Here is a 51,775-nt window from a genome sequence, read left to right as displayed (position 1 = left end):
TTTCGAATTTAGCGTAGCTAAACCGCCATATTTTTCTATTAATGCAATACTTTTAACATCTGTATATCTAGCCAATTCATATAGTAGCGCACCGCCACTGATACCGCCACCAATTATCACCACCTCATAGTGCTTCTCTTTCATCTTTCACTCCTAAGATTTTTTGAATTCCGTAGTATATATTAATAAAACTTAAAGATAACAAAAGAAAAATAGTAAATTATAATATTTAAAAATTATTCAGCTTTAAAGCTGAAGATTTAAATTTAATTAATTAAATCCCCATATTTTGCTATTTTACTTTTAAAATTACATAGTCTTTATCCCCTATTTTATGATATTAACTCATCATCGCTAATTGCATATGGCAAAGTTTTTGTAGTTTTAGCTCCTAATTTTTTAAGGTTTTCAAACTTGCTTATTAAATTTCCACGCCCTTGATATAGAGTGGTTTTACCATCTTCGATTACCTTAGACATTGCAATTACTTGATTTTCTAATCTTTCATAATTTTTGATAAACACATCAAATTTATCATATATTTTACCAGCTTCGCTAAATATCCTAGCAGCATTCTCATCGCTTTTTAAATTTCTCCAGCAGATATACACGGTTTTTAAAGCCATCAAAAGAGTAAGTGGCGTGGTGATAAATATCCCTTTTTCATACGCATATTCATAAAGAGTGCTATCAGCACCAAGAGCGACAAATAGCATATTATCATTAGGTATAAACATAAATACATACTCATAATTTTTACTATCTAAAAATGCATAATCTTTGGAGCTTAAATTATCAATATGATTTCTAATATCCTTAGCCAAAGCCTTAGCATAGCCCTCTTTTAGGCTCTCATCTGTGGCGTTGTGATACTCATTATAATTGATAAGTGAGCATTTTGCGTCTATTATCGCTTTTTTATTCTCATCAAATTTAACCACAGCATCAAGATATTTTTGATTGCCATTTTCATCTTTACAAGCTACTTGCTTATCATAATTAACACCCAAAATAAGCCCACTGCTTTGTAGCACGCTATCAAGTTGGATTTCACCCCAATTGCCTAGAATTTTCTTATTGCTCTTTAAGGCTTCGGCTAAATTATGAGCTTGAGTCATAACGCCTTTAGTTTCGCTTTTTAAATTCTCAAAATTTACCTTAAATGTGTTATTTATCTCTAAATTTGATTTTTGATATTTATTTATCTCATCTTTTAATGGCGCAATCAAGCTCTCTAAAATTTTAGCTGAGCTTTCAGCCATCTCTTTACTACTTAAATTTAGCAAATTCTCACTCATCTGCTTGGTTTTTAGCTCAAAATACTCCCTAGTCTTGTTATCTAGCTCATCTTGACGCTCTTTTAGCTGCGTGTTTATCTCATTTGCACTTTCTAATTTTGTAGTTAATTGTGTGATTTTTTGGATATTTTGGATATTTTGCTCTTGTAAATTTTTATTCTCATCTTTTATGAAGTTTAGCTCTTGATCTTTTATGCTTAAATTCGCACTTAAATCGTTAAATTTCTGTCCTAGACTAGCTAGCTGGCTCTGCTTTTTAAACAGCACAAAACCAAGCCAAATCAACACAACTACCGCCACCGCAACCACTGCGCTTAAAATCTCAACCATCTAAATCTCCACACTAAGAATCAAAGCTTTTTAATACAAATTATCAAATTTTCTTTAAAAATTCACACTTTAACACCACAACGCCAACCCCATTTATCTTACACTCTACCTCACTATCTTTGCTTGTAAGCTTGATATTTTTAATCGTTGTGCCACGCTTAATCGTGCTACTAGCACCTTTTACCTTCAAATCCTTAATCACGCTAACGCTATCTCCAGCGTTTAATTCTATCCCGTTAGAATCCTTTGCCACTACATACTCCTTAAGGTTAATTTGAGCCAAAATTATAGCTATTTAATTCTTAAATTTCATAGCTATAAAGCATAAAAATTGAGTATAAATTTAGTAAATTTATGATACAATCAAGCCATTTTTAAATTTAGGAAATTAATTATGGATATTAGAAAAGAGTATTTGGAATTTTTTAAAAGCAAAGGACATGAGATTATAGATTCAGCTCCGCTAGTCCCAGATGATGCGAGCCTACTTTTTACAAATGCTGGAATGGTGCCTTTTAAAAGCATTTTTACAGGCGATGTGCCACGCCCTACTCCACCTATTCGCACTAGCTGTCAAACCTGCATTAGAGCTGGTGGCAAACACAACGACTTAGATAATGTCGGCTACACTGCTAGGCACCATACATTTTTTGAAATGTTAGGAAATTTTAGCTTTGGGGAATATTTTAAAGAAGAAGCCATCGCTTATGCGTGGGAGTTTGTAACTGAGATTTTACAACTACCAAAAGATAGATTATATGTAACCGTGCATGAAAATGATGATGAAGCCTATGAAATTTGGCAAAAGCATATTCAAAAAGATAGAATTTATAAATTTGGAGATAAAGATAACTTCTGGGCTATGGGCGATACTGGACCTTGTGGCCCTTGTAGCGAGATATTTTACGATCAAGGAAGTGAGCATTTTAACAGCGATGAAGATTATATGGGTGGCGATGGAGATAGATTTTTAGAGATTTGGAATCTTGTATTTATGCAGTTTGAAAGGGATAAAGACGGCACTATGACTCCACTTCCAAAGCCGTCAATCGATACTGGAATGGGGCTTGAGAGAGTAACTGCTATAAAAGAGGGTAAATTTAGCAATTATGATAGCTCTTTATTTATGCCTATAATAAACGAAGTTGCAAAAATCGCAAATTTAAAATATGAGTATGAGAGTGGCGCTAGCTTTAGAGTTATAAGCGATCATATTCGCTCAACTACATTTTTACTAGCTCAAGGCGTAAATTTCGATAAAGAGGGCCGTGGATATGTCCTAAGACGCATACTAAGAAGAGCTCTTCGCCATGGATACTTGCTTGGGATAAAAGAGCCATTTATGTATAGATTAGTTGATAAAGTAGTAGAATTAATGGGTGAGCACTATGATTATTTAAAAGAGAAAAAAGAGTATGTAAAAGAGCTGATAAAACTAGAAGAGGAGAGATTTTTAGCCACTATCTCTGCTGGGCTTGATCTATTTAACGAAGAGTTAGCAAAAACTTCAAGCAAAACTTTTAGCGGTGAAGTAGCGTTTAAATTATATGATACTTACGGATTTCCACTTGATTTAACGGCTGATATGCTAAGAGAAAAGGGACTTAGCGTAGATGAGGCTAAATTTGATGAGCTAATGAATGAGCAAAAAGCAAGAGCTAAAGCTAGCTGGAAAGGTAGCGGAGACGCTGCAAAAGAGAGTGGAGACTTTAAGGCTTTGCTTGAAGAATTTGGCGAAAATGAGTTTATCGGATATGAAAATTTAAAAAGCACTAGCAAAATTTTAGCCCTTTTAAATAGCGAATTTAAAAGAGTAAATGAGCTAAAAAATGGAGAAATCGGATATATTATGCTTGATTCTACTCCATTTTACGCTCAAAGTGGCGGTCAATGTGGAGATACCGGGCTTTTAGGTGGCAATCAAGTTCTTGATACAAAAAAATATTTTGGATTAAATCTAAGCACCATAGAGGCAAAAAATAGCGTAAAAATAGGAGAAAGCATAGATTGTGAAGTTAGCCTTAATAGGCTAGAAATTCGCCGCCACCACTCAGCCACTCACTTACTCCACGCAGCACTTAGAAGTATCCTTGGATCTCACATAGCTCAAGCTGGAAGTAGCGTAGAGGCTAATAAGCTTAGATTTGACTTCTCTCATCCAAAGCCACTCTCAAAAGATGAGTTAGAAAAAATAGAAAATTTCGTAAATGAAGCAATACTAAAAGGTGCTAAAGCAAAAGTAGAGATAATGGGGCTAGAAGAGGCTAAAAATAGCGGAGCCATCGCTCTATTTGGCGAGAAATATTCTGATAAAGTCAGAGTGCTGACCTTGGGATGCTCTAAGGAGCTTTGTGGTGGCACTCATGTGGAAAATTTAAATGAGATAGGAAGCTTTTTTATCATCAAAGAAAGTGGCGTAAGTGCTGGAGTAAGGCGTATAGAAGCAGTTTGCTCTAAAGCAGCATTAAACTATGCAAATGAGCTAAGAAAAGAGCTTGAAGAGATAAAATTTAGCCTAAAAGGAGCTGACCCAATCATCGCTATAACCAAGCTAAAAGATGAGATAAAATCATTACAAAATGAGATTAAAAATGCCAACTCATCAGTAGAGCTTAGCCATGAGAGTATAAATGGTATAAATGTAGTAGTGGGCGAGTTTAATGGCGATATAAAAGCCAAAATAGATGAGATAAAAAATAAATTTGATAAGGTTGTGGTATTTTTAGCTAGTTCAAAAGATAATAAAGTAAGCCTAGCTGTAGGAAGCAAAAATACAGATATAAAAGCCGGAGAGCTAGTAAAAGCTATAGCCCCTATAGTTGGCGGCGGTGGCGGTGGTAGAGATGATTTTGCTACTGCTGGAGGTAAAGATATAAGCAATATCTCAAAAGCCTTAGAAGAGGCTAGTAAGATGATAAAGAGTAAAATTTGAATAGTGCATTTGCAAGGCTAGATCAGATAGCACCATTTATACATATTAGCATAGCTGTTTTATTCATAGCCTTGCATATAGTAACAGCAATTTGCGCTCACTACTGCTTTAAAAATACAGAGCAAAATTGCTATAAACTAATTTTAAAAGAATTTACCAAATTTCTCTTTAGTGCTTTGGCAATGGTGATACTTTTGCTATTTGGTGGATTATACATGTCTTATGGTGAGCACTTCCCAATAGGCGATCCAATGGTAGAGGCTATTGTCAAAACCAAGATTGCGATACTAATTTTCATCTGTGCTAATCTAGCCTATATCTCATATAAGTATCACCAAGCCAAAGGGGCATTTATCAAAGATGATATGATAATGAGCCATGAGAATTTAATTCTTATAATCTACTATTTTATCCCATTAAATATAGTTTTATCATTTATAAATATATACCTTGGCATAACTTTTAGAGGGTTTTTATGATAGTTTTAGCTTCTAGCTCTGCTAGTAGGGCTTTGATTTTAAAAGAGCATGGCGTGGAGTTTATCCAAGTTTGTATGGAGTATGATGAGAATTTTGATTCTAATTTGCCACCAGCTAAATACGCTATGAGTATCACAAATAGCAAGGCTAAGCAGTTTTTTGATAAATTTAAAAACCAATATGATCGTGTGCTATTTGCTGATAGTAGCGTGGTATGTCAAGGAGTTATTTTAGGCAAGGCAAAAGATGAGATAGAGGCTAGATATATGCTAAAACTCCAAAGCAATAGCCTAACTAGCGTATATACTGCCATGAAATTTATCACTCAAAATATGATAATTGATATGCTAAGCATCGCAAGCTATAAATTTAAAAAATTTGATAACGATGATCTAGATAGATATATAGCAAGCAATCTATGGCAAGGCAAGGCTGGAGCTATGATGATAGAGGGATTTAATAAAAAATATATAGAAGTCCAAAAAGGCAATAAACCCACAGCCATGGGGCTAGATATTATAAATTTAAAGGCATTTTTATGAAATATATTTTTAATCTACTAATAATAATTGCTTTAACCGCTATAGGTGGAGTTATATATTTTTACTCTCAAATTAAGATTGATATATCAAAAATTGTAGATTACAACCCAAAGCTCACAACTCATATATATGATAGAAATGGGGATTTAGTCGCTTATATTTTTGATGAAGAGAATAGACAATATGCTAAATTTAACGAAATTCCCCCACGCATTATAGAGGCACTAATTGCCATTGAAGATACCGCATTTTTCGAACATGGCGGGATAAATTATGAAGCGATCTTTAGAGCGGCGATTAAGGATATTCAAGCAATGGCATTAGTCGAAGGTGCCTCAACCCTAACTCAACAGCTAGTTAAAAATATGCTCTTAACAAGGGAGAAAAAATTTACTAGAAAACTCAAAGAGATAATCATATCTTACGAAGTAGAGCAAAAGCTTACAAAAGAGCAGATAATCGAACGATATTTAAATCAAGTATATTTCGGGCATGGATATTATGGGATTAAAACTGCCGCACTTGGATACTTTAAAAAGAATTTAGATGAGTTAAGCATAAAAGAGATCTCTATGCTAGTTGGTCTGCCAAAGGCTCCTAGTAGCTATGATCCAACTAGGCATTTAGATCTATCTCTCTCTAGGGCAAATAATGTCCTTTTAAGAATGTATAATATCGGCTGGATCACAGATAAAGAGTATCAAGCCGCTATAAAAGAGACACCAAAAATTTACGAACAAACCCTAACTCAAAACAAAGCCCCATATCTAGTAGATGAGACTATCAAACAGCTAACCCCACTTTATAAAGATATTAAATATGGCGGATATAAAATCACTTTAAACGCTGATTTAAAAGTCCAAGAGATAGCTAGAAATGCACTAAAATTTGGCTATAATGAAATTTTAAAAAGAAATAAAGATGCCAACACTACAGTTTTAAATGGTGCAATGATAGTTACCAATCCTACCAATGGCGAGATATTAGCGTTAGTTGGCGGGGTTGATTACGCAAAAAGCAACTTTAATCGTGCCACTCAAAGCTATAGACAACCAGGCTCTAGCTTTAAGCCTTTTATCTATCAAATAGCACTAAATCAAGGCCTATCCCCTCAAAGCAAAGTCGCTGATATATCTAGAATTTATGAAGGAGCAAATAAGAATAGTGAAGAGGATAAGGATTGGAAGCCAAAGAATTTTAGCGGTAATTTCAAAGGGCTAATCACCCTTAATGACGCATTAAAACAATCAAGAAATCTTGCCACAATAAACCTTTTAAATTCCATTGGTCTTGATGTAGTTCAAAGGAATTTAGAGGATTTCGGATTTAAAAATATACCAAATAACCTATCAATCGCACTTGGTAGCTTCGGTGTAAGCCTTATGGATTATAGTGAGCAATACTCTATATTTCCAGGGCTTGGCACTAGGCATAAAACTAGACTCATCAACTCAGTTGAGAGTAAAGATGGGCAAATATTTAAATTTGAGCCAAAAAGTAGTGAAATTATCAAGCCAGAGCAAGCTTATTTGATGGTTAAAATGCTTCAAAATGTTGTAAATAACGGCACTGGACGCTCTGCTAAGATTGATGGTATAGAACTAGGTGGGAAAACTGGCACTACAAATGATAGCATAGATGCGTGGTTTTGTGGATTTGCTCCTGAAATTCAAGTCCTAGTCTGGTATGGAAATGATAATAACACTCCAATGAGATATGTGGAAGGCGGCTCTAGAACTGCAGCTCCTGTATTTAAGCAATTTATGCAAGAGTATATAGCAAATTACCCACAAACCAAACGAGATTTTGATATGCCTAGTGGCGTTTATCGCAAAATATATGATGGAGTAGATGCCCTATACACATCTACTTCACCACTACCAAAAGAACAAAATAGCATACTAGAAAAGCAAGATAAAGAGGGGATAATATTTTAATAGCTTTAATAATGGTAAATTGGTTGAAATTCTAAACCGCCTTTTTTCTCATTAAAAAAGCTATAATTATTATAGATGATATATAGGCAATTTGCATAATCAACCCCTCAAGCGTATTATAAAATCCAATGAAAGATATAGAAGGAATGGGTGATATAATGCTATTTGGCACTATATTTGTAAGTTGTAAGGCATGCACGCTAACACCTAAAATCTTAAAGCCAAGTGCGTAAAGCAATAAACTCATAAGCTTAAAAATATTGTGCATAGCTATTTTAGAAGTGATAAATTTCATAAAATATGCTATCAAAATCAAAATAGCCAAAGCCCCAACTATACCACTTATAAAGCTTGAAATTTGCACCTTTGGTAGCATTCCAGCATAAAATAGTATAGTCTCAGCACCTTCTCTAAAAACAGCTAAAAATGATAATAATCCAAACCAAAGCAAACTACCACTAGCAACAGCTCTATTGATCTGCTTAGTTATATAGGCATTCCAAGCCTTAAGGCTACTTTTAGAGTGTAACCAAGCTACTACAAACACCATAACAACCACAGCCAATATACCCACTATTCCTTCTAAAATTTCTCTATTTGTACCAGCTACTGCCAAAGGAAATAGATAGCTCAAAGTCGCCGCACCAAATACACTAGCTACTATAGCAATACCAGCACCACCTAAAATATGAGCCTTAGCTCTTTGTAAATTACCTGTTTTTACAGCAGCTAAAAGTGCGACTACTATAAGCAAAGCCTCCACTCCCTCTCTAATAAGCACTATAGCTACATCATAGGCGTTGTAATTTGCATTAAAATCTAGAGAATTGATATTATCTATAATGTTATTTAGCATATTTATGGATTTTAAGGAGTCTATATCGGCTGCTATTTGTGGTAGATCACTCTCTATTGCGTTGTATAAATTCGCACTGCGAGTTCTAATTTCACCTTCAAAAAGTGGCCAATTTGTTATAAAATTTAAGATATTGCTCTTTGCCTTAGCGTTATCAATGCCGATTAAATCTTTTGCCTCATCAAGTAGAGTTAAATTTCGTTTAAGCTCTTCTAAGGTATCACCATCAACTTTTATCTCCTTAGTATTACCAGCTAGAAAATCGTTTAAAAACTCACCTAGCTCTATAATTTTACTATCCATAGCGGCTATATCGCTAGGAGTGCTTACCATAGCCATTCTATATAGCGCCATTGATGTCTCTATCTTGCCATAATGCCAAGGACTTAAATCACCCACCACACGCTCATTTCGCTGCCAAGAATCGTAAAATCTCTTAAAAATAGACGGAATTTGCTCTAAATCTCTATCTTTAGTAGCATTTACTAACTGCTTATATAAAGGCATCACCTTTTGTTTAAATTTCGCCCTTTTAGCCTCATAATCTACAGGGTTTTGCTCCTTTTCAAAAGCAATTAATGCACTAGATAAACTCTCGATATTCTCAACACTTGTATCATTTAAAACAGCTTTTAATCTCTGCTTTACATCATTAGATAATGCAGTATCGATATTAAGAGCATTAAATTGCTCTTGAAATTCAACCATTATATCTTTTGCTAGTTTGCTATCTCCGCTTTTAGCCGCACCTAAAGCGTCTGAAATTTGTATAAAAAATGGACTCATATTAGCTTCTAAATTTAAAGCAAAGAGTAAAGATAAGATCATAAAATAAAATTTAGACATAAAAACCTCTACCCTAAAATCGATCTAGCAATATAGTCGCCATCACCGCTTACACCACCAAAACAGATAAAAAGCCCCGAGCCAATATGCGTGATATACTCATTCATTCTATCTACATTTCCCAAAGTATTTTGTATCTTTATAAATTGCTCTGGGTCTTTTTGGAATGAGATAAATAAAAGCCCCGCATCAAACTGATTAGTCTTAGGCTCCACACCACTAGCATAGGAGTATGACCTTCTAAGTATCTTAGTATCTGCACTTTTAGATAAAAATACATGAGAATCAGCTGGTAAAGAGGTATTTAAGCCTATATCAGCTTCATCAAATTCGCTCTTGCCGCCATACGGTGCGCCGCTATCTCTAAATCTACCAAAGGTATCATTTTGTCCTTTTAGATGAGTTCTATCCCAAGTTTCTAAATGCATTTGTATCTTTCTTACTGCCATGTAAGTGCCACCATCAAATGCTCCACCCTTTATCCAAACCTCCTTATCAAGCTCAGCACCCTTAGGATTGATTGTCCCATCTTTAAAGCCAAAAAGGTTGCGTGGGGTATCACTATTCATAAATGAGTTAAAGCCCATTTGTGACCATTTCATAGTAACTTGTAATCTTGCTACACGCACCAAATTACGCACCGCATGAAAAGCCACTTGCGGATCATCGCTACAAGCTTGTATGCATATATCTCCACCGCTAAATTCAGCCCTAATCTGATCTCTTGGAAAATGCGGTAAATCCTTAAGCTCCTTTGGCTTTAGCTTATCCAAACCAAGCTTTTTGAAAAATGACGCACTCACACCAAATGTCAAAGTAAGCCCACTACTTCCCAAAGAATCAGCCTCTCCAGTATCTAAAGTGGGGATAAATTTATTACTACCATATTCGCTAACATTTTGTCCAGATGTCAATTTAGCTGAATATATAGTCCAAATTTTAAACATCTCTTTAATCTCATCAAGAGAGTTGGTATGCAAGTCTAAAACCATAAAATATATATGCTTTTGGATAGCGGTAGCTATGCCTTGCTGGTGCTTTCCATAGAATGGATAGATATCTTTCTCATCTGATTTAATGCGTGGATTTAAGAGTTGACTAGCCCCAAGCATGCTAGCCCCAAATGCTAATACTCCACCAATAAAATTACGGCGTTTGGAATTCATATCGATACCTTAATCTAAGATTACACCCATTTTTGACAATGGCTCACCTAGTTTATTTACCGCTTCTGCTAGCTCTTTTATATCAGATTTTGATAGCTTGTCATAGCCTATATACTCATATCCATTTTTACTTTTATTGTGCTTTTCTAAAAGATTATTTACATTAGCAAACTGAATTTCAATATCTTTTGCTAATTTAGGATCTTTTTTAATTAAGTGAGATTTGAGAATTTCATAGATCTTTTGCGCTCCTTGAATATTTGCCTTAAAATCATAAAGATCGGTTTTGGAATATATATCCTCTTCTCCTGTTATCTTGCTAGTTGATACCTCATTTAATAGATCTACCGCACCAGTTAGCATTAACTCCGCATCCACCTTGACAGTTGGCACCTTAGCCCTTAACTCCTTAATATCAGCTAGCAACTTATCAGCCACGGCCTCGCTACCTTTTGTCGTATTATCTACCCATAAAATTTTTTCAATCTTATGAAATCCACTCCAATCATCTTCTCCCTTACCATCTTCTTGTAAATCAGCCAAACGGGCATCTATACTAGGATCAAGCTCTCCAAAGCTCTCAGCTATAGGCTCTGAGCGTTCATAATACATTCTAGCTAATGGATAGAGTTTTTTAGCATTTTTAGTATCTCCAGATTTTAAGTAACCAACAAATTTCTCTGTGTCTTCTAATAATTTGTCTATTTGACCGATAACATAAGACCTATACTCATTTGCCTCTTTTGATAAATCAACTGCTCCATACAAGCTACTTCCTAGCATTAAGGCCGATAAGCCTAGAGTGATTTTTTTAAATTGCATTTTTGCTCCTTTAAAATAAAATTTAAAAATGTATAGATATTGATAAACATTTTCATAATCACTATTTTAATAAATATTATCTTAAGATTATCTTATATTTTATGGTAAAATTTAAAAATTATTTAATTAATTTATTTGATTAAATTTAAGATCAATAATCTATTTGCGGGGTTAAAAGAATATAAATAAAGATTAAAATGATATAATTAAACTACTAATTTATAAAAATAAATTAAAATATTTTATTAATTATTAATGACTTTAAACACTCTTGAATGGGTATCTGATTTAGATAGGCTAAGTCTGATTATAGAGTCTTTCAAAGCTTTTAAAGAGTGCGGTACAAAAGCTGGTAGTGTAATCATATCAAGCTCACTCATTACTAAAATATCCCCACTCATCTCAAACTCTATCTCTCCACGAAGAATTTGAACGATTATGGCATTTGGTGCCTTATGCTCTTTCATTATGGAATCTTTAGCCATGGTAATGCGTATCTCTTTACTAAATTCACTTTCGCAAAGCATAGCACTCTTTACACCTTCAAATGTATCAAAGTTAAAAACAATTTTTTCCACGCTAAATTCCAAAATAAAATAAAACAGATAAGCCCCAATAAAAAGGGGGCTAAAGTCTAAATGAATGCTATTTTTTAAGCTCTTTAATTCTAGCAGCTTTACCGCGTCTATCACGAAGATAAAATAGTTTAGAGCGTCTTACACGACCTTTGCGTAATACAGTAATGCTCTCTAAACTATCACTATATATAGGGAAAATTCTCTCTACGCCAACGCTATTAGCACCTATTTTTCTAATAATAAAGGTCTCTCCAGTACCGCTACCACGGCGAGCGATACATATGCCTTCAAAATTTTGAATTCTGCTTTTGTCGCCTTCTTTGATGTGAATAGCAATTCTCAAAGTATCACCAGCACGAAAGTCAGGCACAGACTTAGTCGCAATTTGAGCATTTTCAAATGCTTCAATATATTTATTTCTCATCTTATTTCCTTAAAGTTTTGGCGATTTAAGAGTTTGATACAAATCAGGGCGAAAAAACCGAGTTTTGCAAAGCGCCATATGATTTTTTAAAGCGAAGATTATACTATGATTACCCTTTAAAAAAGCTGAAGGAGCTAGTAGGCCATTAAATATATTTGGCTTTGTAAAACTAGGAGCTTCCAATACTCCGCCCTCAAAACTCTCAATATCCAAAGAGTTAAAATTACCCAAAACTCCATAAATATTGCGACTAATTGCATCGCAAAGGCTCATAGCAGCTAACTCTCCACCAGTTAAGATAAAATCTCCAATGCAAAAAACCTCATTTACCCTACTCTCAACTACACGCTCATCAATACCCTCATATCTACCACAGATAAATGTTATATTTTTTAGCTTTGAAAGTCTTTTGGCGTCATTTTGATTAAATTTTTTACCAGCTGGAGTAAGATAGATTATGTGAGTATCTCCAAGCGTATCGATGGTATCGCAAAGCGGTTGTGCACTCATCAAAAGTCCAGCACCACCGCCTATCATATACTCATCAACTTTATTATGCTTCTGTTTTGTATAGTTGCGAGGATTAATGCAATTAATCTCTATAATCCCATTCTTAACTGCCTTACCAAGTATGGAGTCGCTAAAATATGGGGTTATTAAATTTGGAAATAGTGTTATAAAGTTAAATTTCATATCTAAAATTTAAGAGTTAATAAGTATATTCATAGAGTTTTTGACCTCTACTTTTTTGGTTGCAGTATCAATCTTAATTATAAAATTATCTTGATAAGGTATATAAAACTGCTTAGGTAAATTTTGAGATACCAAATCTAGATCTGTTTTAATGCTAAATAAAAATCCGGCACCAACTTCTAAAATATCATCAATCCTACCAAGCAAATCGCCATCTTCATAAACCATAGAGCCTATAATATCAAAGTAAAAATACTCATCTTTTTTAAGCTTACAGCTCTTTTTAGTATCTTCTATTGTGCGATATAAAACCCTATTTGTAAGCTCTTTTGCCTTTTCAACACTATCAAATCCTTCAAATATCACAAGCGAATTTGAAGGCTCATAGCTCTTAATAGAAAAAAGATTGCCAAATTTATCATAAAATTTAGCGCCCTTTTTATACTGCTCGACAAAATCGCTACGATTATGCAGTCTTAAAGCTCCCTTTAATCCAACGGATTTACCAAGTATGCAAACCTCTACTAAATCACTCTTCAATAGCTTTTACCGTAATTCTGTATGAGGTTGGATCTTTAGCCTTATAGCCTATAACCACGGTTTTAATAGCATTTATCATCTTACCATCTTTGCCGATTAATTTACCAGTATCAGCCTTGCTAGCGTATATAATGATTTCATCGAAATTCTCTCCAAGATTTATCCGCTCAGTGCGAATAATATCAGGAGAATCACTTATAAGCTTAGCATACTCTTTTAAAAAATCTTCAACCATTATTTTGTAATTTGAGCGACTCTATCGCTTAGTTTGGCACCTACACTTTTCCAATATGCAAGTCTATTAGCATCAAATTTAATCACTTCTGGCTCTACCATTGGGTTATAATATCCAATACTTTCAATCCAGCCGCTATCGCGTCTTTTTCTACTATCTGTAACTACTATACGATAAAATGGTCTTTTTTTGCGTCCCATTCTTGTTAATCTTACTACTGTTGCCATCTTTGTCTCCTAAAATATTTTTATAAGGCTTAGTTATAGCTAAATTTATAGCCATAAATAAACCCTAATTATCTAGGGCGATTAGCATTTGCTAGCATATTAGCAAAGCCTTTCATACTATCTTTATTTGAGAATTTTTTGGCTAATTTTGCCGCACTGCTAAACTGCTTTAAAAATCTATTTACACTCATCTGATCTAGTCCAGCTCCAGCTGCTATCCTGCGTTTTCTAGCGTTATTTAATAAATCAGGATTCTCTCTCTCTTTTGGTGTCATCGAGTTTATCATAGCTTTTATATGTTTTATCTGATCTGAATTATCCAAATCTATATCTTTTAACTGATTAGCCATACCCCCAAGACCTGGTATCATACCTATTAAACTCTTCATACTTCCAAGTTTTTTAACACTCTCAAGTTGAGCGATAAAATCATTGAAATTAAATTCTCCCTTTTTAATCTTTTTATTAAGTTTTTTAGCCTCTTTTTCATCAATTATCGTTGATGCCTTTTCAGCCAAAGTCGCAAGATCCCCTTCGCCAAGAATCCTACCTACAATCCTATCTGGGATAAAGCTCTCAAGATCTGCTACTTTCTCACCAACACCAACAAATCTAAGCGGAATTCCCACTTGATGGGCTATACCAATTGCCACACCGCCTTTTGTGTCAGCATCAAATTTGCTTAAAATCACTCCTGTTATGCCAAGAGCTTCATTAAAGCTAGCTGCGGTGCGAACGCCATCTTGACCACTCATAGCATCAGCTACATAGAATATTTCGTGCGGATTTAATGCGGTTTTAATCTCTTTTAGCTCGCTCATTAAAGCCTCATCAATTGCCAAGCGACCAGCAGTATCGACTAAAAGCACATCATAAAGAGCATCTTTAGCCTTTTTAAGCGCCTCTTTGGCTACATTTACTGGATTATTCTCTCCATCAATGCTAAATAGCTCAATCTCATTAGCACTACATAGTTGTCTAAGCTGCTCAACCGCTGCTAAACGCTGCAAATCAGCAGCAGCGACAAGAACGCGTTTTTTACGAGCTTTTAGATAACTTGCTAGTTTAATAGTAGTTGTGGTTTTTCCACCACCTTGCAAACCAGCCATCAATACAATAGTTGGTGGATTAGAAGCAAAAACAAAGCCACTACCCTTATTTCCATCATTTGGGGCGGTTAAGATATTTGTTAAATTTGATTTTATACTATCTAAAAATTGCTTTTGACCTATAGCGCCTTTTTTCATATCAGACTCTACAAGAGCTACTAACTCTTTAGTAACCTTATGATATACATCAGCTTTTAATAGCGACTTTTTAAGCGTCTCTAACGCATTTTTTAAAGCCTTCTCATCATCGACAAATTTAAGTTTATTTACAGCTGATTTTAGCGACTCGCCAATAAGTTCAAACACAATTTACCTTTATTAATTTTTATTAAAAGGAGCTAATTATATCTTTTATTTACTTTAAAATTCTTTAATCGTAATGCTAATTGGAGATAGTATAATAAATTAAATTTAGCCACCCAAAAAAAGGTAGCTAAATATTAAAAACCATGAAGTCGCTTTAGATCATTATCTATGCTCTTTTTCTCCCCTTTTTCATCTACGCTTACATATGTAACCTCAGCAGTAGTTACTGGGACGCACTCACAAAATCCTTGAGCATTTAATCTTTGGACGACAACTTTAACTCTTGTTGTGATAGAGGTGCTACCTACATTTGTGATTTTAGCATAGCAACTAACAATATCACCTATAAATACTGGCTCTTTGAATATAACCTCTTTCATCGATATTGTAACAACCCTAATTGGGGCTAACTCTCTAGCTGCAATTGCTCCAGCTAAGTCTATTTGTGATAAAATCCAACCACCAAAAATATTTCCAGCTGGGTTTGTATCGCTAGGCATAGCTACGATTTTAATTCTTGGTTCTCCCATACCTTTCATAAAATATCCTTAATATTTTTTAATTTATGAATTTTAACTCTAAAATATTAATTATAATTAAATTTACAATAAAAATTATAAATAAATAGTCGCCCAAAGAGAGCTTAAAATCAAGTTTTAAATTTACTTAAATCAACTTCAAGTCTGGTTGCTACATCTTTTAAATTCGTAGATACATCTAAGAATTGATTAACTATCTTAGCATTATTATCAAAAGTCTCTACAGATTCTTCAGATTGATCTAATAGCTTTTTAATCTTTTTGCTAATATCAGTAGCCATAGCCGATACCTCTTGAACTATTTGCATGGATTCATTTGTGGCTGTTTGAGTAGATCTTGCTCTATCCATAAGCTCATTGGCACTTTTGCTAATTAAAGCAATGTTTTTAGCATTTTCATTTAATGCATTTCCAAGCTCTGTAGTAGATTCTATCATATTTTTAGCATTTAAATTTATACCACCTAAGGATTCATTTGTCTTTTCAGCTAGCACTCTGACCTCTTCAGCAACTACAGCAAAGCCCCTTCCCATCTCTCCAGCTCTAGCTGCTTCTATGGCCGCATTTAAAGCAAGTAAATTTGTCTGGTCTGCTATATCGCCTATAATATCTAAAACTTTTTTCATATCCTCAGTTTGGCTAACTACGCTTATGGTTTTTTGTGCTACCTCTTGCTCTTTAGCATTTGCTTCATTTAGGTGAGTTACAACCTCGCTTAATGATTGTATCATCTCTTCTAACTCATCATATGACTGCTTGTTTGCACCAGCTGCCTGGGTGGATTTATCCGTTGAAATCTCAAGCTCATCAGATATACTTTTACTAATAGCATATGAGCTTCTAGCCTTATCTTTTCCATCTTCTGTGCTGCTAAGGAGTATGGAAGCGTTATCGTGTAAGGTTAGTGTCTGGCTCTCTACGCTTTTAGCACTACTTTGAGCCTTTTTGACTATATCTTGAATTTTTTCTATAAAGAGATTTATATGCTTACAAGTTTGCCCGATCTCATCGCTGCTTTTTATAGATATTCTAGCACTTAAATCACCATCTCCACTGCTTAAATCTTTAGCACGATTTAAAAGCTCTAACACAGGAGTTATAACAACCCTTTTTAATACCACCAAAACTATAATAGCTGTTAAAATCAAAGATATAGCAAATATCAATAAAAACATAACGCTCTTATCTCTTAAATCTTTATCCATAGCATTCAAAGAGTATGATAGATCCATAACGCCTAAGACTTCATTCTCTTTAGAAAGAGTATGACAAGCTAAGCACTCGCTCTTAGCAATGATTGGAGCGACTAATCGTAATGTGTGATTATCTTGTGTTTTTATAGTTTGAGTATAATTTTTAGGATTTATAAATTGTGATTTTATTATATCATCTTTAGGCGCTACCTTTTCAAGACCAAAACCTTCTGATACAGTATCTGAGCGGTATATTTTTAAAGATGCCACACCTTGGATTAAGCTTGCATCGTGGATTGATTTTTCTATTATTTGTGGATCACCAGTATTCATAGCAGTCTGAACTGTCTGAAATATAGATGAACTAAGCATATTTAAGCTATCTTTGGTAATCTGCGTAGATGAGTTATTAAATTGAGCTATGATGATAAATTGCATAGCTATAAAACTTATAAATAAAACTGCGACAATACTAAAAACTATCTTTTTACCTATAGTATTTATCATGCTGTCTGCCTTGAAAGAAGATATAGTGAAATTATACTCATTAAACTCTTATTAAAAGTTTAATGAGATAAATAGACCCTTAATTTAAGGTAAATTAAATATAAATTTACCTTAAATTTAATCAATGCAAGAAGTGTCTAATGCCAGTAAAATACATACTCATTCTAGCTTTATTGGCAGCTTCTATCACCTCATCATCTCGGATTGAGCCACCTGGCTGAATTACATTAGCCACGCCCACACTAGCAGCTATCTCTATACTATCAGCAAAAGGGAAAAACGCCTCACTAGCTAATGCACAACCCTTTAAATCTATCCCCATATCATTAGCCTTTGCCACCGCTGCACGAGCCGCATCAACCCTACTAGTCATACCCATACCAATTGCTAAAAGTGTGCTATCTTTGACATAGACAACGCAGTTTGATTTAGTTAATGCTGCTATCTTCCACGCTATTTTAAGATCTGTAATTTCACTAGGATTTGCTGCTTTTATAGTAACTTGTTTAGCATTATCGACTTCGCTATCATTTAGGCTATCTTTTTCTTGAAAGACAAACCCCCCATCAATGTGTTTAAAGTCCCATTTATATCCCAAAGTTACTAAAAATTTATTATTTTGCGTAAAGATTTTAGTGCGTTTTTTATCACTATAAAGCTCTAAAACCCCATCTTCTACATTTGCAGCAATTATAACCTCTATAAATATCTCTTTAGTTTTTAAAGCTAGCTCCTTTGTAAGAGTTCCATTTATCGCTACCACGCCGCCAAAAGCACTAACTGGATCGCACTTAAGTGCTTTGATATAGCTATCTAGCTCATTTTCTCCAATAGCAAAACCGCATGGATTAGCATGCTTACAAATAGCCACCGCTGGAGCCTTACCAAATGATGAAGCTATCGCCACGGCTGAATTAATATCAGTCATATTATTAAAGCTTGCTTCGCCTTTTAATTGAGTAAAATTTAAACTTAAAAAGCTATCAAATTCATACGCAGCGCCCTTTTGGTGTGGATTTTCACCATATCTTGTATCAAATACCTTTGAGCCAGTTATAAATCTCTTAGCACCAAATCCACCCTTAAATCTCTCATTCATATAGTTAGCTATCATTGAGTCATATGAGGCTGTATGTTCATATGCTTTTATCATCAAATCCCGTCTAAATTCATAGCTATCGCTACCATCTTTTAGTGATTTTAGCACTATTTCATAATCATTCACATCAGTAACGATTAACACATCTTTGAAATTTTTAGCAGCACTTCGCACCATAGCAGGGCCACCAATATCTATATTTTCGATAATCTCATTAAAATCATCTGTGCGGATTGTAGTCTCTTTAAAAGGGTATAAATTTACACAAACTAAATCAATTGCCTTAATATCATATTTATTAGCTTGTTCTATGTGATTAGCGTCATCTCTTTTATGTAAGATACCGCCATGAATCTTTGGATGTAAGGTTTTAACCCTACCTTCAAACATCTCAGGACTAGCGGTAAATTGGCTAACTTCTATAACTTTTATGCCACTATCTTTTAAAGTTTTATATGTTCCACCTGTACTTAAAATCTCAAAGCCCAAAGCCTCAAGCCCTAAGGCAAACTCCACCACACCGCTCTTATCACTTACACTAATTAAAGCTCTCATAAATCCTCCTTATTTATTAAATTTATTTTTTAATATCTCATATGCTTCATTTATTTGCTGCATTTTCTTAGTCGCTTGGCTTATAATATCATCGCTCTTATCCATCATAAAATCTGGATGATACTGCCTAGATAATCTCCTATGACTAGCTTTAATCTCTTCAAAACTAGCATCTTTTGAAACCTCTAAAATCTCATATGGGTCAATGCTATGCTCTTTGGATAAATTCTTAAATTCAGCCTCAAAATGAGAAAAAAGCTCTTCTACAATGCTCTTATTAATAGCAAATCCATCGCAAATTTCGCGTAAAATTTCTCTCTCATCGCTATTAAATTCCCCATCGATATAGGCTAAATTCATAAAAAACACTACACGATTTATCCAAATATTTTGACTAAATCCTAGCCTTTGCCTATACTCTTTAGCAATTGCGTAGGCTGAGCTTTGATTATCTTTATAATAAAGATATATATCTTTTAACTTGGCTCTAACATCTCTATTACCAAGCTTTAAACAAATATCATCTAATAAAAGCGATATATAATTAGCCTCATCCTTACTCACAGCTCCATCGCTTTTAGCGACCTTTGCCGTTAGCATAATTAGATATTTAGCATCATCATATTGGAGTTTGTTAATCCTTAAGCTTGAGTTAGTAAATCCACGACCAAGTAGCCAAAATATAATAATAACGCCGATTAAAATTAAAAATATATGCACTATCAATCTTCACTTTTAATAACAGCAGCAAACTCGCTAAAATAGATATTTTGTAGATCTTTTAAGCTAATTTTAATATCATTTAAAACAAACTCATCGCCACCACTTAAGCCAATTTTAATAAATTCAATCCCATATTTCTTAGCTAACTCTTTAAATTTAAGCTCATCTCTAACCCCTACAACTGCCCTAGAAAAGCTCTCATCAAATATAAAGCGACTATCTTTAAGCTCTATTTTGCCATTAAAACCAATAGAGCTAACCGCTGCCATCTTGGCTAAAGTAATGGCGATACCACCTACTCCAACGCTATTTGCAAACTCCAATACTCTATCTTTATTAGCCTCAATAACCAAATCCCAAAGCGCTCTTTCAGCCTTATAATCTATCTCTTTTAACTCTCCAGCGCATAAATTTGCCACCACCTTCATATATAGCGACCCTGCAAACTCGCCAGTAGTCTTACCAAGTAGATAAACACTCACATTTTCACCGCTAAATTCGCTAATCAAGCTATTTTTAGCATCATCTCCTACGCCTACTGATACTATGCTTGGTGTAGGCTGGATACTAACTCCATCTGTCTCATTATACAAGCTTACATTACCGCTAACTACTGGAGTATTTAGCTTTGCACACGCCTCTTTAATCCCTTCGCAACCTTGTGCGAACTGCCACATAACCTCTGGATTTTGCGGATTACCATAGTTTAGACAATCAGTAATCGCAAGCGGAGTTGCACCACTCATAGCCACCTTTCGCCCACTAGCTGCGACTGCAGCTGCAGCGCCGATTTTAGGATTTACATAATTATGCCTTGTATTACACTCCATGCCCATAGCAATTGACTTGCCATTTTGCTTAATTCTCATTACAGCAGCACCCAATTTACCAGCTTTTTTAATCACATTTGTGCCTACTGTTGAGTCATATTGATCATAAATAAAACTCTTATTTGCCACATTTAAATCTTTGATTAATAGCTCAAAGGCCTCTTGATTGCTGATTTTTGGTATATTATTTAAATTTATATTTGCGATCTCATCAAGATATTTTGGTCTGCTAGTTGGGCGATTTAGTATTGGTGCGACCTCGCTAAGTGGGGCTATTGGCACGCTACCAGCTAACTCATTATGCCAGTATAGCTCCATTATGCCACTATCAGTTACTTCTCCTATAATCTCAGCATCTAAATCCCATTTATCAAATATCGCTTTTATCTTATCTTCACAACCCTTTTTAGCACAAATTAGCATTCTTTCTTGAGACTCGCTAAGCATTAATTCATATGGCGTCATTCCACTTTCACGCATAGGAACTCTATCTAAATATAGCTTCATACCGCTACCGCTTCTACCAGCCATCTCAAAACTACTTGATGTAAGCCCAGCTGCACCCATATCTTGAATTCCAACTATATAATCGCATTTAAATAGCTCCAAGCAAGCCTCCATAAGAAGCTTTTCAGCAAATGGATCCCCAACTTGCACTGTTGGCCTTAAAGATTTATTCTCTTCATTAAAGCTATCACTTGACATCACAGCCCCACCAAGACCATCTCTACCAGTCTTTGAGCCAACATATATAACCGGGTTTCCTACCCCTTCAGCCTTAGCATAAAATATCTCATCACTTTTACAAATTCCAAGCCCAAAAGCATTGACTAAAATATTACCATTAAAGCTCTCATCAAATGTGGTTTCACCGCCAATAGTTGGCACACCCATGCAGTTGCCATAGTGGCTAATACCAGATACCACGCCTTTTACCAAATAGCGTTGATGGCGACTAATCTTTGTATCGCCATGCACTTGACCAAACCGAAGTGAGTTCATACTCGCCTCAACCCTAGCCCCCATGGTAAAAATATCTCTAAATATACCACCAACTCCAGTTGCAGCACCAGCAAATGGCTCAATAAAGCTTGGGTGATTATGGCTCTCCATCTTAAATACAGCTGCCATACTATCGCCACAATCTATCACCCCAGCATTCTCGCCTGGACCTTGAAGTACCCATGGAGCCTTAGTCGGAAAGCCATTTAGATATTTTTTACTTGATTTATAGCTACAATGCTCACTCCACATCGCAGAAAATATACCAAGTTCAAGTAAATTTGGCTCACGCCCTAAAATCTCTAATATCTTTTTATACTCATCATCGCTAATCTTATGTGCTTCTATTGTCTTTTTATCCATTATTATATCCCCTTTTTAAAATTATTTTCCTAAGCAAAAATTGCTAAACATTTTATCTAAAATTTCCGAATTTTGTAGCGGTTTTGTGATGCTTCCTATCTCTTTTATAGCTCTATTTATCTCATAAGCAAAAAGCTCAAGCACAGAATCATCTAAAAGATGAATAGCCCTATTTATCGCACTTTTGGCATCATCACAAGCTTTTATTTGCCTATTTGAGCTTAGCATTATCTCATTTGTATCTTGTGAATTTAAGTATTCTTGGATTGCTAGTTTTAAAGCATTAGAGTTATCTTTTGCACTAAGTAAAATTCCATCAATATTAAGGTCAAATTTAAATTCCAAATCAGATTTATTTAATACAAAAATTACCTTCTTATTTAAGCTATTTACAAAATCCAAAATCTCCATATCTTCGCTATTTACAACCCTTGAGCTATCAAATACACAGATGATTATATCAGCGCTATTTGCGGCCCTTTTGGAGTATTCTATACCGATATTTTCTATATCGTGATCGCTATGCCTAATACCAGCAGTATCGATTATACGCACTAAGTGGGTGCCGATTTTAATCTGCTCTTCGATAGTATCTCTAGTGGTTCCTGGAGTATTGCTAATTATGGCTCTTTCATAATTTAAAAGTGAGTTTAAAATGGAGCTTTTGCCTACATTTGGGGTGCCGATTATCGCTACTTTGTAGCCATCGATTAGACCTTTTTTTGAATTTGAAATTGATATTATATTATCTAGTTTTGAATAAATTTGCTCTAATTTTAGCTTGATTTGCTCCATTATATCAGCTGGTAAATCATCATCAGCATAGTCAATACAAGTCTCAGTATAAGCTAAAGCTGATATTAGCTCATCACGCAAAGTATCGCAAAATCTAGCCAACTCCCCGCTCATAACCCTAGCTAAAATCTTAGCCGCACCTTCGCTTCTAGCATTTATAAGACCTTGGATACTCTCAGCCTTAGCTAGATCAATTTTGTCATTTAGCACCGCTTTTTTACTAAATTCACCAGGATTAGCAACCCTAGCCCCATAAGATAATATCTCATCGATAATCAAATTTGCTACAACCACTCCGCCATGAGTCTGAAACTCCACCACATCTTCACCAGTAAAGCTAAATGGAGCCTTAAAATATATCACAATTGCCTCATCTAAGATATTGTCAAATTTATCCTTTAGCTTCTTTAAATGTGCTACTCTAGGCGTTAGATTACCGCAAATTTTATTAGCTATGCTTAGGGCATCTTTGCCACTAAGTCTAATAATAGATATAGCTCCGATGCCATATGGGGTTGCAAGTGCTACTATATTCATTTTTTATGAAAATCATTTATAACAATGAATTTGCCTTCATCGCTACTTTTAATTCCAACATATTTATCTGGAAATCTCTGCCTAAGCTGCTCTAAAGCGATTTTAACTAATACCCCATCAAGAGGCTTGGTTTGAGCCTTGCCAATTAGCTCTACTCTTTCTATAACTCCATTTAAATATACAGCCATACTGCTCTCTTGGTTTTTTAAAAATTCAGCTATCTCTAGGCGAATTCCTTTATTATATTTAGCATTAATCCAGTTAAATATGAGATATGAAATAGCCTTATATCTATAGCCCTCCTTGCCTATCATTAGTGCTGCATCAGCTCCATCAAGCTTGATATATATAGTATCAGCGTCATAAATTGATAGCTCGCTAACCTGAATATCAAACAAGCTAGCACCAAATAGCCTCTCAAGCCCAGCTCTAATCTCTAATAAGATATTATCCAAAGATACTGCGGTTTGATTATCATCAATTTTATGGAATGAATCAAATATGGATTGGTCTATATTTAGCGTTGATTTTCTAGCTGGTTTTGCAAATTGCGCTTCTGCTTGGGTATCGCTTTGGGTTGTAGTGATGTTTGGCTCAAATTTATCTTCGCTACTTGGCTCAAATTTAGAGTGTGTGAATTTTTGGTTTTTATCGCACCTTATGCTCTTTTCAATGCGATCATTTTTTGGCTTTTTAACTCTTTTTTCACCATCTTTTTTTACAGATACTTCAAAAATACCATCTTTTTTAAAAAAGCCTAAAAATCCCTTTCTAGCTGCTTTTATCTGTGTAATTTCTAAATTTATAGCAGAGCATTTAAGCTCATTGGCTGCTTTTATATAAGCACTTTGTAAATCCTTAGCTTCAATCTTAATTCCCATGGTGTTTCTCCGCTATCTCTTGAGATTTATGACGCTCAAATATTCTATTTACGACCATTTGCTGAGCTATAGAGCATAGGTTGTTTATAAACCAATAAAGAGTAAGCCCCGCTGGGAATGTAATAAAGAAAAATGTAAATATCAAAGGTAGAAATTTCATAATCTTTGCTTGCATTGGATCTGTAAAATTGGTTGGCGTGATGTGCTGCTGGATATACATTGTAATACCCATAAGGATTGGTAATATAAAGTAAGGATCAAGCTCTGCAAGGTCATTAATCCATAAAATCCACTCAGCACCTTTTAACTCAATAGCATTTAGCAATACCCTATAAATTGCAAAAAATATTGGAATTTGGATTAAAATTGGCAAACAGCCACCCATCGGATTAGCACCATGCTTTCTGTATAGCTCCATTACATGGGCGTTTATTTTTTGTGGATCGCCTTTATATTTGGCTTGTATCTCTTTCATCTTTGGAGCTAGATCTTTTAGCTTATTCATTGAGACCATACCCTTATATGTAAGAGGAAATAAAACTATACGGATAATGATAGTTAGTGCCACAATAGCAAAGCCCCAGTTGCCTATAAATGAGTAGAGCCAATCAAGTAGCAAAAAGGCAGGTTTAGCAATAAAGGTAAACCAACCATACTCAATGGTATCAACTAAGCTTGGATTGATTGATTTTAAAATTTTATAATCTTTTGGGCCGATGTAGCCTTTAGCACTGAAATTTCCAATATTTCTAACAAAGCTTAGAGTATTCTCATCGGTATCTTTTTGGATAAAGACCTCCATAGATCTCTTGCTATCATAAAATAAAGTAGTGTAATATCTATCACTATTAGCTAATAAATCCACACTTCTAAAGACCTCATTTCCTTTAGCGTCCCCATCTTCAATAATTTCTAAGCTATCATCTTCTTTTCTAAGCAAAACTCCATGAACAGTATATCCATCTACTGCTACAACTGGGCGAAATCCAGCTGTAATGAAATATTCATAATTTGAGCTTACTTTAACATCAATATCATATGAGCCATCTGCGTGGAATGTTATATTTTTTACCACGCTTACAGATGATAAGTCTTGAGTTAAGCTTAAAGTAGCTGAAGTAGTGCCAACATCGATTTTATCGCTACTTGCCTTATATGCTACCTTGAAAGCCTCTTCATTTATAGCCCTATCAGAAAAGCGAATTTCTAAAGGTAGTGGCGAAGTAGGTTTTAAAAGCGAAATTTGCTCACCATTTTCATTTTTAAATTTAGAATCTTTAAGCGTAAAGCTACTAATCCTTCCTAACTCATCGATTGTAGCGGTATAATTAATCCCTTCGATTGTAGCGATATTTTTGCTAGTTTGCTTTGGGGCTTGAGCGGTGCTGTTTGTTGTGGTTGTTGTCGGGGCGCTTTGATTTTGCTCTAAAGTTTTATTTATATCTAGTGGTTGCTTTGGTGCAAAAAGAGCATCATAAGCTATAAAAAATAGAACAGATATAACTGTGGCTATTATGAGCCTTTGCTGAGTTGAAAGTTTATCTAACACTTTTTATCCTTTGATAAGTCAAATGCTTTTATTAAATAAAATTTATCTTTTTTATATTTAATTAGCCAAAATTTTGGCTCTACATAATATGGCTTTGAAAATATATAAGATGGCTTAAATTCCCATCTAATAATAGGATAATCTATACCACCTCTAAAGAGTTGATTGCATCGCAAAATTCTAAAGCCAATAGCAAATATAGAAGTGATTATTCCACTATGGCTAAGCTGCCAAAGTGCATATTCAGAACAACTAGGATAGTATCTACACGACCTTGGCAATAATGGCGAGATATATTTTTTATAAAAAATAACCAAACTAGTGGCAATTTTCATCAATTTGCACCTAATAAATTTGCAAACAGAACAAGCACAAGAGTGCTAAATTCGCTACTTAAACTAAATAGCACAGGCTATCTTATGGAGTCCATTCGCTTTAACGCCCATCTAAAATTTTTACAAATTTTATCAAAAGGCACCTCATCTGCTCCGCTTTTTGCAATGAAGATATATATACCGCTTTTTAACTCATTACTAAGCGCAAAAAATGCAGCACGGAAAACCCTTTTAACTCTATTTCTTACTACTGCTTTTCCAATCTTTTTGCTTACTACTGCGGCAAATCTACTCATATCTGACTCTAAAAAATAGACAACTGCCAAATCGCAATGCCACTTTTTGGCATTTTGATAGACCCTTTTAAACTCTTTACTATCACTAATAGAGTCAAATTTGCTAATTTTCAATTTAACTCTTAAGCAGCTAGTCTTGCTCTACCTTTTGCCCTTCTAGCGCTAATTACTTTACGACCATTTTTAGTTTTCATTCTAACACGGAAGCCGTGAGTGCGTTTTCTAGGTGTTTTATGCGGTTGATAAGTTCTTTTCATAAATGTTCCTTTTGGGTAAAATTAGGTTTTGGATTTTATCTAAATTTTACTTAAACGGTTTTTAATTTGATAAATTTCATCTTGGCTAGATATATTTAAATTCTATCTAAAGCAAATTACGCTAAAATCAAGCAATTTATTTTGGAATTTAATATGATACTTTATAATCAAAACTATGAAATGATCGGTATTAGTAGCGAAGGGCTATCTCTTTTTGGCTTTTTAACTCCTGAGGATTTTTTTAGAAGTTGTAATGATGTGAGCGACTATTTTTTAGAAACTAGCCCCCTATATAACACCAAAAAACACTATATAGATCTCATAATATCTGAGTCCCAGTCCAATATCCAAGATATGCAAATCAAGCTTGATAATGGCGATATAATGAGTGCTAAAATTGCCGTTGAAGTGGTAAATTTAAAGGATTTAAATGAGCATTATTATAGCGTCAAGCTACTATTTGATGGCAATAGACTATCATATTTTAGCGACCAAACTAGATGGCTATGGGATATACTATACATTAGTAGATTGGATGCTAATGAGTTTAAAACTAGAGTTTTAGAATTTACTAAAATAGCCAAAGAGAGATATGAAGCCTTATATGAAGCGAAGCTTTTATTGATAGATGCTAGTGATATTATCAAAGAGCTTGCCGCGATGGCTACAAACTTAAAATTAACTGAATTTTGCCAAATTCTAATAAATATCCAATCTACTAATGATGAAAAAATACTCAATGATGAGTTCTACCAATATATGCAATTTATCGAAAATATCGAAAATATAATTAAAAGCGAGATGTGATGAGACTACACTTTGGCCTACTTGGAATTTTACGCTTAATAGCGACAATACCTTTGTGTATTATATTTTTTCTATCTAGCTGGTATTTGGTTAGACAGTATGATATTAATGCTGATTTAAAAGATCTAAAATCCAAATTTATCATCTCACTAGATCTTGTAAATCTCTCTAAAGAGTTGGATAAAGAGATGATTATCAATGATACAACAAGTAAAAATATAAATCGCCAAATCACAGATCACGCAATAGAGCATATCAAATCCCTACACTATAATCAAAAGAGCATAGAGCCGATTTTAAATAAGCTTAATACGCTTTTTCAAATTCGCTATAAATTAGATAATTCAGACTTTAATAAAAGTGAAATTTCAAGCTATTTTAGAGATATTAACCTACTTATCAAAGATGATATTTTAAAGCTTAGAAATTATGATATATCGCATAGAATAAATATATTTATCCTTGCTTTTGCCTCATCATACTCTAACACCATAGCCATAAGCGCTAAAAGAGATCTGGTGGCTAATATTATCAATTATAGATCCCTTAGCGATCAAGAACTTCTTTTATGGCTTGAGCTTATAAGAAATAATAAATTAGATTATAGCCACCTACCATCAAGTCAAGCCAAAAATACTATAGAATCAATACTTACAAGCAATGAGTATAAACAAGCTATTGATAATCTTAGCGCCTTTGCAATTGAGATTATAAAATATGGCTTACCAAGTGGCTACCTAGGACAGAAATATTACGATCTAATCAGCGATGAGCTAAAATTCGCATATCAAATTCAAGAAGCGATAATATCTCAAATCAAATCTGAAATAGATAATTTCTCTACAGAAATTTTATTTGATTCTATCATAGCTTTTGTGGTTTGGCTTATTAGCATTGTGCTGATTTTAACATCATATTACACTAAAAATTATATAAGAGCTAATATCAATAATCTATCAAAAATTATTAAAAAAATAAAATCAGTCTCATCTGCAAATTTATCTGATGGCACCCAAGAAAATTCGCTAGAAAATGGCCATAAAATCATCAATGAGGCCTTAGATAGGATTATCGCACAAAAAGATATAGCCCAAAGCGATAGTAGATCTAAAACCGCCTTTTTAACCAATATATCGCACGAAATCAAAGCTCCGCTAAATGGCATAATGGGCTTTATAGATCTTTTAAAAAGTCGCTCACTAGGCAAGGATGAAAAAGAGCTAATTGATATAATCGAACATAGCAGCCAAACTCTACTAAAAGCTATAAACAATATCATAAATATGGCTAAGATCGAAGCTGGAGAGAGCGAAATTTATGAGAGCGAATTTGTGCTTTATAATCTATTTGATGGGATTATAACCTCATATTTTGATAGGCTTATAGCTAAAAATCTATCCCTTACTTACTACATCGATCCAGAGCTTATGATAACTGCATTTAGCGATGAAGAGAAGATAAGGCAAATAGCTATAAATTTAATTGACAATGCCATCAAATTCACGCCAAATGGTGGCAAAATCAATATATATGCAAAGAAAATTTCATCTACAAATAGCGATATTAGCTTTGATTTTATAGTCAAAGATAATGGAATTGGGATCGCTCAAAATGCTATTAATAAGATATTTGATAGCTTTTATGTAGATGAAAATTTATCAAGAACTTATGGCGGAACTGGTCTTGGCCTAAGTATAATCAACCACTATGCTAAGATGCTAAATAGCAAGATAAATGTCCAAAGTCAGCTAAAAAATGGTAGTGAATTTAGCCTAAACTTAACCCTAAAACTCCACCCACATAATGATAAAAACTACGCTAATATATTTAAAGGCTCAAAAGTATCGATTAATAAAAATGATATTGATGAGGAGAATTTAGAGATTATAAACCTATATTTAAAATACCTTGGCGTAGCAGTTGAGCCAAATGCCACGCCAGTTATTGGCAAATTTAAAGGCGATAAAAATCCAAAAAATATAGAGTATCAAGAGCTTAATCACGGCTTTAGCCCTAGCCTAATCTCTTTGATAAATGCACTATTAAATAGCCTTAAATCCACACAAAAATATAATTTAAAAATTCTAATTGCCACCAATGATACAAGCAAAAAAATTAAAGAGATGTTTGAGGAGATATGTGCTAATGTAGATGTGGTTTATGATGGCAAAAGCTTGTATGAGCTTACTTTGATTAACCACTATGATGCGATTTTTACTGATATTGCCCTAAATAAGCAAAACGCCATAATCGCTACAACAAATATTATCAACACGCAAGATGAAAAGGATATAGAAAGAACACCTATAATAGTGATGCTTTCAAGCCCTAAAGATAAGATAAATAAGACAAATTTGCTATTTGATTACTACTTGCAAAAGCCGTTTTTTAAATCACAAATTATCGAAATTTTATCTAGCATTGATAATAAAGACCCACTAAATGCCCTTGATGATACAAGAGATATATTACTATTAAAAAAGAGTAAAATGGAAAATAGAATTTACCAAGCCGTCCTATCAAAGATCTGCCATAGCATAGATAGCACTGATTCTTTAGATGAGCTTGAAGAGATCATACAAAATAGAGCTTATAAGCTAATTTTAATTGATTATGGAGCAGCTCAATTTGACTTTAAAAGGGTCTTAAATATCCTAAAGACTAGCTATGAATTACATAAATTTATGAGTAAAATGGTGCTATTTATAGAGCCAAATATTAAAATTCCAACACAAATAAAAACGCAATTTGCTAAGATACTAAATACAAATATCAGCAAATCTGAGCTAGAAAATCAGATAAAAGAGCTACTATGATAAAGCTAAATGTCCTTATAATCGATGATGATGAGATTACTCTTAAGCTATTAGATATGATCTTGGCTAATAATCTCTATATAGCAAGCATAACCACAGCCAAAGATGGATTAGAGGCGATGGAGATTTTAGAGCGTAGATTTGATATAAATTTGATACTACTAGATATATATATGCCACGCCTTGATGGGTTTGAGTTTTTAAACAATTTCAAACAACGCAAATATCTCCAAGATATTCCAATAATAGCCATCAGCACAGATATTTCTCAGCGTCAAAAGGCGTTGGAATTTGGGGTATATGACTTTATAGTAAAGCCAATTAGCAAAAAATCATTAAATAAATTTATAAAAAAGATAGCCAACGCTTTAGGCTAAATTTAACTCAATTTTCTTACCAAATCCTAGGCTATTATCTGTAAATTTAAGCCAATTTAGCCTAATTGTGTATAAATTTAGCTTCATAAACCTAGCATAAGCAAACCTCGATATATAGGCACTTTTATGCTCTTTAATATCGCTTTTACTTATCACTCCTTTGGCTTGAAGACCTTGAATTTTCCCTACTATATCTGTTTGTAAGGCAATATTTATAAAAACCCTATTATCACTTTGTATAGCCCTTAGGTGGTAGCTACCACTTCCAAAAGCCACAATAATCAAATTTGGCTCAATAAAAGCATAAAAACAGCTACAAAGATACGCCCCATCTGGCGAATTCACGCCAAGGGTTAATATATGCTCGTCTTTAATAAATTTAACTATCTTCTCATTCATCTTTTTATATTGGCACTATTTTTGCTTGATTTTAGCCAAATTTGGCTTAAAATAAATCGCTTTTAGCCGATTTTGTTATAAATTTTCAAGGAAATCATAATGACAACTAGCAACTACGCAAACGCCTCTTATAATGCGTTTAACTACTCTTTTAAAACCAGCTCAGGCGATACTATCAATCTTTCAATGTATGATAATAAAGAGCTTAACTACTCAAATAAAAACTCTACAAATTCGCAATCACAAACCCTAAGTCTTAAACACTCTTATGGATATAAATTTGAACTAAATAGCGATAATGGCCTAAGCCAGCAAGATAGAGATGAGATAGCAAAGGCTATGGAAGAACTTCGCCCAAAAATAGATGAGTTTATGAAGCAAGTTAAGGAAAATGAGCCATTTAGCGATGAGACAATCGCAAATATCTCAAATTCGCTTAAAAAATATCTACCAGATTTAAGCAGTAATGATGCAAAAATAGAGCTAAAAAAATCGCTTTTAGATATGTTTGATGAGATGCTAAAAGAGAATAAAAGTACAAATAATAAAATAAATAAAACCTTACTAGAACAAACCAATAAGCTATTTGAAAATATGATAAAACCACAAAATAGCCTAAACTACTACGCTTAAGCTTGCTTAAAAGCAAGCTTATTAGCTAAATTTTGCTATCTAAATTTAATCATTAACTAAATTTTTGTATAATCTTTAATTTTAAAAATTTTAAGGTAAAGCTATGATATATAGAAATTTAATAAAAGAGATGTTAAAACTTCAACAAGAACTAAATGATAATACAAATGGCATTGGCTGGGAGAGAGGCACCACTAAAGATGGCAAACTAATTAGCTGGAAGCGTTGTATATATATGGAGTGTGCTGAGCTAATTGATAGCTTTGCTTGGAAACATTGGAAGGAGATAAATGCCCCATTAGATGTCGATAATATCGCTATTGAGATTGTGGATATTTGGCATTTTATTATGAGTTTGGGACTAGAAAATTATAAGATTAACTCCCTTGGAGATATAGAAAATTTAGCTAATGATATAGTAGCAACAAGCGGATTTAATGAATTTTGTAAAGAGCCTTATAATATTAAAAAGTATAGCATTTATGAGATTATCAATGATACTGAGCTTATCATAAATCGTTGTAGTGGGTTTAATATAAATTTCTTTGATCTTTTAAGGGATTATTTTAGAGTTGCGTTAAAATGCGGAGTGAATTTACAAAAATTATTTAATATCTATATAGGCAAAAATGTATTAAACAAATTTCGCCAAGACCACGGCTACAAAGATGGTACATACAAAAAAATTTGGAATGGAGTAGAAGATAATATAGTAATGAGTGAGATATTACAAAGTGGAGTAAGTAGCGTAGATGAAATTTACTCTAAACTTAAAATTAGCTATCAAAATATCCAATGAATAGTGTGATTAAACGCTCATTTGCTGATTTTTTAAGCCTTAGATTTATCCTATTATCCATCTTGCCACTTGCGGTATCTTTGGCTAGTTTAATTGGCTTAGTTGTGCTATTTGGCGATGATATTTTTGCCGCTTTTGCCAAGCCGCAAATCCAAACCTATGCTAGTGGAGATGGATTTATAGCGTGGCTAATATCACTAAGCTTAGTTCAATTCATCATAACCTCATCATTTTATGTAATTAGCATATTCTTAGCCATCATCTTAAGCGTCGCAATCGCTGCTGTAATCACAGGATTTTTAACCCCATATATAGTTAAATTTATAAATCAAAAATATTATAATTACAACACAACCCCAGATCCAAGCAACATTAGAGTATTAAATTTAATCTTTATCACATTTATCAAATTTATACTAATTTTTCTAATTTGTATCCCACTTCTATTTATCCCAGTAATCAATCTTTTTATACTAAATTTGCCATTTTTCTACCTATTTTATCGCCTTATGCTAATTGATGTCGCTAGCAATACCTCTGATAGATTAATCTTTGAAGTTGATTTACAAAAAGGCGGTGGAGTTAAATTTTTTAGCGCTTCAGTGATATTTTACATAATCACCTTAATACCATTTGTTGGATTATTTAGTCAAATATTTTTTGTAATATTTTTAAGCCATTTATTATTGGAGAAAAATTCAAAAGGGTTTTGATGAAAAATATTCTATTTTTTAGCTTTATAGTTTTAATATCTATTTTGATGTATATCAGCCAGAGTTTTTTGACTATTATTTTTGGGGTTTGTATATTTTTGTATGCGATGAGTGTGCTTGAAAAGAGCTTTTCAATGATGGCAAGCTTGGAGACATTTTTAAAAAAAATGACTAAAACAAATTTTCAAAGCTTTATATTTGGCTCTGTTTCTACCACCATAATGCAATCAAGCGGTCTTGTAAGCGTTCTTGCTATATCATTTTTAAGCGCTGGGCTAATCTCTTTAGCTTCAGGCCTTGCTATTATATACGGGATAAATTTAGCCACCATTACCACAGGTTGGTTTTTAGCTGGATTTGGGGTTAAGGTAGATATAGCTGCATACTCAATGCCTCTTATCGTAATTGGTATGCTATGTATGGTTAATAAAACTCAAAAGATAAAAGGCTTTGGGTATTTTTTATTTAGTATTGGGCTTTTATTTTTGGGAATTTCATATATGAAAGGTGGCTTTGACCACATTAAAGATAGCATTGATCTATCACAATTTGCTATGTCTGGCATTGGAGGATTGCTTATATATACGCTTGTAGGGGTTGTAGTTACTGTGCTAATTCAAAGCTCACACGCATCTTTAACCCTAGCAATAGCCGCTCTAAGCGTAGGACAGATAACATATGAAAATGCCGTTGGTATAGCCATCGGCTCAAATGTAGGCTCAACTGTCATGGCTGTAATTGGCTCATTAAATGCAAATATAGAAGGCAAGAAGCTAACAGTAGCTCATGTATTATTTAATGTATCGTGTGCGATAATAAGCATTATTTTAATCACGCCATTTATGTATATCACCGATATTACTAGCGACTATTTTGGTATTGCTAAAGATGATTATACCCTTAGACTTGCTGTATTTTTATCATATTTTAATGCTGTTGGCGTAATCATATTCTACCCATTAATCCCATTTATCGAAAAACTACTAAATAAATTTATGAAAGATAGCAAAAAAAGGAGTAAAATCGATAGCGCTAAGTATCTTGATGAGCACTCATTACAATTCCCAAATAGTGCTTTAGAGGTCTTAAATAAAGAGATGCTACACCTATATTCTAACGCAAACTCAATCATCGCAAAAGCCATTAGCATTAGTAGTAGCGATATACAAAATAGCGATACCCCCGCTAAAGATATAATCGCCCTAAGGCAAACTGCGATTAAAATTGACTATGATGAGCTATATAATAATAGATTTAAAGAGATATATAGTCAGATTATCGACTACGCCATATTAGCTGGAGCTAATGCTAAGCCAGAACAATTGAGTAAATTTATGGATATTAGGCGCTCAGCACTGATTATGGCTGAAACCTTAAAAGATATGAAAAATGCCCAGCCAAATATCTATAAATATATCACAAGCTCTAATCAATATGCTAAAGAGGAGTATGATAAACTAAGAGTTGAAATGCTACAAAGCCTTCGCATAATGTATAAAATCGCAAATATCAAAGACCCAAGTGAGCTAGAAAATCAGATAAAAAATTTGCGTAAAATATATCAAGAGTATGATAGTGAGTTTAACTTTGATGTATTAATCATCAATAAAAAAATCACCAACAAAATGGCAACATCTTTGATGAATGATACGGCGCTAATGAAAAATATCACAAAAGGTATGCTTAAGGTGGTTGAGATGATATTTACTCATCATCATAGCGAAGAAAAATTAGAAGAGATAACGAATGCATAAATATGATAAAGCCACCGCAAAATAAGTATAAAAAAATTAGAAATAACATAGAGCAGCCATTAACGCAAAGCCAAAAAGAGCAATTTACGCTAAAAATATCGCTATATTGTGCGGTGGTGTTAGCGATTTTTGGAATTTCGTATGGGATATACATTGGCTCAAAGGCGATTATTTTTGATGGTTTGGTGGCGTTTTTATCTATTATTTTAATCCTACTTAGCGTAATTACATCAAAATTTATCTATAAAGAAGATGATGATATTTTCCAATATGGATATATGCGATTTGAGCCTATGGTAAATCTATTTAAAAGCTTGATTTTACTAATACTATGCGTGTATGCCATAATCAACGGCATTGAAGGCATTTTAACCGGTGGCTATGAAGTTAAATTTGACCAAGCGATGCTTTACTCATTTTTATCTATGATTTTATCTATTGGAATTTGGCTTTTTACATCATATCAAGCTAAAATCTTACAATCCCCACTAATATCTGTTGATAGCCTAGAGTGGCTTATAGATAGCGTGCTTTATATGGGTGGATTTTTAGCTTTTGGGGCGGTTTGGCTATTTGATAAGGAGAGTCAAACTATATGGGCTAGATATTTAGATCCTACGCTTTTAGTGGTATTGTCTATGATCTTAGCCATAATGCCACTAAAGGTATTTATAAAAAATTTAGCCGATTTAGCCATGGTCGCACCTAAGGATATGGATGATAAGATAGACACTCTACTACAAAATATATCAAAAAAGTATAATTTTAGCGATTATGATACGCATGTAGCAAAGAGTGGGAGATTTTTTATGATTGAGATAAATATCTTAATGGGTGAGTCATTTAAAATTCAAAGCATAGATGAGATGGATCAAATAAGAGATGAGATAGAGCAAGGATTAAATATCCCAAGTTATAAAATTTGGCTTAGCGTTAGCTTTACAAAAAACCCAAAATGGCTTTAATCAAATTTAGCCTTTTTATTCATCATCCACCAAAGTATGGAAAATTGTAGATTTGGTGCCTTTACCTTGCTTTCATCATAGATGAAATTTAATATCTGGTTTTGCTTTATAAATACTAACTCTATTTTCTCATCATCTACCCCACCGCCACTTGAGACCTTCATACTCTCATCAATTTCGCCATAAAATAGAGTTTGAGAGTTTGCTCCAAATCCAAGTGCGGTAAAACTACTAGTAACTCGCTCTATATTACTAAGGCTATATCCAGTCTCTTCTATAATCTCTTCAATCATAGTAGCTTTGGTATCTAGCCCCTTATCCATAATCCCCGCACAAAGCTCATATGTAAGGCCGTTTTTGGTTTGGATTTGATTTTTCTCTTGATAGTACCACACAGATGGGCGAAACTGCCTAACAAACAAAAATGAGTCAAACTCCCTATGATATAGCAGACAACTCACGCTATCGTGTGCCTCAACGCAATCCCAACACTTCTTCTTACCATCTTGAGTATATGAGATACTAAATGGTCTAACAAATTTAGACTCCTTTAATGGTATGATTTTTAAATCACTTATAGTAAAATCCATGTCGCTAGTCCTAAAAATACAAAAAATCCTATAATATCAGTTGCAGTAGTTAAAAACACCGTGCTACCAACAGCCGGGTCAAGTCCTATGCGCTTTAAAGTAAGGGGGATAAATGTGCCTAAAAATGCCGCCATAATGATATTTGCTACCATCGCTACTGCTATTACCACTCCAAGCATTGGCATATCAAACCAAAGTCCTACTAAAACCCCTAAAAAAATCGCAAAAATCAAAGAGTTAAAGACCGCCATTATAATCTCTTTTTTAAGCACCGTCCAAAAATCATCAATCCCAATCTCGCCAAGAGCAAGTCTTCTTACAGTAACGGCTAGCGTTTGATTTCCAGCGTTACCACCCATACTAGCTACTATTGGCATTAAAACTGCTAAGGCGACCAAACTCTCAATAGACTTTTCAAAAAATCCAATAACTATAACCCCTAAAATTGCCGTAATCAAATTCACAAACAACCAAGCAGCCCTAGCTCTACCAGTTTTGACTAGCCCCTCCTCTTCAGCTTCATCATTAACCCCAGCTAGATTGTAAATCTGCTCAGTAGCACTCTCTTTTAAAAAGTCGTGAATATCATCAGTAGTAATCCGCCCAAGCAAAATTCCAGCTCTATTTGTAACCGCAATCGCACTTAAATCATAATCCATAATAATATCAGCCACAACCTTAATATCATCACTATCAATAGCAAAATGCGGTTTAAATCTCTCCTCATCTTCAACTACAATTTGATTTAAATTTAGATTAAAATCATATGTTATAAGATCCTCAAGTGCAATTGTATGCTTTAATACCCCTTCATTATCCACAACAAATAAAGAAAAGACATTTTCAATCTTATTTTCTTGCTTCATTATACGAAACCTAGCTATAGCACTACCTAAGCTCTCATCTAACCTAGCGCTAAATAGTTCTGTTTGCATATACGCACCAGCTTCGTTATATTCATAATTTATAAGCTTACTAATCTCTTTTTGGCTATCTATCTCAAGTGAGCTAAATAGCTCTTTTGCCTTCTCTTCATCTATCTCTTCTATGGTCTGTATAAGATCAGTTGCGTCATCGCTTTCTAGCTCATCTATAGCTTCGGCTATCTTATCATTTGGGATATTTTCGATCACATCACGGAGCATATGCTCTGGCATCTCCATAGCCGCCTCGCCAAGCGTGTGAGCGTCAAGCTTTTCTAGATATTTAGCATACTCATCTTCATCGTGAGTTTTTAATATCTTTAGATGGCTTGCTATATCAGCAGCACTTAGCTCACTCTCATCTATAATATGCTTTTTAAGCTTCTCTTTAGCCTCTTCTAAATTTTTATTTGGCATTGTTATATCTCGGTTATATTTGCTATATCTTCAAGTGGAGCTTTATTAATATGATTTTCAAAACTAGCTTGAATTTGATTATCTAAACTCTCTTTTAGTTTATTAAATTCGATTTTTTGCTCTTTTTTTAGCTCGGATTTAGCTATTCTTACTACAGATTCTGGATTGATGGCGTTGCCATTTTTATATAGACCAAAATGCAAATGCGGACCAGTGCTTAAGCCTGTGCTTCCTACATAAGCAATTAGCTGACCCTTTTTAACTTTTTTGCCCTTTTTAATACCCTTTGCGTAGCCATTTACATGAGCATATAAAGTCATATATCCATTTGAGTGATCTATAGTTACGGTTTTGCCATATCCGCCCTTATTTCCAACAAAGCTTACCACCCCATCTCCAGCAGCATATATTTTTGTTCCTCTTGGCGCAGCATAATCAACACCAAGATGAGCCCTATATCGCTTTAACACTGGATGAAATCTCTTAGGATTAAATCTTGAGCTAATCCTTGCATTTGGCACTGGTCTAGTAAGCAAGAAATTTTCAATCTCCTTGCCATCAACATTATAAAATACATCATTAAATTTATATATATAATTTTGCTTACCCCTTGTCTCCACCATCGCAACCTTAATATTTGGCTCTCCAATATACTTACCCAAACGCTTTTTACGCTCATAGATAATAGCTAGTCTATCGCCTTTTTGCAAGGTTTTAAAATTCACACTTCCATTAAAAGATTTATTAAAAGCATTAGCTAAAATCTCATCATTTGTCGCTTTTTTAATCTCTTTATATGGGGAGTCTTGTATTTGCACATTTAAAATCATCTCTTCAATCTCATATACAATTGGGATAAAATCCAAAGAGTAGTGATTATTTATATCTTTAAAAATATGAATTTGTATCTCATTGCTTATTGGTAATAAAATTTGGCTAATCTCATCATTTATATCTCTTAAAATTTGAAATTTTGTCCCAGCACTAAGCTCACTAGCTAGCTCTTTATCTTCGCCTGAGAGATTATAATATATGGATAATGGGATATTGTGCCTTTCTAAAAAGGTCAAAAATGTATCGCCTTGAGGCCATATCAGCTCTTCAACGCTCACATTTACTGCATTTAAATTCATAAAAGCTAAAATAGATAAGATAAATTTTTTCATCAAAAGTCCTAATAAAAAGATTAATCACACAATTATAACTCAAAATTACTTACACTTTACAAACATTTACCCAAACTAAGTATAATTAGGCAAATTTAAACACACAAGGGGTTATAATTGAAAAAAATCGCACTTTTACTAATTGCCATCTTCACTTTTAGCTTTGGGGCTAAATTTGACTTACAACCAAGCTATAATCTAATCCTAAACACAAATGAAGGCAACGCCACAATAGTTGATAATGATAGTTTTATAGTTGGCTCAAGCGGAGTTGTAACACACAAACTAAAAGATGGTAGCAAGACCATAATAGCCCGTGCTGTAGTAACTCAAAAAAGAGATGGCTATGCGAATTTGAGATTTGAGGTATTTGACCAGCTTAAGCAACCAGCCTTACCTCTGCCTAATATTTTGCCTCAAGCTGGTGATGAAGTGATACTAAATTACATGTATAATAGATCTTTAATCATCACACCAAATAAAGAAATTTACGATCAAGTAACAAAAGCCTTTAACCACATCACATTTATCCATCCAGATATTGTAGCGGCATATCTAAGCTATGAGTATAAGCCAAATCCAAGTAGAGCTGACTTTCGCAAAATGTGTGCTTTGAATGCGGCTGGGCTGATATTTATCGCACTTGATGGGGAGGCTGTCTTTGCTGATTGTGGTAGCTTTGAGATATTACAAAGCTTCAAAACTGGCGAGATAAGCTACTATGAGGTGCCATTTTATACAAGAATAAAGGATATAGATAGTGTATTTTGGAAATTTGATGGGGCGAAAATTAGTAACTATAATAAGTATTACAATAAACTTTTAGATAGATAAAGGAATAAAATGGATACAAAACATATAAAATATTTTGAAAGCTTAATTGGCAAGGATAATGCTAAATTTGATAAGGCTCATCAGATAGCCTACTGCTATGATGCTACCAAAAAACGCTATGAGCCAGATGGGGTTTTATTTCCAAGAGATGAAAATGATGTAAGTGCGATTTTAAAATATTGTAATGAAAATAAAATAATAATTGTCCCAAGGGGGGCTGGAAGTGGATTTACAGGTGGGGCTCTAGCTAGTAGCGGTGGCGTGGTATTAAGCTTTGAAAAGCATATGAATAAAATTTTAGAAATAGATATGCAAAATATGGTAGCCGTAGTCCAACCAGGCGTAATCAATATGGATTTACAAAAAGCCGCACTAGAAGTAGGACTATTCTATCCGCCTGATCCAGCTAGTGAAAACTATAGTAGCATAGGTGGAAATGTAAGCGAAAATGCCGGCGGAATGCGTGCTGCAAAATATGGAATTACCAAAGATTATGTAATGGCTCTAAGAGCTGTATTGCCTAATGGAGAAATTATAAGAGCTGGTAAAAAAACAATCAAAGATGTCGCTGGATACAATATAGCTGGAATTTTAATAGCAAGTGAAGGGAGCTTAGCAGTAATTACAGAGATAACTCTAAAATTAATAGCTAAACCTAAATTCAAAAAAACTGCTATGGGGGTATTTCCTAGTGTAAATTCAGCCATGAATGCTGTGTATAAGACTATGGCAGCTGGTGTTACCCCTGTGGCAATGGAGTTTTTAGACTCATTAAGCATCAAAGCAGTAGAGCAAAAATTTAATAAAGGCTTACCGCTTGATGCTGGAGCGATACTAATTAGCGATGTAGATGGGGCAAATTTAGATGTGATTGATGGGGATTTAGAGATTATTAAAAACTGCTTTATACAAAATGGCGCTATAGATTTTAAAGTAGCAAAAGATGAGCAAGAGAGTACTGATATATGGTTTGCAAGACGCAACTGCTCACAAGCCATAACAACATATGGTAGCTTAAAATTAAATGAAGATATAACAGTTCCACGCTCAAAACTACCTGAACTCTTAGACAAAATAGCTCAAATTTCAGCTAAATATAATGTTACTACCCCGTGCTTTGGCCATACAGGAGATGGAAATGTCCATACAAATGTAATGGTGGATAAATCCGATCCCAAAGCAGTAGAAAGAGGTTATGAGGCTATTACAGAGATTTTTAAAGCTACAGTTGAGCTTGGCGGCACCCTAAGTGGCGAACACGGCATAGGCATATCTAAGGCTCCATTTATGAGCCTAGCATTTAGCGATGGCGAGATGGAGCTATTTAGATCTATCAAAAGAGCATTTGACCCAAATAATATACTAAATCCATTTAAAATGGGACTTTGATGGCTAATATCAAAGATATTGTAAAAATAGTAGCAAAGGAGTTAAGTAATAAAGAGCTATTTCACTTTGCTGCTTCTCTTAGCTTTCATACTCTTTTATCGATAATACCAATAATTTTCGTATCTCTTAGCATATTTACAACCATGCCAAGCTTTAAAGAGTATTATATTAAAATCAAAGATTTTATCTACTCAAATTTACTTCCTAGCCAAAATATAACTCAATATTTAGACCAATTCTTAAATAACTCTAGCTCACTTGGGATTATGGGCGTTGTAGCGATACTTTTTACTAGTTTGCTATTTTTTGCTGAGTATGACTACGCTATATCCACTATTTGTGATACTCAAAAGCGTAAATTTTGGCAAGGACTTAGCAACTACTGGACGCTAATTACTCTTATGCCCCTTGGTCTAGGACTATCATTTTGGCTATCTAACTCTATCCAAACTGCCCTAAAAAGCAGTGAATATACAAGCTGGATAAATTTCCTTGCTATATTTCCATATATCATTATATGGGCGATATTTGCCATCACATATATAATTAGCATTAATAGAAATTTATCTATTAAAAGCATAGCCATAAGCTCATTTATTAGCTCCCTTGCTTGGTCAGTATCTAAATGGCTATTTATAGAGTATTCATTTTATAATAAAACATACGCTAGTATATATGGCTCTTTTTCGATAATTCTATTTTTTATCCTATGGATATATATATCGTGGATAATATTTTTACATGGCATTAAGCTATGCTACGCCATAGAAAATACCAAATTTACAAAAAACCAATAGATTAAAACGGCCATATAGTCTCTAAAACTCTAGTCCCCCACGGCTTATCTGTAGCGCGTTGTAAATCACCTTCAGTGCGATATAGTATCTTAGCATCTGAGATATATTTTGATTCTATCTCATTATTTTGACTAATATCATATGGTCTAATCACACCGCTAATTTGCATTATCTGCTTTTCATTGTTTAATAATATCTCTTTACTACCTTCTATAAAGTAGTTGCCATTAGTCAAAACCTTAATAATTCTAGCTGAAACTGTAGTGGTAAAGGCCTCTACCCTAGTAGCCGTGCCACTTCCAGCATAGCTACCACTACTTCCAGCACTAAAGCCAATCCCAGCAATCTTATTAACATCATTTAGCGGACCTTGTAGTGGCGAACCAGCTGGAGTAGTAAATGTCCCCCCATTTAAAGCCGTAGCACTATTTTTAGAAGTAGAGCGATTAGATTGTGAGCTTTGGTTGGCATTTTCTTCTATGATTACTGTAACAATATCATTTACATTCATCGCTTTTCTATCTGAAAATAGCGGATTATCCCCCTTGCCAAATAGACTACCAGGATTGCCTATTCCACCACCTTGAACGCGACTTGGTAGCTCCTCTACATATGCAGGTGGCGCCATCGATATATGCGGATCAGCCCCAGTAGTACAACCAGTAAAAGCAACTACACAAAATAGTGTAAAAAAAGAACTCTTTTTCATAAATAACTCTCAATTTTATGATACAATATAGCAATAATTGCACAAAATAATACCAAAGATAGGATAAAACAATGCTAAAAGCTATTTATGTATTAAAAAGCGACTATGAAAATAGCGAATTTAAAGCCAAATTAAACGATAAATTACCTGATAGTGTTACATTTTTACCCATTAGTTTAGATAATCAAGATAATCTTAGAGTTTTTAACCCAGATGAGGCCATAAGCCTTTTAGAAAACGCCAAAGAGAATGAGCTTATAAAAGCTATAATGGCTAAATTTGATAGCATAAAAGATAAATTTATAGTAGTTGTAGGCTGCGATAACGAACTTCTTGATCTCTTAATAGTCAAAAATTTAAATGCTCCATTTTTGCTTAGTAAAAAATCTCTTTATAAAGCAAAGCTTTTGGGATTTACTTGCCTTAGCGATATTGATGAAATTCGCACAATCCAAAGCAACTACATAACTCCATTAAAATTTGAAACTCTCCTATACCAAAAAGCCGCCCAAAAGCAAAAAATAGTAGTCTTACCAGAAAGCGATGATAATAGAGTGCTTAAAGCGTGTGATGCCTTGCTAAGCAGCAACGCAGTGGCTATAATCTTGCTTGGAGATAAAGATAAAATAGATAAAAGGGCTAAAGATTTGGGGTTAAACTTAACCAAAGCAAACATTATAAACCCAGCCACAAGCGAATTTGTAGATGAATTTGCCACTACCCTTTATGAACTTCGCAAAAATAAGGGCTTAAGCTTAGATAGCGCTAAGGAGCTAATCAAAGATAGAACATACTTTGGCACAATGCTAGTTTATAAAGGATTAGCTAATGCGATGGTAAGCGGAGCAAGCACAACCACAGCCCAAACTATCCGCCCAGCCTTGCAATTTATCAAAACAAAGCCAGGAGTTTCTAGCGTAAGCGGTAGCTTTATAATGTGCGTAAATGGTCAAATTCACTTCTACGCTGATTGTGCCATAATCCCAAATCCAACCCCAAAAGACCTAGCCACAACAGCCATATCCACAGCCTTACTAGCTCGTGAGTTTGGCTTTAACCCAAAAATAGCAATGCTAAGCTACTCTACAGGTGATAGCGGAAGCGGGGTTAGCGTTGATGCTATTATAGAGGCTACAAAAATTTTAAAAGAGCTAGACCCAGGCCTTGATGTAGAAGGCCCAATCCAGTTTGATGCAGCCATAGACAAAGAAGTAGCGGCTAAAAAATTGCCAAATTCAAAGGTAGCTGGCAGTGCAAATGTATTTATCTTCCCAGATTTAAACTCAGGAAATATATGTTATAAAGCAGTCCAAAGAACTTCTAACGCACTAGCGGTGGGTCCAATTTTACAAGGATTAAATAAGCCAATTAACGATTTAAGTCGTGGCTGCTTAGTAGATGATATAATAAATACGGTATTAATTAGCGCAATTCAAGGAGATTAAGTGAAGATTTTAGTTATAAACTCTGGTAGTAGCTCTATTAAATTTAAACTATATGATATGGATAATGAAAGCGTAATGTGTAAAGGATTAATAGAGCAAATCGGCTCTGAAAATTCATATGCCAAGATAGTAACAGCTTGCGGAAAGAGCAAAGATAGCTCAAATCCCATATCAGACCACGCTCAAGGTATCGATATAATGAATGAGCTTTTATTTAATTCAGGAGTGGTTCAAAGCCTAGATGATATAGATGGCGTAGGGCATAGAGTAGTTCAAGGTGCTGATATATTCACAGATGCGGTATTAATCGATGAAAGCGTAATGCAAAAGATCAAAGAGTTAATCCCGCTTGCTCCGCTACATAATCCAGCTCACCTAGCTGGAATGAAAGAGACCTTAAAGCTAAGGCCTGATATTCCAAATGTAGCTGTATTTGACACGGTATTTCATCAAACAATGCCAAAAAGCTCATATATGTATGCCTTGCCACTTGAATTTTATGAAAAATATAAGATACGAAAATATGGATTTCACGGCACTTCTCACCACTTTGTCTCAAAGGCTGGAGCTAAAATTTTGGGGGTTGATTATGATAAATTTAGCTGTATCTCAATGCACCTTGGCAACGGAGCTAGTATAGCAGCTATAAAAAATGGCAAATGTATAGATACCACAATGGGGCTTACTCCACTTGAAGGGCTGATGATGGGAACTCGCTGCGGTAGCATAGATCCAGCTATTATGCCATTTTTGATGAAAAATGCAAATTTGAGTGGCGAAGAAGTTGATAATATAATGAATAAAAAATCTGGCCTTTTAGCAATTGGTGGCACAAACGATATGCGTGAAATCGAAAAGCGAATGGACGCAGGAGATGAGAATGCCAAACTCGCTTTTGATATGTTTATCTTAAGAGTGAAAAAATATATTGGATCATATATTGCGATTTTAGGCAATGTTGATGCTATTATATTTACTGCTGGAATTGGCGAAAATGACGCTAGGGTAAGAGAGACTATATGTAATGGACTAGATGTATTTGGTATCAAAATTGATAAAGATAAAAATATAGAACCAAAAGATGAACCGCGAAGAATAGGAGCTACAGATACAAAAATCAAAATCATCATTGTGCCTACAGATGAAGAGCTCGCAATAGCTCAAGATACAATGAGAATTATAAATAATTTAAAGTATAAAAAGGCAATAGATGATACAGACTAAAACTTATAAAATTGATGGCGTAAATGATGCTGAGCTAGGCATAAAGCGTAAATCAAAGCTTGAGTTTAAACTCACATATGATAACAAAAAGGAGATTAGAGCCTTAATAGCTATTATACCAGGACTTGGCGAAGATGGCGATTCATACTATAGACAAAAATTAGCTCAAAGTATCGCTAGGGATCTAGACGCAGCGGTTGTAACAACAAACTATTTTGCCGTAAGAAGCAATCCCCCAGCGGCTAAATTTAGCATTGATGAGATAGATGAATTAATATTAAGAACCGTAGCCCAAAGCATTAACCGCCCTATCCCTGATGATGTAGAACTAACCAAGATGGGCTCAGATGAAATTTGGGAATATCTAAATAGCTATCTATATAATTTCATCGGTATGCAAAAGGTAACTGGCAAATTAAAGCTAAATTTTAAACTTCCGTTTCATTTAACACTAGCTCCACCAAATGATGAGTATCAAAATTTTGGTTTAATGGCTTCACTTGATGTGGTAAATGCCACCTTATACGCTCAAAGCAATCCGCCATTTAAGGTAGCAAATTTAAATGGGGGGGGGCTTGCCAAAATTTATGTAGGCTCTAGCCATGGTGGCTATATAGCTAACCTATGTGCTAAATACGCTCCATGGGCAGTAGATGCTATCCTTGATAATTGCGGTTGGAATTTAAGCACAGATATATTTGATAAAGAGAATTTTCAGCCAGGGACATTTCGCACTATTGGCTTTGGTAAAGAGATTGACTTTATGCATTATAGACGAGATAGCAGAGATAATGAAAACTTCCACCTATGCGTCTCAGATAAGACTAAATGGACCTCAAATTCGCAAAGCCCAAACTACTTTAGTCGCTCAAGATATGAGATTAGAGATCTAAATGAGCCAAGCCATCTTATAACACAAGCTAAATATCCAAAACCAATTTTTAAATGCTACCATGTAAAAGATGACGCCGTAGCTCCAGTTGGTGAAAAGATCAAATTTTATGAACAGCTTAAAAATCTTGGATTTGATGTTACGCTTGATATTATCAGTGATAAATCCAGAGTTGATGGCAAATTTATCAAAAATATAGAGCATGGTATGGGTATGAGTATGAAGCTGCTTGTAGCAAATAATTATGAGTGGATAATGGATAAAATCGCTAAAAATAAAAAGCCACCATATGAGCCAAATATCGAGTTTAAAACCAGCCAATACCTATATAAATTTAGCCAAAAAGATAATCAAGTAAGCCTAAAATGCACTAAAATCACAGATTAAATTTATAGCGACTTTATAATATCAAGGTCGCCGCTAAATTTTAAGCTAAATTTGCCTTAATTTAGCAATCTCATCACGCAAAGCGGCTGCTTTTTCAAATTCCAAATTCTTAGCCGCTTCCATCATCATAGCTCTTAGCTCTTTTACCATTTTAGCACGCTCGTTTGCTGGCATTTTTTCTAATTTTTTAGCCTTGGTATAAAGCGTTTGAGTATCATCTTCTTTTAAGCTATCTTCGATATTTCTACTAGTGCTTTTTGGGGTGATATTATTTGCTTTATTATACTCATCTTGATATTTGCGGCGAGCGGTTGTAATATCGATAGCTTCACGCATTGAGCCTGTTATTTTATTAGCAAATAGTATCACTTCTCCATTTACATTTCTAGCAGCCCTACCCATTGTTTGAATAAGGCTAGTCTTTGAGCGTAAAAACCCCTCTTTATCAGCGTCCATCACAGCTACTAAGCTAACTTCAGGTAGATCAAGCCCCTCACGAAGTAAATTTATCCCAACCAAAATATCATAATCCCCACGCCTAAGCCCCCTTATAAGCTCATTTCTCTCAACAGCGTCAATATCAGAGTGCATATACTTAATCTTTAATCCAAGCTCTAAATAGTATCTTGTTAGCTCCTCAGCCATCTTTTTAGTTAGAGTTGTAACTAGCACTCGCTCTCCACGCTCTATTACAGCCCTAGCTCTATCGTATAAAATTTCCACTTGATTATCACTACTTATTACCTCTATTTTAGGATCCAGCAGCCCTGTTGGTCTTAAAATTTGCTCATAAATATGCCCCTTAGATAGCTCTAGCTCATACTCATTTGGCGTAGCAGAGACAAAGAGAAATTTCCCCTTCTTAGCGATAAACTCATCAAATTTAAGCGGTCTATTATCCAAAGCACTAGGCAGTCTAAATCCATACTCTACTAATATCTCCTTTCTACTTCTATCCCCAGCATACATTCCACGAAATTGCGGCAGACTAACATGGCTCTCATCTACTATAACCAAATAATCCTTCCCCTTAATCTCAAAATAATCAAACATAGAATATGGCGTCTCTCCTGGTTTTTGCCCTGTTAAATATCTAGCGTAATTCTCTACACCTTTTGTGCTACCAGTGGTTGAGAGCATCTCTAGGTCAAACTCCACCCTTTGCTTTAGCCTTTGATACTCCACTACCCTACCTTGACTTTCATAAAATTTTAATCTCTCATCTAGTTCAGCTTCAATGCCCTTAATAGCTGATTTTAGCCTATTTTCCCCTACTACAAACTGACTTGTAGCATATAATATAAAGCGATTTAAATTCTTAGTTTTTTTATTATCCAAAGCGTTAAAATGGTAAATTTCCTCTATCTCATCACCAAAAAACTCAAGCCTAATCGCCTCATCGTTAAAATACGCCGGATATATATCTACCACATCGCCATTTACACGAAAATTTCCACGCTCAAAAAAGCTATCATCTCTTTTATACCCCATATCAACAAGCTTTAAAAGTAGCTCTTTTTGACCTATTTGCATACCTTGCTCTAGCGTTATTACCATACCTTTATACTCTGCTGGATTACCTAAGCCATAATTTGCCGATACACTAGCAATAACTATAGTATCATCATACTCAAGCAAATTTGCCGTAGCTGATAGCCTTAGGCGTTCTAATTCATCATTGATTGAGCTATCTTTTTCTATAAATAGATCTTGCCTTGGTATATAAGCTTCAGGCTGATAATAATCATAATAGCTAATGAAATACTCCACATGATTATGCGGGAAAAAGCCCTTAAATTCGCTATATAGCTGAGCGGCTAGAGATTTATTGTGTGTCATAATTAGCGTAGGTATATTTAGCTTTTTTATAATATTTGCCATAGTAAAGGTCTTGCCGCTACCAGTAACACCAAGAAGCGTGCTATACTTTGCTCCGCTTTTAAAAGCCTTAGTAATGCTATCAATGGCGTTTTGCTGATCTTTACTGGGTGAAAATTTACTATTTAACTCAAATTTATCCATATTATTACCTTATTTTTTCTTGATTTTACCATCTTTTTTTAAAAATTCAACCTAGCAATTAGAGACAAAATAGCCCAAATTTAGACCATATTTATAATAAATATGATAAAATTACGCAAATTTATCACTATAAAATAAGGATTTCGTAATGTTTGAGAATGAAAAGGTATTAAACACTCTAGCTTCAAAAGTTACCGAGTTAATGCTAAAATATGAAGAGGTATGCGAAGCAAATGAAAATTTAAGAAATGAATTAATAAGCGTAAAAGCACAAAATGAAGCTAAAACAAATCAAATAATGAGACTAGAAGAGGAGCTTAAAAATCAAGATTTAGCAAGCGATGATCTGCTAAAGCAAGTTGAGGCTGTGCTTGGTCGATGAGACAAATCACACTAACTGTAGCATCTAAAGATTATAATATAACCCTTGATGATGAGTTTGCTGATTATTTCGAAGCTGATATAAAGCAGCTTTTAGATGATAAACATCAGCTTGCTATCAAGGATCTACTAACTGCCTTTGTGAAAAAATGCCATGAAAATTATGAGCAAAAGAGCGAATTAAGCTCAATTCTTGGTAATATAAACAAAGCCCTTACTAATGATAAAAGCATTTAGCCTAATTGAGCTAACATTTGTAATTATTATTCTTGGCGTTTTATTAGCCATAGCGACGCCAAGACTTTCTTTTAATAAAAATGACGCAAATTTACTTAAAATCAAATCTGATTTAGCCACAATCCAAGCTAACATTCTCCACCAAAAAACCGCCTCATTACTCACTGCTAAAGTCCAAGAACCAGTGCTAAATTCAGATATTTTACTCTCTATTAATCTAGCTAAATGGAAAGTAGAAGATAAAAAACTAATATTTAATGAAGAGGTGGAATTTAGCTACGATAGTAACGCAAGCATCAAGTGTCTATCACCACAAGAGATATGCAAAAAGCTTGAGCTATGAACTACTATAAAATTGCTATAATAGGCGTAAATTTACAGCCTTTAACATATGAAAGCGAATTTGAATTAGGCGAATTTGAGATAGTAAGCGTTATATTAAGAGGCAAAAAACAGAGCGGTTGCGTTATAAACCGCACTTCTAAGCCAAATTTTAAAACTGCTAAAATAGTAGAAAGACTAGGTAGTTTTACCAACTATCAAATCACTTTAGCTAAATTTATTAGCCACTACTACACTTGCGAAATAGGCGTGGCATTTGGGTTATTTGAGCCTTTTAGCGGCTGCCAAATGGCAAAATGTAGCTTTATAAAATCACCAAATTTAAGCCCACTCCAGCAACAAGCCGCACAATTTGCTAAACAAAATCAAATTTGCCTACTCTTTGGGGATACTGGAAGCGGAAAGAGTGAAATATACATAAGCCTTATAAAAGAGTGTTTAAATAGCGGTAAGCAAGCTCTATTTTTAATGCCAGAAATCTCACTAACTCCACAAATGCAAGAGCGACTTAAGGCTTATTTTGGCAAAAGTGTAGGCATATGGCACTCCAAAATTTCTGCTAAAAACAAAAAAACTTTGCTAACTAATTTTAGTTTAGGCGATGTAAAATTAATCGCTGGAGCAAGGTCAGCACTATTTTTGCCTTTTAGCGATTTAGGCTTAATCGTAGTCGATGAAGAGCACGATGATAGCTATAAAAGTAGTGGCGACCCATACTATAACGCCAAAGATTTAGCCGTATATATCGCTAATAAAATGGGGATAAAATGCCTTTTAGGTAGTGCTACACCAAGCCTAAATAGCTATGCTAAATTCCCGCATTTTCGCCTAAAGGGGCGATTTTATAACTCGCAAAAAGAGTATATATATGACCATAGCCCAACTGGATTAAATGAGCTATTATTAAGCCATATCGCTGATACTATAAATAGAAAAAAACAAGCGATAATATTCTTGCCTACAAGGGCAAATTTCAAATTTCTAACTTGTAAAAACTGCGCTCAAAGTATCCAGTGTCCATACTGCTCAATCTCTTTAAGTCTACATAAAAAAGATAAAGCCCTAAAGTGCCATTACTGCGGATTTGTCTGTGCGATACCAAGTATATGTCCATCTTGTAATAATCAAATGCTAGAATCTCGTAAAATCGGCACTAGTGAGCTTGTCTTACAGCTTAAAAGCCACTTCCCATCTGCGAATATAGCCAAATTTGATAAAGATGAGATCACCACGCAAAAAAAGCTCACAACCTTGCTAAAAAATTTTAATGAAAATAAGATTGATATAGTTGTAGGCACTCAAATGCTAAGCAAAGGCCACGACTACCACAATGTAACTCTAGCTATAATTATGGGGCTAGATGAGCATTTGGATTATAGCGATTATCAAGCAAGAAGCAAAAGCCTAGCACTAGCAATGCAAGTAGCTGGTAGGGCTGGTAGGGCTGATTATGGCAAGGTGATAATACAAGGGCTAAAGTGCGAGTTTTTCGCTGAGTATATGGATAAATTTGATAAATTTATAGATGATGAAATGGCTATTAGAGATGGATTGTATCCGCCATTTACGCGACTTTTGCGTATAAAAATAGAAGAAAAAGATGAAAATAAAGCCATAATCAAAATGGAAAAAATCCTAAAAGAGTTAAAAGAGATAAGAAATTTAGAGATAATAGGTAGTGGAAAGTGTATAATCGAGATGATAGCCTCCAAGCACAGATACCAAATACTACTTCGCTCAATCTCTCACACTCCGCTACTACAAGCTAGTCAAATAGCTAGAGTTTATGGTGCTTTGCCAGATATAGATCCGGTGAATTTTAGCTAAATTTATCTTAATCAAATTTAGCTAAAATTTTATAGATACTTGCTAATTTCATACTATGCTTTATATTAAATTCTATATTTGGCTAATTTTGCCATTTATGCTCGTTTTTTATCTTTATAGCTTCAAATATGAATTTAATATACCCACCT

50 protein-coding genes and 3 pseudogenes are annotated in these 51,775 nt (G+C 34.3%); 22 read left to right on the top strand and 31 right to left on the bottom strand.

The window, feature by feature from the left end:
- From CSUIS19073_RS05740 to CSUIS19073_RS05730, 3 genes and pseudogenes are all read right to left on the bottom strand, one after another.
- Positions 1 to 144, bottom strand: a pseudogene (locus CSUIS19073_RS05740) (FAD-dependent oxidoreductase); the annotation flags it as partial.
- A gap of 188 nt (positions 145 to 332) precedes the next feature.
- On the bottom strand, positions 333 to 1,628 hold the full coding sequence (locus CSUIS19073_RS05735) for a DNA recombination protein RmuC (RefSeq protein WP_180379398.1): 1,296 nt from the start codon (positions 1,626 to 1,628) through the stop codon (positions 333 to 335).
- Positions 1,629 to 1,671: 43 nt separating this feature from the next.
- Positions 1,672 to 1,881: an alkylphosphonate utilization protein gene (locus CSUIS19073_RS05730; protein ID WP_086237644.1), complete on the bottom strand. Its 210-nt coding sequence runs from the start codon at positions 1,879 to 1,881 to the stop codon at positions 1,672 to 1,674.
- A gap of 141 nt (positions 1,882 to 2,022) precedes the next feature.
- Here CSUIS19073_RS05730 and alaS point away from each other — a divergent pair, with 141 nt between their 5' ends.
- The 4 genes from alaS to CSUIS19073_RS05710 are packed head-to-tail and all read left to right on the top strand — an operon-like array spanning position 2,023 to position 7,518.
- On the top strand, positions 2,023 to 4,560 hold the full coding sequence (gene alaS / locus CSUIS19073_RS05725) for an alanine--tRNA ligase (protein ID WP_086242529.1): 2,538 nt from the start codon (positions 2,023 to 2,025) through the stop codon (positions 4,558 to 4,560).
- The gene (locus CSUIS19073_RS05720) at positions 4,557 to 5,039 is read left to right on the top strand and encodes a hypothetical protein (protein ID WP_086237642.1); all 483 of its coding nucleotides are present in this window, start codon (positions 4,557 to 4,559) and stop codon (positions 5,037 to 5,039) included. Before alaS ends, CSUIS19073_RS05720 begins: the two co-directional genes overlap by 4 nt.
- Entirely contained in the window at positions 5,036 to 5,581 is a 546-nt protein-coding gene (gene maf / locus CSUIS19073_RS05715; protein WP_086237641.1) for a septum formation inhibitor Maf, read from the top strand. Before CSUIS19073_RS05720 ends, maf begins: the two co-directional genes overlap by 4 nt.
- Positions 5,578 to 7,518: a transglycosylase domain-containing protein gene (locus CSUIS19073_RS05710; protein WP_086242528.1), complete on the top strand. Its 1,941-nt coding sequence runs from the start codon at positions 5,578 to 5,580 to the stop codon at positions 7,516 to 7,518. The genes maf and CSUIS19073_RS05710 overlap by 4 nt, the downstream gene beginning before the upstream one ends.
- 31 nt (positions 7,519 to 7,549) lie before the next feature.
- On the opposite strand, the gene CSUIS19073_RS05705 is transcribed toward CSUIS19073_RS05710, so the two are convergent.
- From CSUIS19073_RS05705 to rpmH, 22 genes and pseudogenes are all read right to left on the bottom strand, one after another.
- Entirely contained in the window at positions 7,550 to 9,220 is a 1,671-nt protein-coding gene (locus CSUIS19073_RS05705) for an FTR1 family iron permease (protein WP_086242527.1), read from the bottom strand.
- A gap of 8 nt (positions 9,221 to 9,228) precedes the next feature.
- Positions 9,229 to 10,386, bottom strand: a complete 1,158-nt coding sequence (locus tag CSUIS19073_RS05700) for a Dyp-type peroxidase (RefSeq protein ID WP_086237638.1) — start codon at positions 10,384 to 10,386, stop codon at positions 9,229 to 9,231.
- A gap of 9 nt (positions 10,387 to 10,395) precedes the next feature.
- Positions 10,396 to 11,208 carry an iron uptake system protein EfeO gene (gene efeO, locus CSUIS19073_RS05695; RefSeq protein ID WP_086237637.1) on the bottom strand — a complete coding sequence of 271 codons (813 nt, stop codon included), beginning with the start codon at positions 11,206 to 11,208 and terminating at the stop codon, positions 10,396 to 10,398.
- 245 nt (positions 11,209 to 11,453) lie between these two features.
- Positions 11,454 to 11,735, bottom strand: a complete 282-nt coding sequence (locus CSUIS19073_RS05690; RefSeq protein WP_086242539.1) for a hypothetical protein — start codon at positions 11,733 to 11,735, stop codon at positions 11,454 to 11,456.
- Between the two features lie 118 nt (positions 11,736 to 11,853).
- Positions 11,854 to 12,210 (bottom strand): 50S ribosomal protein L19, encoded by a 357-nt coding sequence (gene rplS, locus CSUIS19073_RS05685; protein WP_086237636.1) that lies wholly within the window; start codon positions 12,208 to 12,210, stop codon positions 11,854 to 11,856.
- 9 nt (positions 12,211 to 12,219) lie between these two features.
- Complete coding sequence (trmD, locus tag CSUIS19073_RS05680; RefSeq protein ID WP_086242526.1) at positions 12,220 to 12,903, bottom strand: tRNA (guanosine(37)-N1)-methyltransferase TrmD; 684 nt, start codon at positions 12,901 to 12,903, stop codon at positions 12,220 to 12,222.
- Between the two features lie 9 nt (positions 12,904 to 12,912).
- Positions 12,913 to 13,443, bottom strand: a complete 531-nt coding sequence (gene rimM, locus CSUIS19073_RS05675; protein ID WP_086242525.1) for a ribosome maturation factor RimM — start codon at positions 13,441 to 13,443, stop codon at positions 12,913 to 12,915.
- Positions 13,433 to 13,678 (bottom strand): KH domain-containing protein, encoded by a 246-nt coding sequence (locus CSUIS19073_RS05670; RefSeq protein WP_086237633.1) that lies wholly within the window; start codon positions 13,676 to 13,678, stop codon positions 13,433 to 13,435. Before CSUIS19073_RS05670 ends, rimM begins: the two co-directional genes overlap by 11 nt.
- On the bottom strand, positions 13,678 to 13,905 hold the full coding sequence (rpsP, locus tag CSUIS19073_RS05665; RefSeq protein WP_086237632.1) for a 30S ribosomal protein S16: 228 nt from the start codon (positions 13,903 to 13,905) through the stop codon (positions 13,678 to 13,680). Before rpsP ends, CSUIS19073_RS05670 begins: the two co-directional genes overlap by 1 nt.
- Before the next feature lie 68 nt (positions 13,906 to 13,973).
- Complete coding sequence (gene ffh / locus CSUIS19073_RS05660; RefSeq protein ID WP_086237631.1) at positions 13,974 to 15,320, bottom strand: signal recognition particle protein; 1,347 nt, start codon at positions 15,318 to 15,320, stop codon at positions 13,974 to 13,976.
- A gap of 134 nt (positions 15,321 to 15,454) precedes the next feature.
- Entirely contained in the window at positions 15,455 to 15,859 is a 405-nt protein-coding gene (locus CSUIS19073_RS05655; RefSeq protein ID WP_086237630.1) for an acyl-CoA thioesterase, read from the bottom strand.
- 110 nt (positions 15,860 to 15,969) lie between these two features.
- A pseudogene (locus CSUIS19073_RS08340) lies at positions 15,970 to 16,491 on the bottom strand (methyl-accepting chemotaxis protein); the annotation flags it as partial.
- A 333-nt stretch (positions 16,492 to 16,824) separates the two neighbouring features.
- Positions 16,825 to 17,424, bottom strand: a pseudogene (locus CSUIS19073_RS08335) (HAMP domain-containing protein); the annotation flags it as partial.
- 256 nt (positions 17,425 to 17,680) lie between these two features.
- Complete coding sequence (gene purH / locus CSUIS19073_RS05645; RefSeq protein ID WP_086242523.1) at positions 17,681 to 19,213, bottom strand: bifunctional phosphoribosylaminoimidazolecarboxamide formyltransferase/IMP cyclohydrolase; 1,533 nt, start codon at positions 19,211 to 19,213, stop codon at positions 17,681 to 17,683.
- Between the two features lie 9 nt (positions 19,214 to 19,222).
- Positions 19,223 to 19,933, bottom strand: coding sequence for a DnaJ domain-containing protein (locus CSUIS19073_RS05640; RefSeq protein ID WP_086237688.1), 711 nt, complete (start codon positions 19,931 to 19,933; stop codon positions 19,223 to 19,225).
- Positions 19,934 to 19,935: 2 nt separating this feature from the next.
- On the bottom strand, positions 19,936 to 22,131 hold the full coding sequence (gene purL / locus CSUIS19073_RS05635; RefSeq protein WP_086237627.1) for a phosphoribosylformylglycinamidine synthase subunit PurL: 2,196 nt from the start codon (positions 22,129 to 22,131) through the stop codon (positions 19,936 to 19,938).
- A 21-nt stretch (positions 22,132 to 22,152) separates the two neighbouring features.
- Positions 22,153 to 23,463, bottom strand: a complete 1,311-nt coding sequence (gene mnmE / locus CSUIS19073_RS05630; protein WP_086237626.1) for a tRNA uridine-5-carboxymethylaminomethyl(34) synthesis GTPase MnmE — start codon at positions 23,461 to 23,463, stop codon at positions 22,153 to 22,155.
- Positions 23,460 to 24,338 (bottom strand): Jag N-terminal domain-containing protein, encoded by an 879-nt coding sequence (locus tag CSUIS19073_RS05625; RefSeq protein WP_086237687.1) that lies wholly within the window; start codon positions 24,336 to 24,338, stop codon positions 23,460 to 23,462. Before CSUIS19073_RS05625 ends, mnmE begins: the two co-directional genes overlap by 4 nt.
- Complete coding sequence (gene yidC / locus CSUIS19073_RS05620; RefSeq protein WP_086237625.1) at positions 24,334 to 25,893, bottom strand: membrane protein insertase YidC; 1,560 nt, start codon at positions 25,891 to 25,893, stop codon at positions 24,334 to 24,336. Before yidC ends, CSUIS19073_RS05625 begins: the two co-directional genes overlap by 5 nt.
- Positions 25,887 to 26,228, bottom strand: a complete 342-nt coding sequence (gene yidD / locus CSUIS19073_RS05615) for a membrane protein insertion efficiency factor YidD (protein WP_086237624.1) — start codon at positions 26,226 to 26,228, stop codon at positions 25,887 to 25,889. The genes yidC and yidD overlap by 7 nt, the downstream gene beginning before the upstream one ends.
- A gap of 77 nt (positions 26,229 to 26,305) precedes the next feature.
- Positions 26,306 to 26,638 carry a ribonuclease P protein component gene (gene rnpA, locus CSUIS19073_RS05610; RefSeq protein WP_180379396.1) on the bottom strand — a complete coding sequence of 111 codons (333 nt, stop codon included), beginning with the start codon at positions 26,636 to 26,638 and terminating at the stop codon, positions 26,306 to 26,308.
- A gap of 8 nt (positions 26,639 to 26,646) precedes the next feature.
- Entirely contained in the window at positions 26,647 to 26,781 is a 135-nt protein-coding gene (gene rpmH, locus CSUIS19073_RS05605; RefSeq protein WP_086237623.1) for a 50S ribosomal protein L34, read from the bottom strand.
- Between the two features lie 153 nt (positions 26,782 to 26,934).
- Between rpmH and CSUIS19073_RS05600 the strand changes: the two genes are divergently transcribed.
- Genes CSUIS19073_RS05600 through CSUIS19073_RS05590 form a run of 3 tightly spaced genes read left to right on the top strand, consistent with a single transcriptional unit; the run spans position 26,935 to position 30,781 of the window.
- Positions 26,935 to 27,588, top strand: a complete 654-nt coding sequence (locus CSUIS19073_RS05600) for a hypothetical protein (protein ID WP_086237622.1) — start codon at positions 26,935 to 26,937, stop codon at positions 27,586 to 27,588.
- A complete protein-coding gene (locus CSUIS19073_RS05595) occupies positions 27,588 to 30,404 on the top strand; it encodes a hybrid sensor histidine kinase/response regulator (RefSeq protein WP_086237621.1) in 2,817 nt (938 codons plus the stop codon). Before CSUIS19073_RS05600 ends, CSUIS19073_RS05595 begins: the two co-directional genes overlap by 1 nt.
- Positions 30,401 to 30,781, top strand: coding sequence for a response regulator (locus tag CSUIS19073_RS05590; protein ID WP_086237620.1), 381 nt, complete (start codon positions 30,401 to 30,403; stop codon positions 30,779 to 30,781). Before CSUIS19073_RS05595 ends, CSUIS19073_RS05590 begins: the two co-directional genes overlap by 4 nt.
- Here the strand turns inward: CSUIS19073_RS05590 and CSUIS19073_RS05585 are convergent.
- Positions 30,773 to 31,180 (bottom strand): hypothetical protein, encoded by a 408-nt coding sequence (locus CSUIS19073_RS05585; protein WP_086237619.1) that lies wholly within the window; start codon positions 31,178 to 31,180, stop codon positions 30,773 to 30,775. The genes CSUIS19073_RS05590 and CSUIS19073_RS05585 overlap by 9 nt on opposite strands.
- Positions 31,181 to 31,279: 99 nt before the next feature.
- Here CSUIS19073_RS05585 and CSUIS19073_RS05580 point away from each other — a divergent pair, with 99 nt between their 5' ends.
- From CSUIS19073_RS05580 to CSUIS19073_RS05560, 5 genes are all read left to right on the top strand, one after another.
- A complete protein-coding gene (locus CSUIS19073_RS05580) occupies positions 31,280 to 31,813 on the top strand; it encodes an ATP/GTP-binding protein (protein WP_086237618.1) in 534 nt (177 codons plus the stop codon).
- 103 nt (positions 31,814 to 31,916) lie between these two features.
- Positions 31,917 to 32,612, top strand: a complete 696-nt coding sequence (gene dut / locus CSUIS19073_RS05575; protein ID WP_086237617.1) for a dUTPase — start codon at positions 31,917 to 31,919, stop codon at positions 32,610 to 32,612.
- A complete protein-coding gene (locus tag CSUIS19073_RS05570) occupies positions 32,609 to 33,325 on the top strand; it encodes an EI24 domain-containing protein (protein ID WP_086237616.1) in 717 nt (238 codons plus the stop codon). The genes dut and CSUIS19073_RS05570 overlap by 4 nt, the downstream gene beginning before the upstream one ends.
- The gene (locus tag CSUIS19073_RS05565; protein ID WP_086237615.1) at positions 33,325 to 35,079 is read left to right on the top strand and encodes a Na/Pi cotransporter family protein; all 1,755 of its coding nucleotides are present in this window, start codon (positions 33,325 to 33,327) and stop codon (positions 35,077 to 35,079) included. Before CSUIS19073_RS05570 ends, CSUIS19073_RS05565 begins: the two co-directional genes overlap by 1 nt.
- 2 nt (positions 35,080 to 35,081) lie before the next feature.
- On the top strand, positions 35,082 to 36,044 hold the full coding sequence (locus CSUIS19073_RS05560) for a cation diffusion facilitator family transporter (protein WP_086237614.1): 963 nt from the start codon (positions 35,082 to 35,084) through the stop codon (positions 36,042 to 36,044).
- Here CSUIS19073_RS05560 and CSUIS19073_RS05555 read toward each other — a convergent pair.
- The 3 genes from CSUIS19073_RS05555 to CSUIS19073_RS05545 are packed head-to-tail and all read right to left on the bottom strand — an operon-like array spanning position 36,041 to position 39,140.
- Positions 36,041 to 36,634 (bottom strand): NUDIX hydrolase, encoded by a 594-nt coding sequence (locus CSUIS19073_RS05555; RefSeq protein ID WP_086237613.1) that lies wholly within the window; start codon positions 36,632 to 36,634, stop codon positions 36,041 to 36,043. The two genes, CSUIS19073_RS05560 and CSUIS19073_RS05555, sit on opposite strands and share 4 nt — an antisense overlap.
- Positions 36,619 to 37,974 carry a magnesium transporter gene (gene mgtE, locus CSUIS19073_RS05550; RefSeq protein WP_086237612.1) on the bottom strand — a complete coding sequence of 452 codons (1,356 nt, stop codon included), beginning with the start codon at positions 37,972 to 37,974 and terminating at the stop codon, positions 36,619 to 36,621. The genes CSUIS19073_RS05555 and mgtE overlap by 16 nt, the downstream gene beginning before the upstream one ends.
- Before the next feature lie 2 nt (positions 37,975 to 37,976).
- Positions 37,977 to 39,140 carry a peptidoglycan DD-metalloendopeptidase family protein gene (locus CSUIS19073_RS05545; RefSeq protein ID WP_236845300.1) on the bottom strand — a complete coding sequence of 388 codons (1,164 nt, stop codon included), beginning with the start codon at positions 39,138 to 39,140 and terminating at the stop codon, positions 37,977 to 37,979.
- 117 nt (positions 39,141 to 39,257) lie between these two features.
- Here CSUIS19073_RS05545 and CSUIS19073_RS05540 point away from each other — a divergent pair, with 117 nt between their 5' ends.
- Genes CSUIS19073_RS05540 through CSUIS19073_RS05530 form a run of 3 tightly spaced genes read left to right on the top strand, consistent with a single transcriptional unit; the run spans position 39,258 to position 42,160 of the window.
- Positions 39,258 to 39,974 carry a plasminogen-binding N-terminal domain-containing protein gene (locus CSUIS19073_RS05540; RefSeq protein WP_086237610.1) on the top strand — a complete coding sequence of 239 codons (717 nt, stop codon included), beginning with the start codon at positions 39,258 to 39,260 and terminating at the stop codon, positions 39,972 to 39,974.
- Between the two features lie 9 nt (positions 39,975 to 39,983).
- Positions 39,984 to 41,363: an FAD-linked oxidase C-terminal domain-containing protein gene (locus CSUIS19073_RS05535; RefSeq protein ID WP_086237609.1), complete on the top strand. Its 1,380-nt coding sequence runs from the start codon at positions 39,984 to 39,986 to the stop codon at positions 41,361 to 41,363.
- Positions 41,363 to 42,160 carry a YihY family inner membrane protein gene (locus CSUIS19073_RS05530; protein WP_086237608.1) on the top strand — a complete coding sequence of 266 codons (798 nt, stop codon included), beginning with the start codon at positions 41,363 to 41,365 and terminating at the stop codon, positions 42,158 to 42,160. The genes CSUIS19073_RS05535 and CSUIS19073_RS05530 overlap by 1 nt, the downstream gene beginning before the upstream one ends.
- A 1-nt stretch (position 42,161) precedes the next feature.
- Here CSUIS19073_RS05530 and flgH read toward each other — a convergent pair whose 3' ends face one another.
- A complete protein-coding gene (gene flgH, locus CSUIS19073_RS05525; RefSeq protein WP_086237607.1) occupies positions 42,162 to 42,869 on the bottom strand; it encodes a flagellar basal body L-ring protein FlgH in 708 nt (235 codons plus the stop codon).
- Between the two features lie 71 nt (positions 42,870 to 42,940).
- Here flgH and pta point away from each other — a divergent pair, with 71 nt between their 5' ends.
- Genes pta through CSUIS19073_RS05510 form a run of 3 tightly spaced genes read left to right on the top strand, consistent with a single transcriptional unit; the run spans position 42,941 to position 46,817 of the window.
- Positions 42,941 to 44,314 carry a phosphate acetyltransferase gene (gene pta, locus CSUIS19073_RS05520; RefSeq protein ID WP_086242522.1) on the top strand — a complete coding sequence of 458 codons (1,374 nt, stop codon included), beginning with the start codon at positions 42,941 to 42,943 and terminating at the stop codon, positions 44,312 to 44,314.
- A complete protein-coding gene (locus CSUIS19073_RS05515) occupies positions 44,315 to 45,538 on the top strand; it encodes an acetate kinase (RefSeq protein WP_086242521.1) in 1,224 nt (407 codons plus the stop codon).
- Positions 45,525 to 46,817 carry a DUF2920 family protein gene (locus tag CSUIS19073_RS05510; protein ID WP_086237604.1) on the top strand — a complete coding sequence of 431 codons (1,293 nt, stop codon included), beginning with the start codon at positions 45,525 to 45,527 and terminating at the stop codon, positions 46,815 to 46,817. The genes CSUIS19073_RS05515 and CSUIS19073_RS05510 overlap by 14 nt, the downstream gene beginning before the upstream one ends.
- 45 nt (positions 46,818 to 46,862) lie before the next feature.
- Here CSUIS19073_RS05510 and uvrB read toward each other — a convergent pair whose 3' ends face one another.
- The gene (gene uvrB / locus CSUIS19073_RS05505) at positions 46,863 to 48,839 is read right to left on the bottom strand and encodes an excinuclease ABC subunit UvrB (RefSeq protein ID WP_086237603.1); all 1,977 of its coding nucleotides are present in this window, start codon (positions 48,837 to 48,839) and stop codon (positions 46,863 to 46,865) included.
- 148 nt (positions 48,840 to 48,987) lie between these two features.
- Here uvrB and CSUIS19073_RS05500 point away from each other — a divergent pair, with 148 nt between their 5' ends.
- From CSUIS19073_RS05500 to CSUIS19073_RS05485, 4 genes are read left to right on the top strand one after another with little or no spacing between them, the layout of a single operon-like run.
- On the top strand, positions 48,988 to 49,221 hold the full coding sequence (locus tag CSUIS19073_RS05500; RefSeq protein ID WP_086237602.1) for a hypothetical protein: 234 nt from the start codon (positions 48,988 to 48,990) through the stop codon (positions 49,219 to 49,221).
- Positions 49,218 to 49,457, top strand: coding sequence for a hypothetical protein (locus CSUIS19073_RS05495; protein WP_086237601.1), 240 nt, complete (start codon positions 49,218 to 49,220; stop codon positions 49,455 to 49,457). Before CSUIS19073_RS05500 ends, CSUIS19073_RS05495 begins: the two co-directional genes overlap by 4 nt.
- Positions 49,441 to 49,800 (top strand): type II secretion system protein, encoded by a 360-nt coding sequence (locus CSUIS19073_RS05490; protein ID WP_086237600.1) that lies wholly within the window; start codon positions 49,441 to 49,443, stop codon positions 49,798 to 49,800. The genes CSUIS19073_RS05495 and CSUIS19073_RS05490 overlap by 17 nt, the downstream gene beginning before the upstream one ends.
- On the top strand, positions 49,797 to 51,626 hold the full coding sequence (locus CSUIS19073_RS05485; RefSeq protein ID WP_086242520.1) for a primosomal protein N': 1,830 nt from the start codon (positions 49,797 to 49,799) through the stop codon (positions 51,624 to 51,626). Before CSUIS19073_RS05490 ends, CSUIS19073_RS05485 begins: the two co-directional genes overlap by 4 nt.
- Positions 51,627 to 51,775 lie beyond the last annotated feature (149 nt).

It is taken from the genome of Campylobacter sp. RM19073, assembly GCF_024723495.1.
GTDB classification, from domain to species: domain Bacteria; phylum Campylobacterota; class Campylobacteria; order Campylobacterales; family Campylobacteraceae; genus Campylobacter; species Campylobacter porcelli.
This window is presented reverse-complemented; position numbering and strand designations above follow the sequence as displayed.

Excerpts from the sequence above, each read along its gene's own strand:
- CSUIS19073_RS05735 (WP_180379398.1), bottom strand. The coding sequence starts at position 1,628 with ATGGTTGAGATTTTAAGCGCAGTGGTTGCGGTGGCGGTAGTTGTGTTG.
- alaS (WP_086242529.1), top strand. The coding sequence starts at position 2,023 with ATGGATATTAGAAAAGAGTATTTGGAATTTTTTAAAAGCAAAGGACAT.
- maf (WP_086237641.1), top strand. The coding sequence starts at position 5,036 with ATGATAGTTTTAGCTTCTAGCTCTGCTAGTAGGGCTTTGATTTTAAAA.
- CSUIS19073_RS05710 (WP_086242528.1), top strand. The coding sequence starts at position 5,578 with ATGAAATATATTTTTAATCTACTAATAATAATTGCTTTAACCGCTATA.
- CSUIS19073_RS05705 (WP_086242527.1), bottom strand. The coding sequence starts at position 9,220 with ATGTCTAAATTTTATTTTATGATCTTATCTTTACTCTTTGCTTTAAAT.
- CSUIS19073_RS05700 (WP_086237638.1), bottom strand. The coding sequence starts at position 10,386 with ATGAATTCCAAACGCCGTAATTTTATTGGTGGAGTATTAGCATTTGGG.
- efeO (WP_086237637.1), bottom strand. The coding sequence starts at position 11,208 with ATGCAATTTAAAAAAATCACTCTAGGCTTATCGGCCTTAATGCTAGGA.
- CSUIS19073_RS05690 (WP_086242539.1), bottom strand. The coding sequence starts at position 11,735 with ATGCTTTGCGAAAGTGAATTTAGTAAAGAGATACGCATTACCATGGCT.
- rplS (WP_086237636.1), bottom strand. The coding sequence starts at position 12,210 with ATGAGAAATAAATATATTGAAGCATTTGAAAATGCTCAAATTGCGACT.
- trmD (WP_086242526.1), bottom strand. The coding sequence starts at position 12,903 with ATGAAATTTAACTTTATAACACTATTTCCAAATTTAATAACCCCATAT.
- CSUIS19073_RS05670 (WP_086237633.1), bottom strand. The coding sequence starts at position 13,678 with ATGGTTGAAGATTTTTTAAAAGAGTATGCTAAGCTTATAAGTGATTCT.
- rpsP (WP_086237632.1), bottom strand. The coding sequence starts at position 13,905 with ATGGCAACAGTAGTAAGATTAACAAGAATGGGACGCAAAAAAAGACCA.
- CSUIS19073_RS05655 (WP_086237630.1), bottom strand. The coding sequence starts at position 15,859 with ATGAAAGGTATGGGAGAACCAAGAATTAAAATCGTAGCTATGCCTAGC.
- purH (WP_086242523.1), bottom strand. The coding sequence starts at position 19,213 with ATGAGAGCTTTAATTAGTGTAAGTGATAAGAGCGGTGTGGTGGAGTTT.
- purL (WP_086237627.1), bottom strand. The coding sequence starts at position 22,131 with ATGGATAAAAAGACAATAGAAGCACATAAGATTAGCGATGATGAGTAT.
- mnmE (WP_086237626.1), bottom strand. The coding sequence starts at position 23,463 with ATGAATATAGTAGCACTTGCAACCCCATATGGCATCGGAGCTATATCT.
- yidD (WP_086237624.1), bottom strand. The coding sequence starts at position 26,228 with ATGAAAATTGCCACTAGTTTGGTTATTTTTTATAAAAAATATATCTCG.
- rpmH (WP_086237623.1), bottom strand. The coding sequence starts at position 26,781 with ATGAAAAGAACTTATCAACCGCATAAAACACCTAGAAAACGCACTCAC.
- CSUIS19073_RS05600 (WP_086237622.1), top strand. The coding sequence starts at position 26,935 with ATGATACTTTATAATCAAAACTATGAAATGATCGGTATTAGTAGCGAA.
- CSUIS19073_RS05595 (WP_086237621.1), top strand. The coding sequence starts at position 27,588 with ATGAGACTACACTTTGGCCTACTTGGAATTTTACGCTTAATAGCGACA.
- CSUIS19073_RS05590 (WP_086237620.1), top strand. The coding sequence starts at position 30,401 with ATGATAAAGCTAAATGTCCTTATAATCGATGATGATGAGATTACTCTT.
- CSUIS19073_RS05585 (WP_086237619.1), bottom strand. The coding sequence starts at position 31,180 with ATGAATGAGAAGATAGTTAAATTTATTAAAGACGAGCATATATTAACC.
- CSUIS19073_RS05580 (WP_086237618.1), top strand. The coding sequence starts at position 31,280 with ATGACAACTAGCAACTACGCAAACGCCTCTTATAATGCGTTTAACTAC.
- dut (WP_086237617.1), top strand. The coding sequence starts at position 31,917 with ATGATATATAGAAATTTAATAAAAGAGATGTTAAAACTTCAACAAGAA.
- CSUIS19073_RS05570 (WP_086237616.1), top strand. The coding sequence starts at position 32,609 with ATGAATAGTGTGATTAAACGCTCATTTGCTGATTTTTTAAGCCTTAGA.
- CSUIS19073_RS05565 (WP_086237615.1), top strand. The coding sequence starts at position 33,325 with ATGAAAAATATTCTATTTTTTAGCTTTATAGTTTTAATATCTATTTTG.
- CSUIS19073_RS05560 (WP_086237614.1), top strand. The coding sequence starts at position 35,082 with ATGATAAAGCCACCGCAAAATAAGTATAAAAAAATTAGAAATAACATA.
- CSUIS19073_RS05555 (WP_086237613.1), bottom strand. The coding sequence starts at position 36,634 with ATGGATTTTACTATAAGTGATTTAAAAATCATACCATTAAAGGAGTCT.
- mgtE (WP_086237612.1), bottom strand. The coding sequence starts at position 37,974 with ATGCCAAATAAAAATTTAGAAGAGGCTAAAGAGAAGCTTAAAAAGCAT.
- CSUIS19073_RS05545 (WP_236845300.1), bottom strand. The coding sequence starts at position 39,140 with ATGAAAAAATTTATCTTATCTATTTTAGCTTTTATGAATTTAAATGCA.
- CSUIS19073_RS05535 (WP_086237609.1), top strand. The coding sequence starts at position 39,984 with ATGGATACAAAACATATAAAATATTTTGAAAGCTTAATTGGCAAGGAT.
- CSUIS19073_RS05530 (WP_086237608.1), top strand. The coding sequence starts at position 41,363 with ATGGCTAATATCAAAGATATTGTAAAAATAGTAGCAAAGGAGTTAAGT.
- flgH (WP_086237607.1), bottom strand. The coding sequence starts at position 42,869 with ATGAAAAAGAGTTCTTTTTTTACACTATTTTGTGTAGTTGCTTTTACT.
- pta (WP_086242522.1), top strand. The coding sequence starts at position 42,941 with ATGCTAAAAGCTATTTATGTATTAAAAAGCGACTATGAAAATAGCGAA.
- CSUIS19073_RS05510 (WP_086237604.1), top strand. The coding sequence starts at position 45,525 with ATGATACAGACTAAAACTTATAAAATTGATGGCGTAAATGATGCTGAG.
- uvrB (WP_086237603.1), bottom strand. The coding sequence starts at position 48,839 with ATGGATAAATTTGAGTTAAATAGTAAATTTTCACCCAGTAAAGATCAG.
- CSUIS19073_RS05500 (WP_086237602.1), top strand. The coding sequence starts at position 48,988 with ATGTTTGAGAATGAAAAGGTATTAAACACTCTAGCTTCAAAAGTTACC.
- CSUIS19073_RS05495 (WP_086237601.1), top strand. The coding sequence starts at position 49,218 with ATGAGACAAATCACACTAACTGTAGCATCTAAAGATTATAATATAACC.
- CSUIS19073_RS05490 (WP_086237600.1), top strand. The coding sequence starts at position 49,441 with ATGATAAAAGCATTTAGCCTAATTGAGCTAACATTTGTAATTATTATT.
- CSUIS19073_RS05485 (WP_086242520.1), top strand. The coding sequence starts at position 49,797 with ATGAACTACTATAAAATTGCTATAATAGGCGTAAATTTACAGCCTTTA.